Raw genomic sequence first — 57,671 nt, 5'->3', positions numbered from 1 at the left:
TCTCTGATCGTATTACTTCGGATTTTATGCAAAAATTTTATATCTTGTTCCTCTTTGCTTTTGGGTAACACATCTTTTAGCTCTGGATCGCGAGCAGCTTTACATATTGCTAAGGCATCGTTATAATCATTTTTCTGCCTCGATGTTGCATAAATTTTTACATCTTTTGTTTTCATCAACTTAACTTGCAAATCAAGCTTGTTAATTTCTTGCGACCAATAATTACCTCCTCCACATGCTTCCATGACCACCAGTGAACTTTTATTGAGATTGTTTAAACATCCTATTAACTCATCTCTTTTAACTTTTTGATGACCGACTTTTTTGCCATTTTGATCAACTTGCACCAAGTGCATAATATTTTTTGCTAAATCTATTCCAATTATACTATTTTCTATGCTATTATTTATCATGGTATGGACCTATTAATTAAATTGTTATTTAATTTGGAGCAACTGAAAAACATTTTTCACCAGACTCCGTACAAGTAAAGCATATTTCGCTTCACTCGTCCATACCATCATTCCCGCGTAGGCGGGAATCTAAGATACCTGCTTTCGCAAGGTTAATACAAAATAGGATTGCTTCGTTGCTACTATCAGTAGCTCCTCGCAATGACGTTTGTGAACTTGGCATAATATTAGTCTATATCAGATTCATTGTGGGAGCAATATGCTGACAAACTTGGTTTTAGATAAGTCAACTACAGGTTTTACAAGAACGTTTTCTGAATTTGCTTTGTTTACGTAACCAACTGTTATGCCATAAGGATAAATATTCCCATGACCAGAGGTTATAACTTTTTCACCTTTTTGCACTAAGTGGGTTTTGGGTAAATATAGTATTTTACTACCGTTGCCATAGCCGCTCATAATACCTTTCTCTTTTGAAGAGGCTGTAGTGATCGGGATTCTAGAATTTACGTCATTAACTAAAATTATTTTAGAGTAATTGTTACTTACTTGTATTACTCGTCCAACTAATCCTTCACCATTGGTAACTATTTGATCAACTGCCACACCATGTTTTGCACCAGCTGATAGTAAAGCAGTTTTACTAAAGGAATTTAATGAAACACTTAGTAATTTAGCACTAACATAGCTATATTGTTCTTCTTCTATAACTGATAGTAGTTGTTTCAGTTCTTTATTTTCAGATTGGATTAAATATATATCACTCTGCAAGCTTCTTAATCTTGCTACCTCTAATTGTAGTTCGATATTTTCTCTTGCTAAGTCCCGTAAATAAATGAAATTTTGGGTTATTAAGTTAATTTGTTTAAATATATTTTCATGAATTAGCAAGCCACTAAACATAACATGTCCAACGACTTCAAGAGACATAGAAGAAAATCTTTTTGGAGCAGCAATAAATAAGCAAAGCGAAGCTATGATAAAAAACAAAACTAAACCGCGTTTCGCGGTAACAAGTATAAATTTAGCTAATCCTGTTATTCTACTAGGACTCTTTATTCTATTTGCCAGTAATGCCATTTGTTAATCTTGTTTAAATAACACATGTTTTAATTTTTGAAAATCTTCTAGTACTTTTCCCGTACCAAGAGCTACGCATGATAGAGCCTGTTCAGCAACAATTACCGGTAATTTAGTTGCTTCTTTTAGAACATGGTCTAGGTTTCGAAGTAACGCCCCTCCACCAGTCATAACAATTCCCTTATCGACAATATCCGATGAAAGTTCAGGTGGGGTACATTCCAACGCTACCTTTACTGCTTCGACAATTTGGTTGACTGGTTCAATTAGACTATCAGCAATTTGTTTTTCATTTAGTAACATTTCTTTAGGGATACCATGAATTAAATCCCGTCCTTTAATTTCCATGACTCTTGGCTCTAAACTATCATCTACATAAGCAGCACCAATCTGTTTTTTGATTTTCTCTGCTGTAGCTTCACCGATTAGCAAATTATAATGCCTTCTAATATAAGAAATAATGGACTCATCCATTTTATCACCACCAACCCTTACTGATCTAGCATACACAATACCGCCTAATGATAGAACAGCTACTTCTGTTGTTCCGCCCCCTACATCAACAATCATTGAACCAGTTGCCTCTGTTACTGGTAAGCCAGCACCGATTGCTGCTGCCATAGGCTCCTCTATAAGGTAAACATCTCTACCTCCTGCACTCTCCGCTGCTTCTTGGATAGCCCTACGCTCAACTGGTGTAGACCCTGAGGGTACACAAATTATAATCATTGGGCCAACAAATGAACGACGACTATGTACTGTCCTGATAAAATGTTTTATCATTTCCTCAGCCCCCTTAAAGTCGGCTATAACACCATCTTTTAGTGGTCTCTTAGCTTCAATGTCAGTTGGGGTACGCCCCAACATATTTTTTGCTTCATGACCAAATGCGTATGGTTTAAATGCCCCGTCCACTTTAATCAATGCAACTACAGAAGGTTCGTTAAGTACGACTCCTTTGCCTTTGACATACACTAAAGTATTAGCCGTACCAAGATCTATCGCCATATCACTTGCGAATTTACTAAAAAATTTTGTTAGCATTTTTATTTCTCCAAACTCTAAGTTCTAACCGTCTTAGGTCGACGAAGCAATTGTAAATTGTCATTCCCGCGTAGGCGGGAAGCTAGATCCCTGCTTTCGCAGGGATGACACAAGACGTCATTGCGAGGAAGAGCTTAGGTCAGCGAAGCAATTGTAAGTTGTCATTTCCGCATAGGCGGGAATCTAGATCCCGTACTGAAGCAGGGATGACACAAAACAGGATTGCTTCATCGTGCTTCACTACTCCTCACGATGACCTTACTCAAACAACTATAACCAAATTAGCGTTATTATTTAAATCATTTGAATATATCAAGTTTTCTTAGAATGCATAATAACAAAATTACTGAAAAATAATATACATATATTTGGTAATAAAATAGCTAAGAAAGGTGGAGTTGCATTATATGCAAGTATTTTAAACAAAACCTCTAATAAAGAATAAATAATAAACCCTAAAAATAAACCAATTACTAATATTTTCTCCTGAGAATTATCCCGTTGCCTGAGACTAAAAAAACAGGCTGCTAAAATTACGGTAGTAGCCATAATTACAGGTTTAAATAATTGTTTATAGAAATAAATCTGATAGTTAGTTATTGGTAAACCACATTTTACCAATTGCTTAATTGTCTCTGGTAGATCCCAAATAGAAATCATCTCAGGACTTATAAAGCTATTTAGTAAGTTACTTATTGACAAATTTGTTGGAACGATAAAATGCTCATATTGTGTGAAGCTATTAGCATCAGAAAGTTTTACAGAAGTTAGTTCAAAATTATTATCGATTAAAATAGCGTATTGAGCGTCAATTCTTTTTAAGAAGCTATTTTCATTATCCAAAAATAGTATAATAACCTTATTTAACTTATTATTCACTATATCAATAGACCCAGCCTGAATGATTCTTTTTTTACCTTGATAATTCTCAAAAAATAATAGACCAGATTTTGATATTATAAGGTTAGTAGATGCCTTTTTAAACAATTTTGCTTTTAAAGATTCATATTTTTGTAGACCAAAGGTACCAATAGGATTACATATAGTTATTAGTATTATACCAAAAATCATCGCTGCAAAAAATGGAACGGCAATAACCCGCCAAATATGGATACCATTGCATAAAATGGTTATTAATTCGTTATGTTTAGTTAGTCTCTTTAGAAAAAGTAACATCGCAATAAAGCTAAGCAGAGAAGTCGCTTCATTAACCAAGTAAGGTATTTTATATAATACAAGTTTCCAGAAAGAATGGGTTGGGATATATACAGCTTTAGATTGCTGCAAAAGATCAAAAATATTTGAAAGAATAAAAACCCCAATAAGCAGAACTAATATACTGATGAAATATCTACAATATAGCCTGAACAGGTAAATTGAAAGTGTTTTAAAATTAGTCATTTTAAAATAAACTGTTCACCTATTGATTTTTGGTGGGCCCGGCAGGACTTGAACCTGCGACAACACCGTTATGAGCGGTGGGTTCTAACCAACTGAACTACAGGCCCCTTTATAACGATTATTAAGTTTTATATAATTATTAGCTTCCTAAGTCTAGTAAAATATTTATAACTGTCAATAACCTTCTAAAATGCCCTGGTTTTGTAGCAAGATAATTGTCCGTTTTATTGTGAATCTTTTTTTTAATTCTTACAAACTCTTACGGCTTTAGACCTAAAGTGTAAATTGTATAGTGAAACCTATTGAATTAGGTGATACAAACTTTGTGTCACCTAATTCAATAGGTTTCACTATATATTCAATTCTCTAGCAATTTTTTTAATTGCCTTACCATCAACGTGGTACATCCTACGTATTCTTCCTATTGTTTCCACTATAAACACCCCTTTAAAACTCCTTAAAAAAATATTAACAATATTAATTTTTCGGAGATATTGTTACTTATTTAGGGGGGCAATTTTCATTACAATTTTTCCTTTAAAGGGGTCAATAGATGATTACAATTTACACAAAACAAATGTGTTATATGATCTAGTTACTTGACATAGGCGTACAAAGTAATTACAATATATTAAAATATTTTAAGTCCTATTGGTAACAAAAAATGCATGCAGAAATTATCAAAATTGGTAACTCAAAAGGCTTAAGAATTCCTAAAGTCTTTCTTAAACAATGTAAAATAAAAAATGTTGTAAACTTAATAGTAAAAGATCATGCTCTTATTATAACACCTTATGAGAAAGTAAGAGTAGGATGGGAAGAAAGTTTTCAACTTATGGCTAAAAATGAAGATGATTATTTGTTAGATATAAATCTAATAAAACATTCCTGGGATGAAGAAGAATGGAACTGGTAGATATTAATAGATTTGATATATTACTTGTGTCCCTCGATCCTTCCCAAGGGTCAGAGATAAAAAAAACAAGACCCTGTGTAGTCATTTCTCCTAACGAAATGAATAAATATATAAGAACTGTTATTGTTGTACCCATGACAAGTAAGATTAAGAGCTATCCAACCCGTATTCCTATAATTTTTGAGGGTAAGGAAGGAAGTATTGTTTTGGATCAGATTCGTACCATAGACAAGTCAAGAATTATACGGAAACTTGGAATTTTAGATAGTCTCCCCGTCAAAAGTCTAGAAGGATAATATATAATATGGTTAGCGGGTAAAAATATCTAGATAATCCATAAGAAAATGCTATAATATTGGCAGAAACCTTATGGATTGTATGAATTATGCCGATAGAAGATATAATAAAATCCCAAAAACAAGGACAGCTTTTTGGTTATAAATTGACCGAAGAATTAAACCCTAATAACAAGTTATATAAATTAAGATCGTTAATAAATTGGACTGTTTTAGAGGAATGGTTATTGACAAATGTTAATATCAAGAAATTTGGTAGGAATCGCAGATGTCACAGGTTATTACTTGGAGTAACTATGCTGCAAGCGATGTATAACCTGTCAGATGCTGCAGCTGAAGAAGAGCTGAGAGAGAACGTATATTGGCAATATTTTTGTGGTTGGGAATATTTGCAGAAAGATGCTGAGATATCAGAAGCTAGTATACGAAGGTTTCGTGCTATATTAGGGGAAGAAGGATATAATGAGATATTAAAAGAATTAACAAGAATTGGTTGCAAAGTCGGAGTGCTTAAAAAAAAAGACTTAGCATCGATAATCGTTGATACTACAGTACAAATTAAGAATATTAAGTATCCTCATGATGTGTATTTGATGGATAAGGCAAGAATAGAGCTAGTAAAGTTATGTCATACTTTAGGCATTAAGTTACATGAGACATATGCCAAGCAATATAAAAAAGACATAGTAAAATTATGGAAATATAAGGATAATAGTAAAGCCAAAAAACGTAAGAAGGTAATGCAACATTTAAAGATATTGCTGGGTCGTTTAATAAGAATATGTCAGCGAGAAATAGCAAAAACAAAGTTAAGTTTGTCATTAAAGCAGCAAGAAATACTAAATAAGATTAAAAAGATTCAGGCACAATCTATACTGAGTAAAGCAGAGAAAGAGCGATATAAGGAGGATAATAAAGTATTATATAGTTTTCACGCACCGGAGGTAGAGTGCATAGGTAAAGGGAAATTAAACAAACCCTATGAGTTTGGTAACAAGGTTTCGATAGCAGTAAGTGGTCGAGGTAATTTTGTATTAGCGGCCAAATCATTTCATGGCAATCCATATGATGGTCATACATTATCGCAGACTGTAGAGGTTGTAAAGAAATTAACAGGAGTGGGAATAGCCAGGACATTTGTTGATTTAGGCTATAAGGGGAATAATTTTAAAGAAAAAGACAAGGTGTATAGCCCATATTGCAAGAAGAAGCTATCCTCAGATGATAAGGCAATGATCAAGAGAAGAAGTGCTATAGAGCCGATAATAGGACACCTTAAGCATTATGGTAGAGTTGGCAGAAATTACTTAAAAGGAGTAATAGGAGATATAATAAATCCGTTAATTTCCGCTGTAGGATTGAACTTACGGTGTATTGGTAATCACCTTCTCAAAACAAATTTTTCTACATAAAAATGACTCAATAAAAGAAAATTAATCAAACGATTACAAAATCGTTAACAAATCATCGTGCAAAAAATTTCTAGAAATCATCTTTTTATATTAAAAATTTACATCAAAAGAATTAAACTCTAAAATTTTATACAAAAAATTTTTTGCTAAGCTGCTAATTTTTTAATTTTTTGCACTTTTGACGGGGAGACTAGATAGTAAAACTATATGTTTAATTTTAGAAACTTTAGAGAAAATGTTTAGCTAAATCGTAGTGCTCTCTTTGCCACTCTCAGCATAGTACCCTACATTTTTTATTTTGTAGTGAAAGTGTAATTCGACATAATATATCAATTTAAGAAAAAAACCGATCTCTAACTGTCATTGCGAGGAACCACTTTAGGCGGCGAAGCAATCCAAAAGACCAGAAGTGGATTGCTTCGTCGTGCTTACACACTCCTCGCAATGACGCTTGTGTAGCATAATATCCTTATAATTTTTTGCTATTTTTACGATAGAATAAAATATGTAGGTACTATGCACTCTCGGACTCATCTTTAAGATTTTTAATCTTTTCAGGTAAATCTAAATAAACAGCTATAGCTAAAAATAATTCCAAATGTTGTTTAGGATCCACTGAATTTGTTAAATCATCATAAATTTTTAAGGAGTCATTAGCAGAAAATTTCTTATATAATTCTACAATTTTAAAAGAGGGATTTTCTGCAAAGGCGATTTGTAATAGCTCAATATTTTTATTATTCCATTTAGAAGAGTTTAAAGGTAGATACAGATTTAGTGCTTCAATATGGGAAGCTATAAGCTTAATAGCTGATTCTAAATAATAGATTGCCTCTTTTGTATCGTTAATTTCTAGCATATTTTTGGCAGCTATAACATAATAATCAGCTATTTTGTTTTTAAGAGACTCTAGTTTTTGTGTATCAGTTCTGCTAAGTTTAGATATCACAAAAACAAATTTTGTCCACAGAGCAAGCTTGGCATAACAATTAAGTAGAATTTCTAAAGTTTCACTATCAGATTCATTTAAGTTAAATGATCTAACAGCATAATTCTCAGCTATTGCATACATATTATTTTGATAATGTATTTGTGCGAGTCTTTTAGTAACAAAGGGAATATAATGTTTAGATTGTTCTAATTCCTGAAAATATTTTATTTTTACTGACATCTCAGTTTCTGCTTCTGCTAAAAGTAAAGTATGAAACACCTTATTTTCTTGGCTTAAACGATAAGATATTTTTTGGCTGGTTACTAATGATTTTGATTTCTCACCAGAAACATATTCTGCCATAGCTTTCATTAGTAAGTAATTATCGTTACTGGCTCTTTTGGAAAAGAAAATATCTTTTAAATTAGAAGGTAAATTAATAATTAAAAATAATATTTTAAAAAAAATAGCAGTAGAAAGTGTAAGTAATATATATAAAATAACGAAAGTAAAAAATGTTGTTTCTATATAATAGTCATATAAGTTTAAAGTTAACCTTGAGTCAAGTTGACTTAACATGGAAAAACTAAAATACAACAGCAAAAATGTGCTACAAAATATTAATAATCTTATCATCAGTTTACTCTACGAATTCTTGTTATAGCTAACCCAATTAGCATTTAGCCATAGTAATACTTCCGTCATTGTGAGGAAGCGTAAGCTGACGAAGCAATTGTAAGTTGTCATTCCCGCGTAGGCGGGAATCTAGATCCCTGCTTTCGCAGGGATGACATAAAACAGAATTGCTTCGTTCGGACTTCACGACCTTCCCGCTAATAGACATCTGTGAATTTGGCGTAATGTTAGTAGCTTTATAATTTTCTTGTTGTAATTCTTCTGAATAAAAGAAATTAATAAAATAATCTAGATTCCCTATTATTTTTAATTTCATCTGTTCTTTATCTTTGAAACTACTGGATTTTTTTTCAATCTTAATAAATTGCTTAATCCAGCAATCGGTTTTTGGAAAGATATTTACCAAACCTAAATTATTACTGAGTAAATAATTTTTATTATAATTGTCCAGGTCTATCAAAATATTTTTTATTTTTGCAGGTAACTCTATAGTTTTAATTTGATGAATTTGCCGTGTATAATCTTTGTCTTGCAGAAAATTCATTACTAGAAGATTGACGCTAAGTAAATAATTACTGTAAATATTGGGAATGTCTTTAGATTGTTCTGGTTGGTGGTTCAATGAGGTACTCGCAGGGGAATTTTCTTGATTCAAACTATTATCTTCCTGGGGTGCATTTTCTTCTAAATTGGTGGTATCTGAAGACGAGGCTATTGGAGGAGTAGTTGTTTCTTGTATAGTTGTGTTATTAGATGATTCAGAATCTGTCTTTTTGTTATTTAAAAAAGTCATATAAGTTACCGATATGGCAAATAACACAACCAAAGTAATTGTAAAAATAATAGGGTTGTTTCTACGAACTTTTATTATATTAGTTTCTGATTTTTGCATTATTTTGGGCATTATAAATTAATAATTCTAGCATTTGCTGTGGTTGTCCATTATCACAATAAACCACATTTTTGGTAAAAGAGCTAATAATATTTGCCACTTTTTCACTTATAGTAATAACTAAACTGTTGGCTAATAATTTTAGCAAATTATTTTTTCTGAATAATTCAATAAAAGTCTTAGTGCTGTTCTGTGAATATAGTAGAATAAAATTGATGCCCTTTTCAATTTCCGCTATTTGCTGCAGCTTAGTTGCGTATTTTACCTGATAAATAATGTGTCTTTTAATTGCTTGGGGTAAATCTTGGGTGATTTCATTTGATGATAAATATATGGTTTGGTCAGATATTTCTGGTGGAATGTTTGCCAGCAGCTCTTGTATATTGCTAGCAACATATTGTACTATGAAGTTATTTTGCTCTAGAATTAGCTTTGATGAATTGCCGACTATCCACATATTCTTCTTTGCAAGATTTTGATGTCCAGCCAGGATTTTAGCAGCAAATTTACTAGTGATAATTATATTGGGATAATCATGCAAAAGGGTGGTCTCTAATGGTAAAGCTTGATATTCCACTAAAGGACAGCAGACATAGTTAAAGTTGCATCCATGATTACGCTCCAATTCTCTAATAATATCGTAATTATCTTCTAAGCTTCTAGTTAATAGCACCGATTTCATAGAGCCAGATCATCAGATAATTTCTGGTAATCTATGGCAAGTGGGTTAGGACCAATAATAGATAAAGTAGGTTGGGTAATAAATATTTTGTTAGCAATATTTATGATATCTCGGCTTGTTATATTCATAATATATTCAATAGTTTCCTCAACAGGCAAATATTTACCGAAAACAGCAAAATTCTTACCAATCTCTTCTGATTTATAAGAGGAATCCTCTTGGGCTATATAGATACTAGTTTTTAATTGTATTTTAGCCCGATCAATTTCTGAATCTTTGATATCTACAGAAATATTATTAATTTCACTGACTAATTGTTCTGCAAGGAATGGTAGTTTATCATGGCTAGTGGAAACGTATATGCCAAAAATCCCACTATCATAGTGTGAACTATTATAGCTACCAATTGAGTAGGCAAGTCCAAGCTTTTCTCTGATTTGTTGAAATAATCTTGATGACATACCGTTACCAAGTATTAGTGACAGAGCTTGAGTATGATATAATTGTTGTATGTTAAAATAGGACACACTTTCGAAGCCTAGAACTAAGGTAGTTTGCTCAAGATCTTTGGTAATAACACTATGCCCCCCAGTATATCTAGCTTTCTCAAAATGACTATTTGGTTTATCTTTTAATGAACAAAATAATTTCTCGGCAAATTCTACAACTTGTTGATGTTCAATATTTCCTGCCACTGATAAGTAAATATTTCCGGCATTATAATGTTTATCAATATAATTGCTAAAATGTTCTTTATCAAATTTGGCCAAACTGTCATAAGTTCCCAGAATTGACCGACCAAGTGCTTGATTTTCATAGGCACTACTGTAAAATTTTTCGTGAATAAGTTCATCAGGATTATCCTGCACACAAGCCATTTCTTGTAAAATTACCTGATATTCTTTGGCTATTTCTTCTTCTGAAAAAACTGAATTTTGTATGATATCTGCCAGTATTTCTAGAGCAGTATAGCAGTTCTCGCTCAATATTTTTGAATAATAAACAGTCTGTTCATGACCGGTATAGGCATTAAATTGTCCTCCTATCGAGTCAAATTCTTCGGCAATTTGCTTAGCAGTTCTAGTTGTTGTTCCCTTAAATGCCATATGTTCAAGAAAATGGGATATACCTATTTCTGAAGGTTGTTCATAGCGGCTACCTACATTGACAATGAGATTAATAGCTACAGAATTTATATTAGGCATATGGTAAGTAACAACAGTTAGTCCATTGTTAAGTTTGCTTGAGTTAAAAGTCATTTTATTACTTGATTTATTAGTTTTAAAGAGTTCCTGATACTATAGTTCCAACGGAAAATATGTCATTCCCGCGTAGGCGGGAATCTATAATATTTCAGGACTTTTTAAGCATTATTTTAGATATAGTGAAACCTATTGAATTAGGTGATACAAACTTTGTGTCATACCTGCGAAAGCAGGTATCTAGATTCCCGCCGTTGCTAAGAATGACAACTTACAATAGTTATGTTCTTTATCACCTAATCCTATAGGCATAACTATACCTACCTTCGCAGAGATGACAAACATTATCTGGAATAATACTAATCGACTTAGCTATACAGACAAAAAATATAACCATTTATAAGCACTTATGCAAGAAGTCTATTTATTTAATACATATATATGTGTTTATATATATGTATTTTCTATATATTTAGTATAATAGACTTTTGTATAATCTAAAGATGTTCTTGTGTTAAAAAAAATCAATTTTGCTAAAATGCATGGCTTAGGTAATGATTTCGTGATTATCAATCAGCGTGATTTACCTAAAAATTATGATTTACAGCAATTATCGCTAAATATCTCCAATCGTCGTACTGGTATTGGTTGTGATCAGTTTATTATTTATGATCAAAAAACCAATTACTATGAAATGACTGTATATAACCAAAATGGCTCAAGTGCCAAACTATGTGGTAATGCATCAAGATGTCTTACCAAGCTGATATATCTTGATTCTGGTATCAGAGAAATTACTCTAAGGATATACGGCAAAGAATTGTCTTGTAAGATACTAAGTGACGACGAGATCGAGGTGGATACTGGAATAGTTAGTTTCGAGGAAGATTGGATGCCTTCACCCGAAAAGATTTGGCCAATTATGGAACGTTATGTGATTGACATTAAGGAAGTTATTTGTGCTGATATTGGCAATCCACATTTTATTATTTTTAGCGATTTAGCTACTAAGGATAAAGAAATAATTGGAGAAAAATTACAAGGAAAAGAGTTGTTTACTGATGGGGTTAACGTTAATTTTGCTTCAATCAAGGATAATAAAATTTATTTATCGGTTTGGGAGAGAGGAGCCGGCTTAACTCTTGCTTGTGGTAGTGGGGCATGTGCAAGTTTTGCTTCGGCAGTAAAGCTTGGATTTATTAGCTCCCCTTGTGAAGTGGTGTTTCAGTTAGGTAGTCTACAAATGTCAAAACAAGGTGAGAATATAATGATGGTTGGTTCCGCTACTTTAGTGGCACGTGGGGAGTTTCTTTATGGCTAAATCACAAGAAGTCGTAACTTTTGGCTGCCGATTAAATATTTATGAAAGTGAAGTGATTAGAACTAACCTAGCTCTTTCTGGTCTAGAAAATGTTATGGTATTTAATACTTGTGCTGTCACTAAGGAAGCTGAAAAACAATCACGTCAAGCAATTCGTAAAGCTAAGAAAAATAATCCTGATGTAAGAATTATTGTGACTGGTTGTGCTGCTCAGAATAACCCAGCTATTTTTGCTAATATGGTTGAGGTTGATAAAGTAATTGGTAATGAGGAAAAATTGATTGCTAGCAATTATCAATTTACCGATGAAAAAGTGGCAGTAAATGATATAATGTCTGTTACTGAAACTGCTAATCATCTGGTGGCTAGTTTTGATGGCAAGTCTCGTGCCTTTATTCAGGTGCAAAATGGTTGTAATCATCGTTGTACCTTCTGTATTATACCTTATGCCAGAGGAAATAGCCGTTCAGTACCGATGGGGGTGATAGTACAGCAGTTAAGAACATTAGTAGCCAATGGTTACAATGAAGTAGTATTTACCGGAGTTGATGTTACGGCATATGGACCAGATTTGCCAGGAACTCCAACTTTTGCTCAGATGATTAGAAGGATTATAGGGTTGGTTCCGGAGCTAAAAAGGCTTAGACTATCTTCCATTGATGTAGCTGAGATCGATGATGATTTGTTTGAACTAATGGCTTATGCTCCGCAAATTATGCCGCATTTCCATATTAGCCTGCAAGCTGGTGATGACATGATACTTAAGCGTATGAAACGTCGCCATAATCGTCAAAATGTTATTGATTTTTGTCATAAATTGCGTAATTTAAGAGCAAATGTATCATTTGGGGCAGATATTATAGCTGGTTTTCCGACGGAGAATGAGACAATGTTTGAGAATACGAGAAAACTTATCTCTGAGGCGGATTTACAATATTTACATGTTTTCCCTTATTCTGAACGTGATGAAACTCCAGCTGCCAGAATGCCACAAGTAGCAAAATCTGTTAGAAAAGCCAGAGCAGAAATTTTAAGGGTAACAGGGGAACAGCAATTACAACAATTCTTCCAAAGGAATATAGGGCATGAAGTGGAATTACTTGTAGAACAAAATAACATAGCTCATACAGAAAATTTTATTCCGGTAAAGTTGCAAGGTGATTTTGAAGTTGGGCAAATTATTAAAGCTCGGTTAGTTGCTATAGAGGATAATCATATGATTTCAGAAATTTTGCTATGAAAAAATTTAAAAATATTGCTGTATACGGTGGCGGTAGTTGGGGAACTGCACTAGCATGTCAGGTGGCAAGATGCTATGAGGAAGTTCCGATATTGGTGCGAGAGAATAATGTTATTGATGAAATGTTAAATCATAGAACTAATAGCAAATATCTTGGTTCTGATATTACATTACCAACTAATATAGTTCCCTGCAATAATTTGCCATATATCTTAGATCAAGAAGTAATAATTATTGCGGTACCATCTTTTGTTTTCCAGGAAACTTTGAAGATATTAAAAGATGCTGGGATATCTGACAGTGTAGTGTTATTAGTTGCAACTAAGGGATTTGGTAGAGACCCTACGGAGTTATTATCTGATAAAGTAAAAGCCATATTACCAGCTAATCCTTTAGCTTTTATAGCTGGACCTAATCTAGCTAAAGAAGTTGCTCAAGATTTATTAACTTCCGTAACCATTGCTTCTTTAGATGTTAATCTTGCCAGACGACTAGCAATTAGTTTAGCATCGCAACAATTTAAGGTTACCATAACTGACTATGTGGTAGTGATGCAAGTGGCATCGGTTGTTAAGAATATTATAGCGATAAAGAGTGGTTGGTATGATGCAAAAGGTTATGGACAAAACGCAAAAGCCGGGCTTATAACCCAAGGGCTTCAAGAAATAAGAATTTTATCTGAGGCAATTGATGGAGAGATCGGGGATGCTTCTATTTTATATGCTCCAGGTATATTGGGGGATTTGGTGCTAACTTGTTATTCTAAAGAATCACGAAATACTAGATTTGGTTATGAACTTGGTAAGCATTTAGATGTTCAAAATTTTTTAAATCAAAATTTATACTTAGTGGAAGGACGAGAATCTGCTAAACTGGTACTGGATCTCATAAGAAAATATAACCTAGTATTGCCAGTTATTGAGTCAGTAATCAAAGAACTGAAAATAGTATGAAATTTCTTAGGCAATTATCACAAATACTCGGTAAAATAATATTATTAGAATTTTGTTTGTTATTGGTAATTTTTCCGCTAGAAAATTTTAGAATTAACTCAGAAACTGTTATTTTCCCAGCTTTTGAAGTTAGTTTACTTTACTATTTTGCTACATTTTATCATATTGGTTTCTGGCTAATATTTTTAGTAGGAATAATTTTTGATCAATTATATTCTATGCCAATTGGTACAAATTCCCTGGTTCTCATAACTGCTCACATAATTTTACAATTTGCAGGAAAATTTTTTATAGTTAGAAGCTATTTAACAAATTTTCTAATTTTTGGGTTCTATTATTTTTTTATACTACATTTTAGATATTTGCTAATTTTAACTAAAGGCTTATCTTCCCAAGGGTATCTTACGATGTTAATGCACTATCTCACTACGATATTCTCCTATAACTTGCTACGAATTCCACTTGATAAGGGACTAGTGCTACAGTCGTAAACTTTATGCATACAGTACACGGGTTCTTTCTTTATCTTTAAAGTGACAATCTTTTGCTCTGGCTTGGTGGTGTCGTCTTCGCCATAAGGATAGGCTTAAGAATGCTTCCTTTGTTGTCGTAAATAAGCTTGAAAAAATCAACTTTACAAAACGTCTAATTTCTTGAACCATAAGGCTGATAAAATCTTCTGTTTTTTTTATATTCGTGCATTGAATCCAATTGCTCTTGACCTGCAGATATAGTTATGCTCATAGGATTAGGTGATAAAGAGCATAACGATTGTAAGTTGTCATTCCTAGCTGCGGCGGGAATCTAGATACCTGCTTTCGCAGGTATGACACAAAGTTTGTATCACCTAATTCAATAGGTTTCACTATATGCATTTCCCACAAATTAACATCTGCAGATTCAGCACATTTTAATGCTTCAAAACGTTGTTTAAGATCGCCGCATCTAATATAGTTATGCCCATAGGATTAGGTGATAAAGAACATAACGATTGTAAGTTGTCATTCCCGCATAGGCGGGAATCTAGATACCTGCTTTCGCAAGGTTAACACAAAGTTTGTATCACCTAATTCAATAGGTTTCACTATACCTGCTTTCGCAGGGGTGACAAGCTTGGTACTGTGATTAGGTTATAAAAACTTTGTAAATCCATAAGGTTTTTGACAAAATAGGGTGGAAATCTTATGGATTTTGATGTGATTTTTAACCGCAAACATGTATTACCTCTAATACCTACAGCCTTTCTGACTGAACGGCTAACTAGCTTTTTCTTTATCGTTACTAGTACTTAACGTTACGAAGCGTTGAGCTGAAGTATCTAAAGCACGGCAAGCGATCGATTGAACTTGCTGCGTTGCCATATCGGCTTTTGCAGTTAGTTCTTTCATTAAAATCTCTTGTTTGGTAATTTTATCTTCAAGGTAACTAATACTTTGTGCTTGCAACTTTAACTTGCCTTCATATTCTTGCTGTTTAAGTTGCATGTCAAAATCATATTGCTGTGACATCTTACTGTGAAGCGATACTTCTGCGTTATTTACTGCTTCTTTTATTACATTTGGAATTTGTTCTACTTGTATTTTTAAGGATTGATAACTATCCTCTTTTTCTACTAAATCAGCCTCTCGTTTTAATAGATTATCTTTAAAATCCGATAATTCTTTTTCCATAATAGCTTTTTTATTATTATATTCATCAATTTCCTTACGACGTTTTAATTCTAGTGTATAAATATATTCTTCTTCCTCACGTTTCTTGGTCTTTTCAAATTTTTCTTTTTGCTCTTTATAATCTCGCTCCAGTTGCTCACTTTGCTGTTGCCACTGAGATTTCTTAGCTGTCATTTCTTGGGTAAAAGTTTGTTTTGTTTGTTCCATTTCTAATTTAAACTGTTCTTTTTGCTCAGTTTGGGTTTGTAATAAAGCTGACAAGGTATTAGCTGTCTCATTAATTTGATATAATTCTTGTAAATGTTTTTGCTCTAAACTAATCGCTTCTCGTAAATTTACCAATTTTTGTGATTCTCCAAGCAATTGCTCTGATAAATTATCGATTTGTTTAATTATCTTAGATTTTAAGGCACTAAGATCAGTTAATATAGTATCCGATGAATGGCTAACAGCTTTTGTTATAACAACTTGCTCATCTTGTCGTTGCTTTTGTTCTTGGGGGCTAGTTATTTGCTTTTCAGCCAATTGGGCTAGCACCCCATTATAGGCTGATAAAATTTGATCCTTAGTACTTTTAAGTGATAGTTGTTCAGGGGTATTTGTTTTTTTCATTAATTACCTCATCTCTTATGTAAAGTTTAACAGTTCAGGATGTTATACTAGTATATTCTTTATTCAATTCTCTAATCACCCACATCCATATGATACAGATTATACCAAATACTATCATTAAGTATATAGAAATAGATTGATAAGTTGCACAAGGCAAAATAATAAATATTAAAGATTGGAGAAGGGCGCTTGCTGACTTTCCAAGCTTAGTACCAATTACGTCGGCAGCTGCTTTACCTTTTGTCTTAAGTTCGGTATCTAGAGGAACATATGACATTTCTTTTGTAGAATCAAATAAAGTATATTTACTTGATTTACTTAGCACATTGTTGACTAGCCCCATTGTAATAGCAATCAAAGAAGGATCAGTTAGCATAAAGCTAACCACTATTATGGCAGCAAACCCATCAAAGTTGGATGCTGAGAAAAATAACATGCCAGTTATAAATACCATTATTGGTGTTATACTTGCTGCTGTAAGCCAGCCCAATCTTCTTACAATATTAGAACCGAGAATAACAAATAAAATGGTAAATATGCCCGTAATACTTAGATAATTGCCAACAAAAGCAGCAAATTCCGTCGGTGTTTTATAAATCTTTGAAGCTGACGCTTTCCAAGGCCCTTCAACTAAATTTATAGCTATACCATAACAAACAAGTAGTGTAGCAATTAGCCTAATATATCTTGAAGAAATAACCATTTTAAAACTTTCTATAAGAGTTAGCGATTGTTTCTTGACAGAAAATTGTAGTTTTTCTACCTGAGCTTTATCTAATATTTTATGGTTCAACATCCAAAAAGTTGCCAATGCTATTAAGCCAAATACCAGTACACAGCTTAATATAATTTGCACTGAAAGTTCAGTTTCTGTATGTTGTAGGTCAAACTTTTTAATTAAAAATTGATTTAAATAAGCTAAATTTTCTAGAAACTTACCTGATATGTAAAGTCCCGTTTGAGCAAAAAGTCCAAATAAAGGATAGAATCTTTTCGATTGTTCTACTGAGGTTATATTATTAACAAATTGCCAAAAAAGTAACGCAAATACCACGCTTGGCCATAATTCTGCTATAATATAAAATAGGGAAAAACTCCAATTAGATAAAAGTAATATAAACCATTTTAAATTGGGATAAGATTTTATTAAAATGCCGGCATGCTCACTATTCAAATGGAATGCTAGATGATTAGGAAAAATATAAAAGGCAAATAAGGCAAAAAATAGCAAAAAAACTGACAATATAAGGTAGAATATATGTTCACCCTTCATCTTATTTACTAATTTTATATAGATTATCGACAGCAGAAATGCCGAAGGTAGAACCCCCCAAAATTTAAGAAATGATACAGTTTCGGTACCAATCATGGTATTAACCAGACTGTCTTTTAAGGCTCTGATAATATTCTGTATAAATAAAATACAAAACATCAACAATGTTACACTTAGAAATTTAGATAATTCATGCCTTTCGATAGGAAAGACATACTCTGATAATCTATTTGTTAATTTTGAGGTGGGTGATGTATTGTGAGTTATAGAGAAATACGAAAAAATTTTAGAAATGACTGCCATATAAGGCTCTAACCTACTTAATTACTTGGCTAGACCCTTATATTAAAGCTTTTTGTCTTGTAAGTCAAGAATAATATTTATTAATTGTCGATAACAAGGTATATGACCGTAATTGGTAACAAGGTAATTGTCCGGAAATAGAGTATAAGAATCTCTCAAATTAAAAGAGAGAGGTTATGCCAAGTAGGACAAAAATATTACAAGAGGTTATAAAAATGCGATTCGAAGAAATATACGACAGATACGATAGAGGAGAAATTAGTAACGAAGTTGCAGCAGATTTATTAGGATGCAGTGAAAGAACCTTTAGACGAAAGAAAGTGAGGTATGAGGAAGGTGGGTTTTCTGGGCTGTTAGATAGAAGGATAGGCCATATGCCACCTAACAAAGTAGCAGTTGATGAAGTAGAGCAAATGCTAAAATTATACGAAGAAACATACTATGATTTTACATCTAAACATTTTCATGAACAGTTAGTAAAGAAACATAAATTTACTCATAGTTACAATTTTGTTAGGGTATCACTGCAAGGATGTGGCTTAGTAAGTAAGCTTACTATCAAGAAGCCTCACCATCGTCTTAAAAGAGCTAGAAAGGCGATGGTAGGTATGATGCTGCATCAGGATGGTTCTACCCATGAGTGGATTTATGGACTAGGGTATCATCCGGATTTGATATAGTTATGCCCATAGGATTAGGTGATAAAAAACATAACAATTGTAAGTTGTCATTCCTAGCTGCGGCGGGAATCTAGATACCTGCTTACGCAAGGTATGACACAAAGTTTGCATCACCTAATTCAATAGGTTTCACTATAGTGACAATGGACGATGCCAGCAATGAAATATATTCAGCATTTTTAATAGAGGAAGAAGGAGCAGGTAGCTGTTTTATAGCCCTGACAGAAGTAATAGGAGCTAGAGGGTTATTTAGTTCTCTGTATGTGGATAGAGGTAGCCATTATGCTTACACGCCAATAGCTGGTGGTAAGGTAGATAAGAATAACCCGACCCAAGTAGGAAGAGCTTGCAAGCAACTTGGTATTCAGCTTATCCATGCCTATTCTCCGGAGGCAAGAGGTAGGTCAGAGAGGATGTTTGGCTCTCTGCAGAAACGTTTGCCACAAGAATTCAGAGTAGCTGGTATTAGAACGATTAGAGAGGCAAATTGTTATCTCAAGGAAATTTTTGTTCCAGAATATAATGAACAGTTTTGTGTGACTCCAGAGCTTAAGGAGAGTGCGTTTATCCCCTATGCTGGAAGGGATTTACAAGACATATTATCGATTCAAGAGGAAAGAGTAGTAGCAAAAGATAATACTGTTTCCTATAACAAAAAACTCTTGCAAATCCCAAGTAATGACCAGAGGTATCATTATGTAAAATGTAGAGTAATGATACATGAATACACCAATGGAGAACTGGCTATTTTCCATGGTGCTAGGAGATTAGCAAAATATGATGCAAGTGGCAAGGTAATTGTGGAGTTAAGCAAAAAGGCTGATAGTAATAGTATTGCTGCGTAAAGTGAGTTAGTTATTGTGAATCGCTAGCTTTCTTTTCTGGTTATGGAATTATGGATAACTTTTCAAAAAGTTCTCCACAATTCCACAACCACAACCATCTAAATTTTTAAAAATATTTTTTAAGAATTTAAAAAAAAAGATTCACAACAAAACGGACAATTACCTTGTTACAAAACCCGGACATTTTAGAATGTTATTGACAGAATAATATTTATTAATGTTTTTACACAGAACAAAAGTGCAAATCCTGAACGCAAGCGTAAAAATATAGTTATGCTCATAGGATTAGGTGATAAAGAACATAACTATTGTAAGTTGTCATTCCCGCGTAGGCGGGAATCTAGATACCTGCTTTCGCAGGTATGACACAAAGTTTGTATCACCTAATTCAATAGGTTTCACTATAGAGATCGGTTTTTTTTCCTTAAATTGGTACATTATGTCGAATCACACTTTCACTACAAAATAAGAAATGTAGGGTATTTCCATCAAAATAAAATCTTAAAAAAGGTACATGAGTATACTCAAATGATTTGGAAAATTGGAACGTAAAACAATGGGTGAGCGAGCGGAGCATAGTAAACCTACGTGAGTACGTGAATGTCACAACTGTCGAAAGTTAGAAGAGGAAACGGTTTTAGATAGTGTACTTTAAACGTTGCAACTAATAGTAAAAAAACCAGTTTTATTTAGGTGAGTAGTCGTCATTACGAGGAGCCGCAAAGCGGCTACGCGGCAATCCAAAAATTGCAGTGGTAAAAATAAAACAGCAAACTGTTTATTTGGATCGCCACGCCACTTCGTGGCTCGCGATGACAACCACTTGTTTCTGTAACTTAGTATTTCTATCATTAGTTGCGACTTTTAGTGTGCCACGAAGTGTAAATAGTCTAGCTGTTGAGAGAGCAGCCTTAGAAGTGTCGACCTAACACACTAAGTATCGAGTCTTGAGCTGATTATAGTAATATAATTGGTTAAGCGTAGACAGAGATGTTATAGACCGTAAGCCGAAAGGTTAAAGTGATTGAGCCTCGTTAAGCAATTCTTTTGGGATCGCAGACTGTGTTAAAAGGCAGGAATGCAACATAACACATACCATAAATAGGCAGGTATGTGTTAGATCTCCGGGGTCTAAGAGCATGGTATGTAATAAAAGTCTATTTATAAACGTGGGATATCCTATATTTTCTCTTAAGTTAGGAGTATTAGCCGACAAGTATAAAAGCAAGGGAGCTGAAAAGAAATATAGGAAGTCAGAATCAGCATAGTACTGAGGAAGTTAGGTAATGCTAATGGAGGGAAGGCTGGTGGGTAAGTTCGACTAACACAGGGAAACGTTATGAAAGCACAGACTTTCAATAATTAACGGTAACTAAACTGTGTTGGATAGCCAAAGCAATTAGGTGAATGGATTTATCTTGAGCCCATTGCGGGAAAACCGCACGATGAGGTTCTAACGAGGGGCGTAAGTGGTGACGCTTACGTCTACTCTATAACTGCCCTGAACCGTAGGTCGACGAAGCAATCCTGTTTTGTGTTAACCTTGCGAAAGCAGGCATCTAGATTCCCGTCGTTGCTAAGAATGACAACTTACAATTGCTTCGTCGGCTCACGCCTCATCGCAATGACACCAGTTATTTTTCCGCAACTTTTAAATTGCCATGATGACCTCTAAACCCACTCTACCTTCTAACTTTCGACAGTTGTGACGTGAATGCTCTGAAGCTTTACGGCACCGATTCTTCAAAACAGAAGGGCTCTGTCCAGAAAAGTGTGTAAATTTCCAAAATAGGTCATTAAATTTTGTTAAGCCTATCTTCAAATTTGATCATCAAATGAGCCATAGCTTCATTCCAGTTGGGAATAGGCATAGTCCATTTTTTGGTCATATAGTCAATTGTCAAATATAAGCTTTTAAAAACAGCACTATCACTAGGGAAAACACGCTTATTATTTGTTACTTTACGCAATTGACTATTAACAGATTCAACTGAATTAGTGGTATAAATTACCTTTCTAATTGCCTCTGGATATCCTAGAAAAATCATTAAATTATCCCAATGATTATACCATGATTTGGCAATTTGTGGATATTGTTTATTCCATTTTTCTTCAAAATATACTAAAGCTAAATGTGCTTGTTCTTCCGTTGCTGCAGTATATATCGGCTTTAAATCGCTAGCCACCTGCTTCCTATCTTTATATGATACGTATTTTAAACTATTTCTAATCTGATGTACAATACATAATTGATGTTCTGTTTTTGGATAAACTGCTTCTATCGCCTCAGACATACCAGTAAGATTATCACTACAGGCAATCAGTATATCCTTTAATCCTCTATTTTTCATTTCAGTAAAATTACCAAGCCAAAATTTTGCCCCTTCATTTTCACTGATCCATAATCCCAATATATCTTTTCTACCAGATAAATCAATCCCTAATGCAACATATATTGCCTTGTTAATTATCCTTTTGTCTTGCCTAACTTTTACTACTAAACAATCAAAAAATACTATCGGATATATCTCTTCTAACGGTCTACTCTGCCAAGCTTTTACATCATCCATTACATCATCGGTGATCTGACTGATTAAACTCTCACTTATTTCAACACTATACAACTCTTGTAATTGAACCTTAATATCAGATACACTCATACCTTTAGCATATAATGATAAGACTTTATCATCAAAACCATCAAAACGTTTTTGTCTTTTCGGTAGTATTGCTGGTTCAAAGGTACTACGCCTATCTCTTGGTACTTCTATCTCAACCGCTCCATGTTCGGAGATCAGTTTTTTGCTAGTTATACCATTACGAGCATTATCATTATCTACACGACTGTATTTATCATAGCCTAGATGATTATTCAATTCTGACTGCAATGCCTTCTCTATCAAGCGTTTGGTCAATTCTTTTAATAATCCTCCTTCTTTCAGTATTGTGCTTACATCTGTATCATTATCTATTAATAAATCTACTGCTTGCTTTATTGATTCATTTGTTTTTTTATTCATGTAATTTCCTTTTTTGTTATATTTTTATATATAACCTATCTCGAAATTTACACACTTTTCTGGACAGAGCCAACTAAAATATTACCAGTAACTCACCTTAACGATAACTTAATTGCAGATGGTAAACCTGGAATTATTACGATGAACTTTCTTAAGACTTATTGGGAATTTGTATATTCTGGTATTTGGTTTGATTGGTAAACATCTAGTAATATTCCAGGGAAGTAGTTCTATCTACTATTTGTATTAGATTTTTGCCTAGTTATTGGTGATTTCGTTGGTGACCTTGTTGGTAATTTTGCTGCTGGAGTACTAGATAGTGTTTTTCCTGTTCTAACCTTTTGCAGGCTATTCCTTATTTTTTTTACCATTAATTCTTTGTCTCTTACTTCTTGTCTTTTTTTAAGTGCTACTAACGGTTCATTCAGCTTTTTAACATCTGCTTGTATTTTCTCTAATGATATTTGTTGACCCTGCTGCTTAGGGGCATCTTGAATTTGCGAATTACCAAGAAGTCCTTTAATATTATCAACAATAACATCTATAATAGCGTTTACAATTTTTGCAAACCAATTTGTTGTTTTTTCAGGTGATGTTTGCTCGGGCTTTGTCACTGATGGTGGTAAATCACCTCTATCACTCTTATCGGATTCGGGCAATTTTCTAACTACCGGTTCTGATGGTGTTGCAGGAGAGCTAGCCTCTAATTTATTATCCTTTGGGCGAGTAGCTACTTTATTAACTACTTTTTTTGTTGATTTTACTGACTGAGATTGTTTAACATCAGGGGCTTTTGACTTCTCAACTTTCTTTGGTGGCTTTTCAACAGTTGGTGTTGAATCTTTTAACTTTTTCAGTCTAGCCTCTAACTCTTCGACAGTTGGTGTTGGGGCAGGATTTTTTAATGCTTCTTCCGTAGGTCTTGGGTCTCTTATAGCCTTAAGTCTATCTGCTATTTCTTGATCTTTTTGTTTTCCTAATGCCGCACTTTTCTTATCTAAATTAACCTCAGACTGCATTTGCTCTATCAATTTATCTACTTCCTGATCAGAAACAGAACCAGCCACCCTATCTAATGAATCATTGAATATATCCCCAACTTTTTCAAATTTAGATAATTCCTTATCTAAATCGTCAGATACTTTTTCAAATTCTTCATTAATATTTTGTATTTTATTACCCAAAGAATTAGATTTTTTCTTAGACATATTATAACCAAATTAGCTACTTAATACACGTACATACGTATATTATAATCTATAATATTAGTTCATACTAGTATATTTTACCAAATATGTATTTTTTAAGTCTTTATGGTTGTAAGATTGTTACTTTTGTGATATACATACTATGCTATAATTGATGGTGTTCTAGCTAACATGCTCACACAACAAGCTCTTCCTTCTCCTCCACTATCAAACAAGCAATTACTTGCATTTTTTGCAATGATAGTCGGAATGTTTATGGCAATATTGGATATTCAAATTGTTGCCAGTTCTTTATCAGCCATTGCAGCAGGGCTTTCTGCTTCTAGCGATGAATTATCCTGGGTTCAAACGTCATACCTTATAGCAAGTGATTATAATACCAATAACTGGTTTTACCGCTAGACTTCTTTCTACTAGAATTTCTTATTTTATTGCTGCTTTGGGCTTCACTATCATGAGTGTCCTATGTTCATTGGCAAGCAACATAGAAACAATGATTATTTTTAGAGCTTTACAAGGGTTTTTTGGTGGGGCAATGATACCAACCGTCTTTAGTACAATATTTATAATTTTTCCTGTTGAGAAACGTCCAACAGTTACTGTGATAGTAGGGTTAGTAGTGACGATGGCTCCAACACTTGGGGGCTACATTACTGAATATTTATCTTGGCATTTTATGTTTTTACTCAACGTAATACCTGGTATTTTTGTTTGTGTGATAGTATATTTATATGCTGATTTTGATCAACCTAATTACGGTTTGCTTAAGAATTTTGATTTTTTTGGCATTATTTTACTTACTATTACTCTTGCTTCTTTACAATATGTTTTAGAAGAAGGGAATAAAAAAGGTTGGACGAATAGCTTGATATTATTCCTTATCATCTTGACTGTTGTTGGGTTTATTGCGTTGATTATTAGAGAGCTAACATTTATTAATCCAATATTAGATTTAACACTTTTTATTAATAAGAATTTTACTTTTGGTTGCGTTTATTCTTTTGTTATAGGTATAGGGCTATACGGTGCAGTCTATTTATTACCTTTATTTTTATTTATATAGTGAAACCTATTGAATTAGGTGATACAAACTTTGTGTCATACCTGCGAAAGCAGGTATCTAGATTCCCGCCTTCGCGGGAATGACAACTTACAATCGTTATGCTCTTTATCACCTAATCCTATGAGCATAACTATAATAGCTGGTTTTAATACTGTGCAAATTGGCTTTACTATGATGGTTACGGGCGTAGGGCAATTTTTGTCGGCTCCACTTGCCGGAAAGATGCTTGGTTCTAGCGTGGATTTAAGAATTATGCTGGCTATTGGTCTTGCTATGTTTAGTTTAGGTTGCTATAGTTATGCTCATAGGATTAGGTGATAAAGAACATAACGATTGTAAGTTGTCATTCCCGCGAAGGCGGGAATCTAGATACCTGCTTTCGCAGGTATGACACAAAGTTTGTATCACCTAATTCAATAGGTTTCACTATATCTAAATAGTTTTCTAACAGCTGATGCTAAATTTGCGGAGTTTTTCTTACCGCAATTTATTAGAGGATTAGCGATGATGTTTTGCTTTTTACCTACCAATAATCTTGCTTTAGGCAGTATGAGTAAAGACAAGGTAGGGAATGCTAGTGGGTTATATAATCTTACTCGTAACTTTGGGGGAGCCGTTGGTATTGCAGTTATTAGCACTCTTCTTACAGATAAAACTAAGATTTTTTGTCAATATCTAAATGAGAATATTTCATCCACTTCACCTTTCGCTCTAATGAAATTACAGTTTATGGGACAATTATTGGATGGTAGAGTGGTTGTTCCGGAAAAGGTCTCGTACTTTTTGTTAGCCAATAATATAAATAAAGAAGCATTTGTCATTGCGATAAATAACATATTTGGTATTATAAGTGCGTTATTTTTTATAGTAATAATCTTTCTACCATTTACATCAACTGTTAGAGGGGGAAAAGGATATGATGCACACTAAAATCTTTACTTTAATTATGTTGTTATTGATATCGTTTGGTCTAACAGGATTACCTACTGATATTTTTGCGTTGTTGACTTCCTCGATTATTGTCGGTATAGCTTATCTTTTTGCGATAAAGCTCAATTTAATTCCGAATAAGGTCTATTGCCATTATTATTCTATACTATATTTTATTTGGCTAATTAAAGAAATACTGTTATCTAGCTTAGCAGTAATAAAAATTATATGGTGTAAGAATCTTAATTTACAACCAGTCTTTGAGTGGGTTAATTCAGAGCAGAAAGATGATGCCAGCCTTGTAGTATATGGTAATTCTATTACCCTTACACCAGGAACTGTAACGCTTGACATATCAAATAATATGTTATTGGTACATGCTTTGGAGCAATCATCAATTGACAATTTAAAATTTGGTAATTTTACTATGAGTAAAAGGGTACAGTGCATTTCAAAGAGAAATGTTTACATTTAACTGACCTGATTAGCATTTAGCCATAGTAAACACTAATGTAAATTGTCATTCCCGCATAGGTGGGAATCTAGATCCCTGCTTACGCAGGGATGACACAAAACAGGATTGCTTCATCGTTACTAAAGTAGCTTCTCGCTAATAGACGAAAGTTTACTATAGCCTAATCAAGAAAAGGAATTATGGATAAAAATTTTAAACAAACCAGCTTTTTATTTGGTAGTAATGCTGTCTTTATAGAAGAATTATATCAGCTATATTTATCAGATCATACGGCAGTTGATAAAAGTTGGCAAAATTATTTCCAAAATATTGAGAATAATAATAGCTACCAGATTACAAAAAGTACTGCTCATGTTATTACTGCACCTCAGGAAAGACATTCGCCGTTTGATACGGACGTTTCTGCCGCCACTAACAAACTCCGAGCAAAAGTAATGATTGCCAGCTACCGTAAGTGTGGACATTATTTAGTAAAACTAGACCCCTTAAATCTCGAAACTCTTAAAACGAAAAGTGAGTTGAGGCTTAATATAGAAGATTTTGGTTTTACCAAAGATCAGTTGAATAATATTATAGAAATTGATGATGAATTCTTTGGAATAAAAACCTGTACACTTGGCGAATTAGTTAATTTGCTCGATCAAACTTATGCTAAAGATATTGCTATAGAGTTTGATCATCTGACAAATGAAGATGAGAAAATTTGGCTTTCTGAACAAATGGAAAGTAACACTCAAGCTTTTAATATATTGGAACAAGATAAGAAGGATGTACTAAAAGATTTAGTAGAAATTGAAGGATTCGAACAATATCTACATACAAAATTCCCTGGGGCAAAGCGTTTTTCAGTAGAGGGGGGAGAGGCAGCTGTGGTAGCTATAGATAAAGCCATAGATATGTCTATTGTCCATGGAATAGAAGATGTCGTAATAGGTATGGCACATCGAGGAAGACTTAGCACCTTGACCAAGGTAATGACCAAGCCTTATAAAGCCATTCTTTCTGGATTTATGACAGGAAGTATCTTGCCTGATAATTTAGGTATCTCAAGTGATGTGAAATATCATATTGGCTATTCATCAGATCGAATAAGAGTGCAATCTAAGGTTCACCTCTCTATGGCAGATAATCCATCGCATTTGGAAGCAGTAAATTCAGTGGTAGCTGGTAAAGTACGAGCAAAACAGGACAACATCCAAGATGTTAACCGTAAGAAAGTAATGAGTATTTTAGTTCATGGTGATACTGCTTTTTGTGGTCAAGGTGTAGTAGCTGAAAGTTTATTTATGTCGAATTTAAAGGCTTATCATGTTGGTGGCATTATTCATTTTGTCATTAATAATCAGCTTGGCTTTACAACGAATAGTTATGATACCAGACCAAGTAGATACTCCACCGAATTTGTTAAGATAATTAGTAGCCCAATTTTACATGTAAATGGTGATGATATTCAAGCAGTACTCAAAGCTACTAATATGGCGATGAATTACCGACATAAATTTGCTAGAGATGCAATCGTTGAGATCGTATGTTATCGTAAATACGGTCATAATGAAGGTGATGAACCTATGTATACTCAAGGTGCTATGTATAATGTAATAAAAAACAAACAATCCCCAGCAACGGTTTTTGCAAACGAACTAGTAGCAGATGGAATAATTGACCAAAATTATTTTGCTACATTAAAAGAACAATTTAAACTAAAATTAGATCAAGAATACGAACATGCCAAAAGTTATCAACCACAAGCTCAGTACCTAAAGGGGTTATGGTCTGGTTATACTAGGTCAAATACTAAAATATACTCCACTGGTGTTAGTAAAAACACCTTAAAAGAGCTGGGTATAAAGCTTTGTCAAATACCCAAAGACTTCCCTATAAATCCTAAACTTGTAAAATTACTTGGATTAAGAGAAAATACCTTGAAGCAAGATCAACCTATCGACTGGGCAACCGCAGAACAACTAGCCTTTGCCAGTTTATTAAGTTCAGGCACCAAAATACGTTTTACTGGTCAAGATTGTGAACGCGGCACTTTCTCTCACCGTCATTCAGTGTTATATAGTCAAATGGATGATAGAACTTATACTCCATTAAATAATTTGTCGCAAAATCAAGCAAGTTTTGAAATTGCTAACAGCAATTTATCTGAGTATGCAGTTTTAGGTTTTGAGTATGGCTATTCATTAGCTAATCCAAAAAATTTAGTAATTTGGGAAGCACAATTTGGTGATTTCGCTAATGGAGCTCAAATAATTTTTGACCAATTCATTTCTAGTAGTGAAAGCAAATGGCTCAGGATGAGTGGTATAGTAGTGCTACTACCGCATGGATTGGAAGGACAAGGTCCAGAGCATAGTTCTGCAAGATTTGAGAGATTTTTACAGCTTGCTGCTGAAGATAATATTCAAGTTACCTATCCCACGACACCAGCCTCATTCTTTCATTTATTACGCCGTCAAATATACAGTAATATTCGTAAACCACTAATAGTAATGTCACCAAAATCTTTATTAAGGCATAAAATGGTTGTATCAACTCTATCGCAGATTGATGAGAATACAAGCTTTATACCTGTGCTAGATGAGACCAATAGTGCGATAAATGCCAAGGAAGTGACGCGAGTTATATTATGTTGTGGTAAAGTCTACTATGATTTATTAGAAAAAAGAGAAGAAAAAAATATTTTAGATATGGTGATTATTAGACTTGAACAATTATACCCATTTGAAAAAGATATTATCATTAAAATATTAGGTAAATATAATAAGGCTAAGGAGTTTATTTGGTGTCAAGAAGAACCTAAAAATATGGGAGCGTGGAATTTTATTAAAGACCACTTAAATAAAAGCCTAACAGATATATCAATTAATAATCAGTTTAAATATGTTGGTAGGAATGAATCTGCTTCACCAGCAGTTGGGTCGCTTAGCATACATAATGAGCAACAAGAAAAATTACTTGAAGAAGCATTGGGCAAATAGTTGAATGATTGGTCAAGCAATTTTCAAGTGTCAGGGTATATTGACCAGGGCAGTTTAAAAGTCGCAATCAATGATATAAGAATCTGTTTTGAGAAATGCATAAACGTCATTGCGAGGAGCCGCTTCGCTACGACACGGCAATCCAGAAAATTGCAACGGCAAAAATAAAACAGCAAGCTGTTTATTTGGATCGCCACGCCACTTCGTGGCTCGCGATGACGGTTATTCATTTCTATAATCTAGTATTTTATATCATTAGTTGCGACTTTTAAATTGCCCTGGTATATTGACACAAAATCAATAGTTGACAATAGTTGAATGATATAGTTAAATAAGAATATAATTCTTCTGAAACCATTCACCAGCAATAGAAAAAGAAATGAGTAAATATTTGATATTATTAATAATATCACCTAGTTCATTTGCTCAACAACAAGTATCTAATTTCATTGCACCAGTTACTTATTTTGTCAATCATGTCAAACAACTAAATCTACTCAAGAACAACTTAATTAAGTATCGGCAAGCAAGTATTATAGGCACCAGTGGCATGGGGAAAACCCAACTTGCTAGAATGTATTGTTATGAGAATAAAAATGATTATAAACTTATTTGGTTTATTGACTGTAATTTAGATATTAACCAAGAATTGTTAAAGCTAGCAAAAGCTATTAATAATACTGCTAAATCTAGTCTAATATCAGAAGATATAACACTAATACGAGAAGAAGTAATAAGCTATTTGTCAAGTCAAGATAAATGGTTAATAATATTTGATAATCTAAAGGTAAGTGAAAATAAGAAAGTTCAAGAGTTTGTTAATTGGGAGCATAACGGATACGTTATATTTTGCTCCCAAGATAGTGAAATATTACCGAACATAGTTAAAATGACTGTCTTTGAAAAAAGTGACGTCAGTATCCTTGCTAGTAATATTCTAGAAAATAACGATCCAAAATTAGCAAAATTTTTGAGCGAAGAATTTGCTGGTTATCCTATCCTGATAGTACAAGGTGCGCAATTATTAAATAATGTACCAGGCTTGGATAGAAAAAAATATAAAGAGGAAATCCAACAATCAACGGATCGAATTAAATCGAACATTATATTAGCTATCGATCAGTTAAAGCCAAGTGCAAGAAATCTATTAAATAAAATAGCCTTAATAAATAATCAAGGTTTTTCAAAAGAATTATTAAGTTTTATTACTGACGATCAAAGTACCATAAACGATGATCTTTATCAATTATCTAAATTTGCCTTAATATCTAACATTGATTCTAATGACGCTAATCCTGTCTTTGAAATGCATGATGTTATTGCTAAGAAAATAGTCGAGATTAATTGTGGTGAGAATAATAAAGCTTATTTAGAGGATGTTATTACTAAATTAATGAATTATATACCAAGAAATGCAGTAAAAGCTCGTGTTGTTAGAAATGCCAAAACTATGCAAGAGAATCTTGAAATAATCTTAAGAAATTCAGAAAAATATAATGCAAATATATATAAAATTATGGCTCTTAATTTGCAAATAATGTCTCAATATTTTAATTCTCTTGATTATTACAGTGCAGAGAAGAAGGCTAACTGGTTTAATAAAGCTGATCAGGAAGGAAAATTTAAATTATGGTTAATGGATAATAATGAAAAAAATATATATGTAAAGTATATGCAAGTAATAGGTAGTCATTATAAGAGTTGTTCTGATTATAGAATGGCAATGAAATATTTTATAAGAGTGCAAGAAATATTGGAGAATGAGAAAAGTTGTGAATCTGACAAATGGACTTTATTTTATAATTTAGCAAAATGTAATATTATGTTAGGGCAGGTTGAAGAAGCCGAAAAAAACATTCAAATGATAGAGCAAATGCTTAATGAAGGCTTAATAGATCAAGGTTATATACATGATGCTAAAGCACAGTTATTATTTATACAAGGGAAATATACTGAATCATTAGAACAAAATAATAAAATTATAGAAATATTCATTAAAAATGGGCTAAGTCCTGGCGATCTATTTCTTATACCTCCTTATATATTTGAAATAGAAATATTAAATTATCTTGAAGAATACCAAAAAGCATATGAGAGGGCTAAGAAATTATATAATTTGTGCGAACATTGCAAAACTCCTAAAATAGTCGCTTGTATTTATAGTGTAATGGCAAAAAGTGAGTTAGGTCTAGGCATGCTAGACCAAGCCTCAGAGCATGTTAACCAGGCTATCTCCATATTTTTAGCTGATGAACGTAGAAATCCTGAAAATACAGATTATTCGGAAAACCCAGACCTAGCAACGAGCTATGTAGTACAAGGTGATATTCTATTTGCCCAAGATAATATAAAAGAAGCAATCAAATTCTATAATAAAGCTTATAGCATATATTATTATTTATATAGAGATAATCGTAAGAATGTAGCTCAAGTTAGTTATTTATATAGTCAAGGAGCCAAAGCAGCATGTAAAGAAAAAAAGTTATCTAATTATAAATTTTTTGGTAAGTCGCAAGTAAAGGAGTTTGGAATAAAGCACCCTAATACTATATCTATGTTTGAGTATTGTAAACAATATAATATGGATTTATGGGCAAAAGGAAACTAGATTAGGTATATTGGATTACAATTTGAGAGTATACTCAAATGATTTGAAGAATTGGAACGTAGAACAAGGAGTAAAGGTGCTAGGCGTATAAAGCTTTGTTTCGCACGCGAATGCCCCGCAAGTATTTGCAGGAGCCAATTCTTTAAAGCAGAAGAATATACTACTATAAAATCAATAATTGACAATAGTTAAGGAATATAGTTAAATAAATTGAGATAAGAAGGAATATGAATGAACAAACCAAAGATAAGATAATAATGTAATTTTTCTGAAACCATTAACTAGCAAAAAAAAATGAACAAATATTTTATATTATTAATAACATTATTAATAATATCACCTAGTTCATTTGCTCAACAACAAGTATCTAATTTCATTGCACCAGTTACTTATTTTGTCAATCATGTCAAACAACTAAATATACTTAAGAACAACTTAATTAAGTATCGACAAGCAAGTATTATAGGCACCAGTGGCATAGGGAAAACCCAACTTACTAGAACATATTCTTATGAGAATCAAAATAATTATAAACTTATTTGGTTTATTGACTGTAATTTAGATATTAACCAAGAACTGCTAAAGCTAGCAAAAGCTATTAATGCTACTTCTAAATCTAATTTAATATCAGAAGATATAAAATTAATACGAAAAGAAGTAATGAGCTATTTATCAAGTCAAGATAAATGGTTAATAATATTTGATAATCTAAAGATAAGTGGAAATAAAAAAGTTCAAGAATTTGTTGATTGGGAACATAACGGACACATTATATTTTGTTCCCAAGATAGTGAAATATTACCAAACATAGTTAAAATGACTGCATTTGAAAAAAATGACGCCATTACTCTTGCTAACAATATTTTAGAATATAACGATCCAAAATCAGCAGAATTCTTGAGTGAAGAGTTTACCGGTTACCCCATTCTGATAGTACAAGGAGTACAATTATTAAATAATGTACCAGGTTTAGATAGAGAAGAATATAGGAAAAGAATCCAACAATCAGCAGACAGAATTAAATTGAACATTATATTAGCTATCAATCAATTAAAGCCAAGTGCAAGAAATTTATTAAATAAAATAGCCCTAATAAATAATCAAGGTTTTTCAAAAGAATTATTAAGTTTTATTACTGATGATCAAAGTACCATAAACGATGATATTTATCAATTATCTAAATTTGCCTTAATATCTAATATTGACTCTAACGACACTAACCCTATCTTGGAAATGCACGATGTTATTGCTCAGAAAATAGCTGAGATTAATGGTAGCAGGAATAATAAAGCTTATTTAGAGGATATTATTACTAAATTAATGAATTATATACCACATAATCCAGTAAAAGCTCATATTTTTAGAAATGCTAAAACTATACAAGAAAATCTTGAAATAATTTTAAGAAATTCCGAAGAATATAATGCAAATATATATAAAATTATGGCTCTTAATTTTCAAATAATGATTCAATATTGTAATTCTTTTAATTATTCTATTGTAGAAAAGAAGGTTAACTGGTTTAATAAAGCTGAGCAAGAAGGAAAATTTAAATTATGGTTAATGACTAATGATGAAAAAAATATATATGTAAGATATATACAAGCAATAGGTAGTTATTATAGGAGTTATGCTGATTATAGAATGGCAATGAAATATTTTACAAGATCACAAGAAATAGTTGAAAATTCCAAAGGTTATGAATCTAACAAATGGAGTTTATTTTATAATTTAGCAACATGTAATATTGTATTTGGAAATATCCAAGAAGCTGAAAAAAATATTCTAATGATGGAGAGAATGCTCAATGAAGGTTTAATGGATAAAAGTGACATAGTCTATATATATTTTGTTAAAGCGCTGTCATTATTTGTACAAGGGAAATATACTGAATCATTAGAGCAAAATAATAACACTATAGAGATGTACATTAAAAATGGGATAAGTTTTGATGATCTATTACTTATACCTCCTTATATACTTAAAGTAGAAATATTAAATTATCTTGAAGAATACCAAAAAGCATATGAGCAAGCTAAGAAATTATATAATTTATGTGAACATTGCAAAACTCCTGAAATACTTGGTGAAATCTATCGTATAATGGCAAGAAGTGAGTTAGGATTAGGCATGCTAGACCAAGCTTCAGAGCATATTAACCAGACTATCTCCATATTCTTGGCCTGTGAGCGTATGGCTTCCAAAGATGCGGATTTTTTGGAAGTTCCAGAGCTAGCAATAAGCTACGTAGTACAAGGTGATATTCTATTTGCCCAAAATAATATAAAAGAAGCTATAGGATCCTATAATAAAGCTTATAGCATATATTATTATTTATATAGAGATAATCGTAAGAATGTAGCTCAAGTTAGTTACTTATATAGTCAAGGAGCCAAAGCGGCATGTAAAGCAAAAAACTTATTTAGTTATAAATTTTTTGGTAAACCGCAAGTCAAGGAGTTTGGAATAAAACACCCTAATACTGTATCTATGTTTGAGTATTGTAAACAATATAATATGGATTTATGGGCTAAAGAAAAATAACTCAGGTATATTGATTAAAATTTGAGAGTATACTCAAATGATTTGAAGAATTGGAACGTAAAACAAGGAGTAAAGGTGCTAGGCGTATAAAGCTTTGTTTCGCACGCGAATGACCCGCAAGTATTTGCAGGAGCCAATTCTTTAAAGCAGAAGATATATACTACTATAAAATCAATAATTGACAATAGTTAAGGAATATAGTTAAATAAATTAAGATAAGAAGGAATATGAATGAACAAACCAAAGATAAGATAATAATGCAACTTTTCTGAAACCATTAACTAACAAAAAAAATGAATAAATATTTTATATTATTAATAACATTATTAATAATGCCTCTTAATTCATTCGCCCAAGATCAAACATCTAATGTTGTTGCACCAGTTACTTATTTTGTTAATCATATCAAACAACTAAATATACTTAAGAACAACTTAATTAAGTATCGACAAGCAAGTATTATAGGCACCAGTGGCATAGGGAAAACCCAACTTACTAGAACATATTCTTATGAGAATCAAAATAATTATAAACTTATTTGGTTTATTGACTGTAATTTAGATATTAACCAAGAACTGCTAAAGCTAGCAAAAGCTATTAATGCTACTTCTAAATCTAATTTAATATCAGAAGATATAAAATTAATACGAAAAGAAGTAATGAGCTATTTATCAAGTCAAGATAAATGGTTAATAATATTTGATAATCTAAAGATAAGTGGAAATAAAAAAGTTCAAGAATTTGTTGATTGGGAACATAACGGACACATTATATTTTGTTCCCAAGATAGTGAAATATTACCAAACATAGTTAAAATGACTGCATTTGAAAAAAATGACGCCATTACTCTTGCTAACAATATTTTAGAATATAACGATCCAAAATCAGCAGAATTCTTGAGTGAAGAGTTTACCGGTTACCCCATTCTGATAGTACAAGGAGTACAATTATTAAATAATGTACCAGGTTTAGATAGAGAAGAATATAGGAAAAGAATCCAACAATCAGCAGACAGAATTAAATTGAACATTATATTAGCTATCAATCAATTAAAGCCAAGTGCAAGAAATTTATTAAATAAAATAGCCCTAATAAATAATCAAGGTTTTTCAAAAGAATTATTAAGTTTTATTACTGATGATCAAAGTACCATAAACGATGATATTTATCAATTATCTAAATTTGCCTTAATATCTAATATTGACTCTAACGACACTAACCCTATCTTGGAAATGCACGATGTTATTGCTCAGAAAATAGCTGAGATTAATGGTAGCAGGAATAATAAAGCTTATTTAGAGGATATTATTACTAAATTAATGAATTATATACCACATAATCCAGTAAAAGCTCATATTTTTAGAAATACTAAAACTATGCAAGAGAATCTTGAAATAATTTTAAGAAATTCAGAAAAATATAATGCAAATATATATAAAATTATGGCTCTTAATTTGCAAATAATGGCCCAATATTTTAATTCTCTTAATGTTTCTATTGCAGAAAAGAAGATCGACTGGTTTAATAAAGTTGATCAGGAAGGAAAATTTAAGTTATGGTTAATGAATAATAATGAAAAATATATATATGTAAAGTATATGCAAATAATAGGTAGTTATTATAGGAGTTACTCTGATTATAGAATGGCAATGAAATATTTTATAAGATCACAAGAAATATTTGAGAATGTCAAAGGTTATGAATCTGACAAGTGGACTTTGTTTTATAATTTAGCAATATGTAATATTGTGTTAGGACAGGTTCAAGAAGCAGAAAAAAACATTCTAATGATGGAACAAATGCTCAATGAAGGTTTAATAGATCAAAGCGACCTAGTCTATATATATTTTGTTAAAGCACAGTTATTATTGGTACAAGGGAAATATACTGAATCATTAGAGAAAATTAATAAAACTATAGAAGTATCCATTAAAAATGGGCTAAGTCCTGATGACCTGTTTCTTGTTAGTCCTTATATACTTAAAGTAGAAATATTAAATTATCTTGAAGAATACCAAAAAGCATATGAGCAAGCTAAGAAATTATATAATTTATGTGAACATTGCAAAACTCCTGAAATACTTGGTGAAATCTATCGTATAATGGCAAGAAGTGAGTTAGGATTAGGCATGCTAGACCAAGCTTCAGAGCATATTAACCAGACTATCTCCATATTCTTGGCCTGTGAGCGTATGGCTTCCAAAGATGCGGATTTTTTGGAAGTTCCAGAGCTAGCAATAAGCTACGTAGTGCAAGGTGATATTCTATTTGCCCAAGATAATATAAAAACAGCAATAGAATCCTATAATAAAGCTTATAGCATATATTATTATTTATATAGAGATAATCGTAAGAATGTAGCTCAAGTTAGTTACTTATATAATCAAGGAGCCAAAGCTGCATGTAAAGCAAAAAACTTATTTAGTTATAAATTTTTTGGCAAACCGCAAGTCAAGGAGTTTGGGATAAAACACCCTAATACTGTATCTATGTTTGAGTATTGTAAACAATATAATATGGATTTATGGGCTAAAGAAAAATAACTCAGGTATATTGATTAAAATTTGAGAGTATACTCAAATGATTTGAAGAATTGGAACGTAAAACAAGGAGTAAAGGTGCTAGGCGTATAAAGCTTTGTTTCGCACGCGAATGACCCGCAAGTATTTGCAGGAGCCAATTCTTTAAAGCAGAAGAATATACTACTATAAAATCAATAATTGACAATAGTTAAGGAATATAGTTAAATAAATTAAGATAAGAAGGAATATGAATGAACAAACCAAAGATAAGATAATAATGCAACTTTTCTGAAACCATTAACTAGCAAAAAAAATGAATAAATATTTTATATTATTAATAACATTATTAATAATGCCTCTTAATTCATTCGCCCAAGATCAAACATCTAACCAGATATCTAATTTTGTTACACCAGTTACTTATTTTGTCGATCATGTCAAACAACTAAATCTGCTCAAAAATAATTTAATTAAATATCGACAAGCAAGTATTATAGGAACCAGTGGCATGGGGAAAACCCAACTTACTAGAACGTATTCTTATGAGAATCAAAATAATTATAAACTTATTTGGTTTATTGATTGTAATTTAGATATTAATGCAGAATTGTTAAAACTAGCAAAGGCTATTAATGCTACTTCTAAATCTAATTTAATATCAGAAGATATAATGTTAGTACGAAAAGAAATAATGAACCATTTCTCTAGTCAAGATAAATGGTTGCTGGTGTTTGATAATCTAAAGGTAAGTAAAAATAAGAAAGTTCAGGAGTTTGTTGATTGGGAACATAACGGACATGTTATATTTTGCTCCCAAGATAGTGAAATATTACCAAACATAGTTAAAATGACTGTATTTGAAAAAGGTGACATCTTTACTCTTGCGAGCAATATTTTAGAACATAACGATCCAAAATCAGCAGAATTCTTGAGTGAAGAATTTGCTGGTTATCCTATCCTGATAGTACAAGGGGCACAATTATTAAATAATGTACAAGGTTTAGATAGAGCCGAATATAAGAACAAAATTCACCAATCATCAGATAAAATTAAATTGAACATTTTATTAGCTATTAATGAATTAAAGCCAAGTGCTAAAAGATTACTAAATAAGATAGCCTTAATAAATAATCAAGGCTTTTCAAAAGAATTACTAAGTTGTATTACTGATGATCAAAGTACCATAAACGATGATATTTATCAATTATCTAAATTTTCCTTAATATCTAACATTGATCCAAATGAAACTAACCCTATATTTGAGATGCATGATGTTATTGCTCAGAAAACAGCTGAAATTAATGGTAATAAGAATAATAAAGCTTATTTAGAGGATATCGTTACTAAATTAGTCGGGTCTGTGCCAAAAAAGAACTCGGTAAAAGCTCAACTTTTTAGGAAAGCGAAAACTATACTTGAAAATTTTGAAATTCTTGCTAGGAATGCTGCAAAATATAATTCAAATATATATAAACTTCTGCAATTGAATGCACAGCTAATGATACACTATGTGAATTCTGTCGATTACCTTAATGTAGAGAAATTAATTAATTGGTTCAATGAGAATGATCAAAATGGGACTGGTAAATTTAATTTATGGTCGATGAATAATGATGAAAAATATGCATATGCAATGTGCTTACATGTAATAGCATGGAATTATGCAATTAACTGTTCTAATTATAGGGTAGCAATAAATTATTGTACAAGAGCAAAAGAAATATTAGACAAGATAAAAGGTTATGAATCTTTATGGAGTTTATATTATTCTTTAGCAATGTATAATATCCCATTAGGACAGGTTCAAGAAGCAGAAAAAAACATTCAAATTGTAGAACAAATGTTTAATGAAGGTTTAATGGATAAAGCTGACCTATCTTATATACATAGTGCTAAAACAGAGTTATTATTGCTACAAGGAAAGTATAGTGAATCATTAGAAGAAAATAATAAAACTATAGAAATAGATACTAAAAATGGATTAAGTATAGATGATCTATTTCTTATAGATATTTATGTAATCAAAGTAGAGATATTAAATCATCTTAAAGAATATCAACAAGCATATACTCAAGTCAAAGAATTATATGATTTGTGTGAATCCTCCCAAAAAGATGTTCATGAAATATTAGGTCGTATTTATAGTCAAATGGCAAGAAGTGAATTAGGATTGGGTAAGATAGACCAAGCTTTAGAGCATGTTAACAAGGCTATATCCATATTTTTAGCAGATGAGCGTAGGAACCCCAAAGGGGCAGATTATTCGGAAGATCCAATTTTAGCTGCTAGTTATGTAGTACAGGGTGATGTTCTATTTGCCCAAGATAATATAAAAGAAGCAATCAAATTCTATAATAAAGCTTATACCATATATTATTATTTGTATAGAGATAATCGTAAGAATGTAGCTCAAGTTAGTTACTTATATAATCAAGGAGCCAAAGCTGCATGTAAAGCAAAAAACTTATTTAGTTATAAATTTTTTGGCAAACCGCAAGTCAAGGAGTTTGGGATAAAACACCCTAATACTGTATCTATGTTTGAGTATTGTAAACAATATAATATGGATTTATGGGCAAAAGAAAACTAGATTAGATATACTCTTCTGCTTTAAATAATAGGACTCCTTTTAAAAAATGAATGAATTACAACAACAAGCATCAGACCCCGAATATTCTGTTTGGGTCTCTGCCTCAGCGGGTACAGGTAAAACCAAAATCCTAACAGATAGAGTACTCAGGTTACTAATTAATGGGACTCCATTTAACAAAATCTTATGCTTAACTTTCACTAATGCAGCTGCCCTTGAAATGCAGAGTAGAATTAGAAATAAACTTGCTAAGTTTGCTGTAGAGGGAAATACTAAGTTGACTAAAGAGTTAGGTTTATTACTTGCCAGGGAGCCTTTAGAAAGTGAGCTGCAACATACCAAAACTTTATATTACAGACTACTAAACTCTGAAGATGGGATTAACATTTATACTATTCATGCTTTCTGTCAAAGGATGCTTAAATTATTTCCTTTTGAAGCGAGTATTAATCCAGAATTTCAGATTCTCGACGAGATCACAGCACAAGGGGTTGTTAACAAAATAAGAAACCAAATCTATTTAGATCCAACTTATAACGAGTTGATTAGTTTTTTTTTAACAAACTTCCATGAAGTAACCATAAATGATATTTTCTCTGAAATAATTCAGCAAAAGATTAAGTTTAAGAAATTATTTGCTAAGCAAATGGAGTATAAGGAACATCAAACTATTAGTTCTTACATTCCTGAACAATTATCAAATCTTTATGATAAGGCTCGACAATTACTTGCAAAATATTCAATAGCTATTAACCTAGATCAGGAAATTCAACAATTTTTTCTTACGAAAGAATATACTAAACGTAAGAATATGTTGCCTAAATCTATAGCAACAAAATATCCAAAGTTATTGAATGAGCTTGAATATATTCAAGAGAAAATTTTTCAGTTAGAGCAGCAAGCTAAAATGCAAGATATGGAGAATTATTCAAATTTATTGCGTAATTTAGCAAAGCTTTTTCTTGATAAATATGATTCCTACAAAACTGCCCACAGTCTGCTCGATTATGATGATTTAATTTATTTGACACAATTATTATTGACAGATGATACTACAAAAAGTTGGGTGTCATATAAACTTGATGGCGGGGTTGAGCATTTACTTGTTGATGAAGCACAAGATACTAGCCCGGAACAATGGACCATTATCACTGCAATTATAGCAGAATTTTGTTCTGCCACTAAGCATAAAAAAAGCACTATTTTTGTCGTAGGCGATGAAAAACAGTCAATTTTTAGCTTCCAAGGAGCAAATCTTAGCTCTTTTAATTATGTTAATGAAAATTTGTATAAAAAATTCTCTGAGGCAAATAAGAATTTTAAAAATATTACTCTTGAATGGTCTTATAGATCTACCGAAAGAATTATCGATATTGTCTACCTAATTTTACAACAAATTAAAAATACTACCCCTCAATTATTTCCCTCTGAGAATCCTAAAATTTTGCCATTTCGTCAAACTGATAAAGGTAGAGTCGAACTTTGGCCAATAGTTAGAGGGAAGAAAGAGACTAAATTATTTTGGTCTTTACCAGAAGAGCATAATGAATCAAAATTTGCTCAGCAAGTACTTGCAGAACAAATTGCTAATTTTATAAAAAGTCAGATAGCAAGCCAAAGAATTCTACATGCTACTAATTCGCCAGTTAAAGAATCAGATTTTATGATTTTAGTACGCAAGAGGGATGAGCTGATTTTTGCAATTATTAACTGTCTTAAGCAACATGGTTTACAAGTAGAAGATGTCGACCGAATCACTTTAGATAAAAGTTTGTCAGTATTAGACTTAATAGCCATAGCAAAATTTGTACTACTACCTCAAGATGATTTGAATTTGATTGCTTTGTTAAAATCACCAATAATCGGCATGAGTGAACAAGAAATACAGTTGATTGCAATTTCTCGTGGAAAAAATTCTATTTGGACATATCTACAAACTATACCAGAATATACAAATATATATAATAAATTATGTTATTTTTTACAGCTATACAAAGTTAGCAATTGTGGGAATTTTTTCTCATTGATCGTCGATTGTTTGGATATTAGGAAAATTCTAGTTGAGTCTAATGGGTTTGATAGTAATGATGTAATAAATGAATTAATATATTTAAGTGCTAATTATGCCAGTAATATAGATAGCTCACTACAAAGCTTTGTTTATTGGTTTGAAAATAACAAAATTGATATTAAACGGAACTTAGAATCGTCAAGTAAGATAAAGGTCATGACCGTCCATGCTTCTAAAGGGCTACAAGCACCGATTGTTATTCTTTGTGACACTAGCTCAGTGCCAACTAATAGCAATAAATTTATTTGGGATCAAGATGGTAATATGTTCTCTGCCACTCAATCATCTAATAGCCCAGAATTTCTTAAAGCTCTTAAGGAACAGGAACAACAAAGAGACTTACAAGAATATATCAGGCTACTTTATGTGGCAATGACCAGAGCAGAAGATCATTTAGTGATATGTGGTTATCAGGCAAGTGGTAATAAGCTACCACAAAATTGTTGGTATGAGTTAGTTTCTAGAACAATGAATATGCATGGTAAGCTATATGAGAATGGTATTATAGTTTATGAAACGGTTATTGATGAGGGGTGTCATCATTACGAAAGCAGGGATAACATTGAAGAAAGTGGGAATAATACCAACGACGGATGTTACCCTTGCGAAAGCAGGGATATAGATTCCCGCCTACGCGGGAATGACATTAAATGGATACCAAACCTTTTTCTTATTAATAAAATTACCAAAGATACCAAGAAAAATTATTCAGTTAACTCTCCTCTTATAGTTAATGATCATTTGGAATATGGTAGGATATTTCATAAAATTCTAGAAGATGCCGTAAAGATTAATGATTTTTCTAGTATGCACACCCACCCATTTATTGAAAAGTTACCAGCAATTTTACAAGAGAAAATTCATAAGAATATTGATAAGTTACTAAATAATGCAGAATTTATGACACTTATTTCTCAAGAACTAAAAACTGAGATAACGATAGGAATAAATCTAAATGATGATGTTAAAATAGGAAGGATTGATCTACTTGCCATTGATACAAAGAAAATAACCATTATTGATTACAAATCCGATGCCAAACCACCTAAAAGCTGTCAATTAGTTAAGGAGTCTTATATTGATCAGTTGAATTTTTACCGACATATAGTAGCTAAGCTGTATCCTGACAATGAAATCATTTGCAAAATTTTATGGTTAGAAGATGCCAGTTTCATGACTACTAGTTATAGTGAACCTGAATAGCGTTACTCCGTCATTGCCTTACTATTAACCCACATCTTTTTAAAGTCGCATACTTATTAGCCTTTGGAAAATACATTTTGCATGGATAAATACTAATCTCATTAACTATAATTGAGGATAATCATAATTTATTTTAGAGCTGGAGTTCTATAGCACATAACATATAGTTATGCTCATAGGATTAGGTGATAAAGAACATAACAATTGTAAGTTGTCATTCCCGCGAAGGCGGGAATCTAGATACCTGCTTTCGCAAGGTTAACACAAAGTTTGTATCACCTAATTCAATAGGTTTCACTATATAGCACATAACATATATGCTCATACATTATTTTTAACATTCTATAACTTGCCTCAAATACAGAATCTCTTTTATTTAATACGAACATATATGTTATGTGCTATAATAAATAGTATTTACAAATTGTAAGATTTCTAATATAAATATTGTAGTCAGACTTTTGAACAGCCTTGTTTATTACTGCAGGATATTATAAATAATTACTTAGCCCTATATGAGCCCTATATGAAAACAAAATTCTTAATATCTATTGTCTTTTTTGCTCTAATTTCAATAATATTTTTTGCATTATTTGGAAAAAATAAGATTCCAATTCCTAAAAAAATAATGTTTATAGTACATACAGAAACTAATGGTGGGAAAGGAGTGTATGCCCTGTATAAAGCAATGAAAGAAACAGGACATGATGTAAAAATTGTTGCTATTCCATTATATAATGGACACTATAATGTAAACATAGATATGACGTTCACAGCAAAATTTGATAGTAATGATGTACTCTATCCTTGCGGACAGGTAGAACCTTATACAAAATGCGAGACTATTGAATCATATAAACCAGATTATATTTTTACTCAGAATCCCTATCATTCTTATAATGGTTCAATTTTAGATCCTCACTTTATCCCTTCAACTCTTAAAAAAATTGCAAAAAAAATAGTATATATTCCTTATGGTCCTCACATTTTCCATCAAGATCAAATAAATGATAAAGGTTTACCAAATAGTATGGATTTAGTATTTGTTGATTCAGAAAGTACAAAAGATATTTATATTAAAAGATATGGTTTTCCAAAAGATCGTGTTATTGTTTCAGGGTATCAAACTTATAAAGAAGTTAGAGAGGGTATTAGCTCTAATCTCAAAAAAAAGGTTCCAGAAACCATTTTATGGTTACCAAGGTGGATGTTATCCTTTCAATTTAGAGATCTATTTGAAGGTGGTTCAACTTTCTTGAATTATCATTATTTTTTTTATAATTATGCACTACAAAATCCAAATATAAATTTTATTATAAGACCCCATCAACATTTATTCTTTTCTGCTAATAGCATAGGATTTTTAACCCAAGAAGAAATTAATCAAATTTTTACAAAGTTCAGAAGCGTACAAAATATTACTATTTCTGATAGTACCAACACTTCTTTAGTGAATGATATACTTTCTGCAGATATTGTAATAAGTGATGGAACTTCTGCTCTTGCAGAAGTAGTTGTAGCAGATAAGCCTATAATTTACTTAAGTAATGGTTGGAATAATGAGTTTAATAGTAATCAATTATCACGTGAATTAAAAAAATATGTTTATTTAGCATATAATCCATATGATATAATAAGACATATAGATTATATTAGGCAAAATAATTATTCGGCTTTCTATGAAAGCGAAGAAAAGAGTAGTTATTTTAAGAAAATAAAATGTAAATTATTTACATCAACCTGTAACAGAAAAGGATTTAAGAAAATATTAGACCCAATAAAAAACCCATCCAAGTTTATTGCTGAATATTTATTATACGAATAAAGAAGTAATGATCTATTATTGCTGAAGATTAATTGACTATACAGAAAGCTGCCGTCTATTAGCGAAAAGCCACTTTAGCGTTGATGAATTAGTCCCCCCGTCAAAAGTCTAAAGATACAACATCTGCTATGTTTAAAAGGATGTCATTCCTGCGTAGGCAGGAATCTATAATATCTCAGGGCTTTTTGTCCACTATTTTAGATCCCTGCTTTCGCAGGGATGACAAAAAACAGGATTGCTTCGTCACCACTAAAGTGGCTCCTCGCAATGACGGAGAATCTATCTAGAACCTTAACGGATTAACTATATAAGGGACAAACATGCAAATCTTATATTTTTAAAGGCTACACCATTATATGTATATTTATTATTTGGTTACTTAATTTTTATAGGAGTTAAAGCAACTAAGCAAAGAATTATCTCACCACCAAGATTATTTATTGTTCCTGTTGTTTTCTTGTTATTTTCTATAAAGGGATATTCTAATGTGAAAGACTTAATGTTATTTTTTATAGTACTGATTGTCTCAATTATTGTTAATTGGCAATTTTTTGGCAAACCTCCTATACAATTAATAATAATAAAATAATTATTCCAGGCTCATGGCAACCATTTGTATTGATAATCATCATCTTTTCAATCAAATATTTTTTTGGGTATATGCACGCTGTAAATCCAGAGCTAGCTACAAAATATAAAATAATAGAATTAATAATCTCAAGCTGGGCATTGGGAATCATGTTTTTTAAAGCAATACATTATTATAGGCTAACCCGTTAAGGTGCTAGGCTCTGTGAATGTTTCTAATTGATCTATATTTTGAGCTATTTTTTAGTGAGAATAAATAGGATTTTTGAAGGAATAGTGTACCTATTTCAAGAAAATCATGTTTATTCGTAGCAAAAAATAGCCAAAATTAGGTCACTTTAGAAATCTTTACAGAGCTTAAATAGCTTTTCCGTCATTGCGAGGAGTGCATAACATACCCTACATTTTTCATTCTATAGTGAAACCTATTGAATTAGGTGATACAAACTTTGTGTTAACCTTGCGAAAGCAGGTATCTAGATTCCCGCCTTCGCGGGAATGACAACTTACAATCGTTATGTTCTTTATCACCTAATCCTATGAGCATAACTATATCGTAAAAATAGCAAAAAATTATAAGGATATTATGCTACACAAGCGTCATTGCGAGGAGTGTGTAAGCACGACGAAGCAATCCACTTCTGGTCTTTTGGATTGATTCGTCGCCTAAAGTGGCTCCTCGTAATGACAGTTAGAGATCGGTTTTTTTTCTTAAATTGATACATTATGTCGAATTACACTTTCACTACAAAATAAAAAATGTAGGGTATGTGTATTACCTCTCATACCTACAACCTTTTTGACGGAGCGACTATTTATTAATCAGCTAAATAGACGAATATAGATCTTTGAGCAAGCATTACCTATTATTTTATCCCCTCATTTCATGTACTTTGTGAACTAAAGATAATCCGGCAAATATACATATATAAGCTGCTAATGAATATATACATTTAAATAATACTTCTTGATAAAAGATCGATAAAACTCTAGTTGTAGAAAATATATTTATGAAAAATCCTGACATTACAACACCATCTACAATGGCACATACTATTAAACTGATAAAATTCCTGCTATTAAAAGAATATGCTGGCTTAAGCTGTAAAAATACACTTGTACTACAATATATTGACAGCAATACAGATACAAAAGATGCAAACACAACTCCCTTAATAACACGACCATTGATATAACAATCTAAATTCCATAACAAAGCAAATCCTACTATTGTACTCAACACTACAGCAATCATAGCTTTTTTCTTGCCATATAGCTCAGATATAATATTGGTAGTTAAAGCTAAAAACACAAATACTAAGGAACACTGAGATATTTTATTAAAGAAATTTAATAAATAAGTAAATATACAAAGCAACGTCACTAGTGGCATGTAAAATTTATTGTTAATATGATGCATAACCTCCTCCTCTTTTTTTAGTCTAATTTTTTGATATAATCTTATATAATAACATAGTTGAATAATTTAAAGAATTGAAATTGAATGACAAGCGTGCCAGGGCAGTTATAGAGTAGACGTAAGCGTCACCACTTATGCCCCTCGTTAGAACCTCATCGTGCGGTTTTCCCGCAATGGGCTCAAGATAAATTCATTCACCTAATTGCTTTGGCTATCCAACACAGTTTAGTTACCGTTAATTATTGAAAGTCTGTGCTTTCATAACGTTTCCCTGTGTTAGTCGAACTTACCCACCAGCCTTCCCTCCATTAGCATTACCTAACTTCCTCAGTACTATGCTGATTCTGACTTCCTATATTTCTTTTCAGCTCCCTTGCTTTTATACTTGTCGGCTAATACTCCTAACTTAAGAGAAAATATAGGATATCCCACGTTTATAAATAGACTTTTATTACATACCATGCTCTTAGACCCCGGAGATCTAACACATACCTGCCTATTTATGGTATGTGTTATGTTGCATTCCTGCCTTTTAACACAGTCTGCGATCCCAAAAGAATTGCTTAACGAGGCTCAATCACTTTAACCTTTCGGCTTACGGTCTATAACATCTCTGTCTACGCTTAACCAATTATATTACTATAATCAGCTCAAGACTCGATACTTAGTGTGTTAGGTCGACACTTCTAAGGCTGCTCTCTCAACAGCTAGACTATTTACACTTCGTGGCACACTAAAAGTCGCAACTAATAATAGAAATACTAAATTACAGAAACAAGTGGTTGTCATCGCGAGCCACGAAGTGGCGTGGCGATCCAAATAAACAGTTTGCTGTTTTATTTTTACCGCTGCAATTTTTGGATTGCCGCGTAGCCGCTTTGCGGCTCCTCGCAATGACGAATACTTACCTAAATAAAACTGGTTTTTACTATTAGTTGCGACTTTTAAACTGCCCTGCAAGCGTGCTAGGAGTTATATAGTGAAACCTATTGAATTAGGTGATACAAACTTTGTGTCATACCTGCGAAAGCAGGTATCTAGATTCCCGCCTTCGCGGGAATGACAACTTACAATCGTTATGTTCTTTATCACCTAATCCTATGAGCATAACTATAAATCATACCCTACATTTTTTATTTTGTAGTGAAAGTGTAATTCGACATAATGTACCAATTTAAGGAGAAAAACCGATCTCTAACTGTCATTGCGAGGAGCTACTTTAGGCGACGAAGCAATCCAAAAGACCAGAAGTGGATTGCTTCGTCGTGCTTACACACTCCTCGCAATGACGCTTGTGTAGCATAATATCCTTATAATTTTTTGCTATTTTTACGATAGAATAAAAAATGTAGGGTACTATGGTTCTAAATAAACGTATGTGGCTATGCTAATCCATGATATTTTCAAAAAGACAATTGTTAAAAATAAATAGAATATACGGATTATTATTAGTAGATGATTTAGCTTTTAAAAGTTCCTCTTACAAGAAATATAACTATACTCAAATGATTTTAAGAATTGGAATATACTCTTCTGCTTTGAAAAATTATTTTTTGAATATATCAGGGACTCGCATACTCACGTACCTCATATACTCGCTCCTCATTTTCAAATCCAATTCTCCAAATCATTTGCGTATACAAAGGTTTAATCAAGATGCATAGCCTTCATAAAAAAACTTGTATTGCAAGCTTGGCAGTGACTTACTCTCCCATGCCTCAGGGCATAGTACCATCAGCGCTACGAGGTTTCACGTTCGAGTTCGGTATGGGATCGGGTGTTTCACTCGTGCTATAACCACCAAGCTAGCAATACAAATTTTTTATATCATAAGTCAATCTAGTTGGTAATTTTGGCGTCGAAACTCGCCTCCACTTCTCACGTACGTTTATGTACGCTGTGATGCTCGACTTCGTTTCTTCTAAAAATTCCGAGGGCTATCTTTGACTTATGCTAGCAGAAAAAATTTGAGTTGTTGATAAAACTGAAAACTTGGTATGATTATTACAGAATTAATGCTGTACACAAAGTACAACCTCAGCAAAGTAAATCAATCGAGCTATTAGTACCAGTTAGCTACACACGTTACCGTGCTTCCACACCTGGCCTATCAACGTGGTGGTCTTCCACGGCTCTGATAGGGAAGTCTAGTTTTGAGGTAGGTTTCCTGCTTAGATGCATTCAGCGGTTATCCTTTCCGTACTTAGCTACCCAGCTATGCCGCTGGCGCGACAACTGATCCACCAGAGGTACGTCCACCTCGGTCCTCTCGTACTAAAGGCAGATCCTCTCAAACTTCCTACACCCACGGCAGATAGGGACCAAACTGTCTCACGACGTTCTAAACCCAGCTCACGTACCACTTTAATCGGCGAACAGCCGAACCCTTGGGACCTTCTCCAGCCCCAGGATGTGATGAGCCGACATCGAGGTGCCAAACGATTTCGTCGCTATGGACGCTTGGAAATCATCAGCCTGTTATCCCCGGAGTACCTTTTATTCGTTGAGCGATGGCCCTTCCACTCGGGACCACCGGATCACTATGACCGACTTTCGTCTCTGCTCGTCTTGTCAGACTCGCAGTCAGGCTAGCTTATGCCATTGCACTCTAACAGTTGATTTCCGACCAACCTGAGCTAACCATCGCGCGCCTCCGTTACTCTTTGGGAGGCGACCGCCCCAGTCAAACTACCCACCATGCATTGTCTCGGATCCTGATTCAAGGATCGCGGTTAGATATCAAGAATCAAAAGGGTGGTATCTCAAGGGTGACTCCACAGTGGCTTGTGCCACCGCTTCATAGTCTCCCACCTATCCTGCACATCTAATTCCTAATACCAGTGCAAAGCTATAGTAAAGGTTCACGGGGTCTTTCCGTCTAACCGCGGGAACTCCGCATCTTCACGGAGAATTCAATTTCGCTGAGTCGATACTGGAGACAGCGGGGAAATCGTTACGCCATTCGTGCGGGTCGGAACTTACCCGACAAGGAATTTCGCTACCTTAGGACCGTCATAGTTACGGCCGCCGTTCACTGGGACTTCAATTCAGAGCTTGCACCCCTCCTCTTAATCTTCCAGCACTGGGCAGGCGTCAGACCCTATACTTCGTCTATTGACTTTGCAGAGCCCTGTGTTTTTAATAAACAGTCGCTACCCCCTGGCTTGTGTCACCTATAAATGGTTGCCCATCTATAGGTCATCCTTCTCCCGAAGTTACAGATGCAATTTGCCTAGTTCCTTCAGCATCGTTCTCTCAAGCGCCTAGGTATACTCTACCTGTCCACCTGTGTCGGTTTGGGGTACGGTCTTTAACGAGGGTGTTATTTCCTGGAAGATATCCACTGCACACGCAATCCAATAAGCGTATACAATTTACTATCTCCGTCACATCCCTCAGGTTCAGGAATATTAACCTGATTCCCATCGATTACGCCTTTCAGCCTCACCTTAGGAGCCGACTAAGCCTGCGCAGATTAACTTTACGCAGGAACCCTTGGACTTTCGGCGAGAATGTTTCTCACATTCTTTATCGCTACTTATGTCAGCATTCTCACTTCCGATACCTCCAGCAAACTTCACAGTTCACCTTCACAGGCTTACGGAACGCTCCGCTACCATCTGCACTATATAAAGTGCAAATCCGCATCTTCGGTACATGACTTAAGCCCCGTTACATTGTTGGCGCAGGAAAACTTATTTAGACTAGTGAGCTATTACGCTTTCTTTAAATGATGGCTGCTTCTAATCCAACATCCTAGTTGTTTTGGTTTTCCCACATCCTTTAACACTTAGTCATGATTTAGGGACCTTAGATGGCGGTCTGGGCTTTTTCCCTCTCGACTATGGACCTTAGCACCCACAGTCTGTCTGCTATGCTGTACTCGTCGACATTCGGAGTTTGGTTGAGTTTGGTAAGTCTGTAGGACCCCCTAGCTCATCCAGTGCTCTACCTTCGACGGTAATCGCTATAACGCTCTACCTAAATAGATTTCGCGGAGAACCAGCTATATCCGAGTTTGATTAGCCTTTCACCCCTAACCACAGCTCATCCCCTACTTTTTCAACAGTAGTGGGTTCGGTCCTTCAGCGGATATTACTCCACCTTCAACCTGGCCATGGCTAGATCACTCGGTTTCGGGTCTAATTCATCTAACTAAAGTCGCCCTATTCAGACTCGCTTTCGCTACGCCTACACCTAACGGCTTAAGCTTGCTAGATAAACTAAGTCGCTGACCCATTATACAAAAGGTACGCCGTCACAGAACATATAAACGAGCTTTAAAACTCATTGTCTGCTCCGACTGCTTGTAAGCATTCGGTTTCAGGTCTATTTCACTCCCCTTGTCGGGGTTCTTTTCACCTTTCCCTCACGGTACTTGTTCACTATCGGTCACTAGAGAGTACTTAGGCTTAGAGGGTGGTCCCCCTATGTTCAAACAGGATTTCACGTGTCCCGCCTTACTCAAGGACTCCAAAACTTTTTACCTATAAGGGGCTATCACCCTCTATGGCCAACCTTTCCATGTTGTTCTAGTTTTTATTCTGAAGCCACTGGCCTGGTCCGCGTTCGCTCGTCACTACTAACGGAGTCTCGGTTGATGTCCTTTCCTCCAGCTACTAAGATATTTCAATTCGCTGGGTTTGCTTCGCATAGCTATGTATTCACTATACGATACCTGCTAAGCAGGTGGGTTTCCCCATTCGGAAATCTTCGGATCAAAGCTTATTCGCAGCTCCCCGAAGCTTATCGCAGCGTATTACGTCCTTCATCGCCTTCTAGTGCCAAGGCATCCACCAAATGCTCTTATTTTATTTACTTTAATTTTTTCAAACTTGAGATTGTACGATGTGTACAGAACTAATTCTGCACTATACAGTATCCACTCGCGATCATAGAATTTTTATTATCGCAGTGTGTATTTAGTTTTCAGTTTTATCAACTTGTTAAACAGCTACAGGATTTGTTACCCTGTGTGAAGTTTATACCGATTATTTAGAGCAATGTCAATACCATTTTATAAATATTATTCTAAGGTAATTTAAAATCTGTAGAAAAAACAATCTAAAAAACCCAAAACGTCGTTGTAAGGAGCTACATTAGTAGCAACAAAAATTATAAGGCCATTCCCGCACCATTTTGTCATTCCCGTGTAAGGGCGGGAATCCAGCACAACTGTCGAAAGTTAGAAGAGGAAGCGGTTTTAGATAGTATACTTTAAAAGTCGTATGTGGTCAACGTCATTGCGAGGAACACAGGGTGAAATTTGCACCCTCGCAATGGCACTATTTCCGCTATTGTTTTGCACCCTTGAAACCCTAGTACTCATAAGCCTTTCTCCTCTAATTTTAATTAATATTTTGCACATTATTTTAACTTAATATATTGGTCAATTTCTTGTAAAAATTGAGGAATATACCCAAAAATCTACTATAAAACTACTATAAAAATATTATTTTTAAAACCATACTTTTAGTTGAATTATTGTTATAATAGTCAATAAAAATATATTAATTTAAATACCTAATTAACTTTATATATTGTTACATAATTCTATTAATTATATTAATTAATTATGTAACAAATTTAGTTTAGCTAGATATATGACACCAGTTCATTTCATCTTCCAAAAATACAACAACCAGAGCTACCAAATGCTAACCCTCTTGAAAAGCTGCAATAACAATTTTAGTGGCTGTTATTAGATCAACACTATTCTAAAGAACTTTAAAAAAAATCTTAGTTTTATTAAAAAATCCCCTTTACTCTGCGGAAAAATAATAGTATTTGTGAAAGACGATACTACGTGGTGTAGTGTCAAGCACCGAGGTTAGAAGACAATCGAACAAATTTCACTCTAACCTCAGTGTCTATTTTCCGAAAAACAAAAAACAGGATTTAACTCTATGCCCTCCTATATTAAAAATCAATAAAAAACCACTTAATCTAAATAAAAAATATCAATAACATCATCAGTGACAACACTGTTGAAACTAATAACATAATTGAGGTAGGTATATGACAACTTTTAATTCGCATTTTACTCAAGACACTGTAAGTAAAATTATTCTTCCTAAAACTAAACAAGATTTTTATAATGATACCAAAGAAAAGGGCTTGTTTCTTATTGCAAGCAAAAGAAGTAAGACTTTTTACTTACGTAAAACAGTGGAGAAGAAAGGTCGTAGTCGTACAATTAACTTAGGTAGATTCCCTTATATTTCGGTACTAGAAGCAAGGAATAAAGCTGCTGAACTAAAAAACCAGATAGCAAAAGGCATTAACCCTCTTGAAAAATTAGCTATTACAAATAATCCAATAGATGATAAACTAACCAAGTTAACCGTTAAAGAGTTCTTTGATAAATATATTGAAGAACACTGTAAACGTAAGAATAAGGGCTGGAAGTCTGATATTGCTAAAATGACTCTATATGGTAAAGATTATTATGAAATAAAAATATCTACTGTGACAATGGATGATATTCAGAAAACGTTTAATAATATTAGTAATAATAGAGGTATATATAGTGCTAACAACTTTCTTAAGTTATTTAGTGCGATGTTCAATAGAGGTATTAGATGGCAAATGTTAGATAAGAATCCAGCAAAGGATATTGAGAAAAATCTAGAAAACGTCAGAGAAAGATATATTGCAACCCAAGAGGAACTGTCAAGGTTCATTAATGTAGTTATTGAGAAATGTACTAGGATAATTGCGGATGTGATATTAATGCTATTATTCACTGGAGCAAGGAAAAGTAATGTTTTTTCTATGAAATGGCAGGATATTAATTTTGAAAATATGACATGGTCTATACCAGCTAAGTCTGCTAAAAATAATAAAACACAAAGAGTTCATTTAGTGAACTCCGCCCTAAGGATATTGACAGGAAGAGAAAAAGAGAATAATAATAAATCAATATGGGTATTTCCTAGCGATCAGAGTAAAAGTGGTCACATAGCCTCCCCTGATTATATTTGGCAGAAAATTTGTAAATTGGCTGGTATTGAAGATTTAAGGATACATGATTTAAGAAGAACACACGGCAGTTGGATGCGTAAAGTTGGAGCAGATAGAGAGATAATAGCTGAGGCTTTAGGTCATAAGGATCAAAGGTCAACTGGAGTATATGATATTATAGGGAAGGAGCAAGTTAGAGAGTTCCAGGACAAATCTGCGGTTCCATTAGACAAGATTCTAGAAGACCTAGGATTTTTTCCAGAAAATGAAGTAACTATGCCAAAGGAAACAAAAATTGCTGATAATATTGAAGCTAATAATACTATTGAAGCACTGCAAAGTCAGATTAAAGCACAGCAAAAAATGATTGAAGAATTGACGCAACAGATAACTAAATAATATATAAACACAAGAGTAATACTGAGTATATGTTGAGTAATCAGCATATACTTCAGCTTATTTGTCGGCATAATTAGTAATGATAAGCTCTTTGGCGATTTCTTTCTGTACGTTTACTTTTTGTCCAGTTATGGTGTATTTAATGTCAATAGTATTTATGGTAAAATCTTGGTATATTTCTCTAATAAAATCGGTATCACTATTGGAAATCATTAGTTTTACTCCTTTGCTAGTAAGCTCCTTGGCAAAATCTCTTAGCCTGATTTGTTCATGCTCATTAAAGGGCAATCGAGTATAAAACTTCTCTCCAGCCTTATGATAAGGTGGGTCAAAATAAACAAAATCATTTTCCTTAGGTTCGATAAACGAGAAATCAGTGACGTAAATTAAGGTGTCACTTAGAAAGCTGCTACATTGTTTTAGTCTTTTCTTAAAATGAGTAATACCATGGTTATGAGTAGAAAAGTGCAAGCAAAGCTTGCCCTTTTTGTTGACACAATAAATACCATTAAAAGAATATTTATTTAAATAAAGAAACCGAGCAGTAATGTTAGTAGGGTCATTGCTGTTATCATTGTTTACTACACTGTAATAATATTCTTTCGAGTGCTGTTCTTTGTGTTTGGACAGTAAATCATTTACTGCTATTGGATTCTTTTTTACCATATTATAGCTGGTAATTAATTCTAAATTAATATCAGATAGAAAACATTGTTTGAACCTATCCTTGATTTTAAAGAATAACGCCCCACCGCCAAGAAAAGGCTCATAATAATTATTTAACGAGAGAGAAGTAGGAAAGCGGTCTATTAATTGATTGACGATTTTCCTTTTGCCGCCAACCCAATAGATAAATGGTTTGGGCTTAGTTGTGGTATTAAGCATAATTATAATTGGTATTGATTGAATAAGACGTAATCTTAATAATTCAACTAATAGATAGTCTAATAAATAAGTCACTCATTGTACCATAATTATCACAAAAGTACCATAAGAATTGTGAGTATAATTGAATGTAGTAAGTAGGTGAGTGGTCTGGAATTTTGCCAAGTCAATTCTTAGAAAAAGGAAGAGTATATATCAGCGACTAACTAAATTATGGCTTACTTATAAGCTCTCTAGCCAGCAACTATAACAACAATTTTAGCTAATGTTATTAGATTGACACTATTCAAACAAAATTAAAAAAAAGTTGTTAATCAAGTGAAAAACCCCTTTACTCTGCGGAAAAATGCTAGTATTTATTTAAAATGACGTTACAATAATGTAAATGTCAAGCACTAAGGTTAGATAGTAATCGCAAAATTTTCTCTAACCTCAGTGTCTACTTTGAGTCAACAAAATAGGGGTTAATTCTATGCCTACCGATATTAAAAATCAACAAGAAAACAAATCTACAGGGAAAAAAAATATTAATAAAAATGTTGCCGGTGACAAAATCCCCGGAACTAACAAGAAAACAAATAATATCAATAGTGACATTATTGTTAGGCTACAACAAGTCGAGAAAAATCTACAAGTAACTAATTTCATCTACCACAACTTTATAACAAATACATTTCTTACTATAAAAACTTCCGGTATTACCATTTGGGACATTGCTACAGGACTCCTTGAATTGGAGAAAGATGACGTTAAAGAGCATTCTATAATTGATATTATCAATTGTACTAGAGTGCAAATGGAGTACAGCCAAACTATGCTAAACTTTGTTAAGTGTCATTCAAACTTAATTGCTACCACAAAAGTAGCATTAGTACCGATGATTCCTAATAAATCCAACCCTAGGAAGTTAGTAAACAACGTTATTGATAAACTAACAATACCCTCTAACTATAAAGGCATAAAGCTTGTAACTAATTTCTACAAGGACATCCCAGATATCATCATTGCTGATAGTTACCGACTTGAAGCAATATTAACTCAGTTAATTACTAATGCCATTAATTTCACTGCAAAAGAAGGCATCGTTAAGGTAGCCACCTCTTTTTTTCCAGCAAGCCACATACTCTCAGAAATTGATAAAGATTGTGGTGGTGGAGAAGCTACAAGAGGCAAAGATACTTTACAATTCATTGTTCATGATACAGGCATTGGTATGTCTGAAGAGCAGCAACAATATATCTATAAGCAATTAAATGGTCTTGATAGCTCTACTTTTACTAGCTCGACTAGCAAAGCTACTGGTGAAGAATTGGTAACGGATTTAGGTTTAGGTCTAAGTTTAGTCAAACAATTTATTGGCAATCTGAACGGTAAAGTTAATATTACTAGCCAGCAAGGTAAGGGAACAAGCTTTACTTTGCAAGTACCGGTAACATTATATTCAACTGAAGAGCTTAACGATGACAACAATATTACTAATAACTAGGATGCCACGTGGTGTGGTGTCAAGCACCGAGGTTAGAAGACAATCGAACAAATTTCACTCTAACCTCAGTGTCTATCCGAAAAACAAAAAATAGGAGTTAATTTTATGACTACCAATGTTAAAGATCAACAGAATAATTTAACAAATGAAAAAATAAATAATATCACTAATAGTGCTGCACAAATACTTAGAGAAGTTTTGCAGAGCAATAATATAACTTATATAGAACTTATCGACGTTCGTGTAGGTTTAGAAGGAATTGAAATAGTTGGCAAAGTTTTAGAACATAATAAGCTTATAACCGCAATACGTCTTTGCAGCAACGATATTGACCTTGAGGAACTAGGTCTTCTTATCAAGCTGTTAGAGAATAATCATAGTTTGATTAATATAGATATTGGATATAACGATATTGGGGTTCAAGGACTAATCATACTAGATGAATTTTTAGAGAATAATAAAACCATAAAGCAAATAAGTCTTAGAGGCAATGATATTGGCGATGAGGGAGCGGATATACTGACAGAACTTCTAACAAATAATAAAATTATAAAGCAAGTGGATATTGGTAGCAATAATATTACTGATAAAGGAGCAATTATACTAGCAAGATTTCTAAAAAATAATAGCACTGTAAAGAAAATATGTCTCAATAATAATGATATTGGTGATGTTGGGATTGTCCAGCTTGTTAAAGCTTTGGGAACTAATAGAACCATCAGCCAAATAGACCTTAGCTATAACAATATTACTGACAATGGGGCAATAAAACTGGTGGAAATTCTAGAGTCTAATAATAAAGTTACAAGCAAAATAGTATAGCACTTAACATATAGGTTCATACATTATTTTAAACGTTCTACAACTTGCCTCAAATACAGAAATACCTTTATCTAATAATTTTCTAATGTTATTTTTTATCGGAAACCAATGATGTTCAATAGGATTTAAATCAGGGGAATAAGGTGGTAAAAATTTTAGTTTGCAGCCAGCTTTTTCAATTAATTCTTTAGCCCTTTTGGATTTATGAAAGCTTGCATTATCAGCAATGACAACCTGTCCAGGCTTTAGCTCCGGCACAAGGC

General features: G+C 33.0%; 46 protein-coding genes, 1 tRNA gene, 2 rRNA genes and 3 pseudogenes (2 of these 52 cut by a window edge). 30 read left to right on the top strand and 22 right to left on the bottom strand.

Annotation, left to right across the window (positions count from 1 at the left end):
- The 4 genes from ACQH2P_RS06180 to ACQH2P_RS06165 form a co-directional block, all read right to left on the bottom strand.
- Window positions 1-413, bottom strand: partial view of an IS110 family RNA-guided transposase gene (locus ACQH2P_RS06180; protein ID WP_425362708.1) — the 5' portion only. Its footprint begins 634 nt before the window's first position; only the first 413 of its 1,047 coding nucleotides appear in the window; its start codon is at window positions 411-413; its stop codon lies beyond the left edge, outside the window.
- Window positions 414-504: 91 nt separating this feature from the next.
- Window positions 505-636, bottom strand: a complete 132-nt coding sequence (locus ACQH2P_RS06175; protein ID WP_425363466.1) for a hypothetical protein — start codon at window positions 634-636, stop codon at window positions 505-507.
- Window positions 637-656: 20 nt separating this feature from the next.
- Window positions 657-1,493, bottom strand: a complete 837-nt coding sequence (mreC, locus tag ACQH2P_RS06170) for a rod shape-determining protein MreC (RefSeq protein ID WP_425363465.1) — start codon at window positions 1,491-1,493, stop codon at window positions 657-659.
- Between the two features lie 3 nt (window positions 1,494-1,496).
- Window positions 1,497-2,537: a rod shape-determining protein gene (locus ACQH2P_RS06165; RefSeq protein ID WP_425363464.1), complete on the bottom strand. Its 1,041-nt coding sequence runs from the start codon at window positions 2,535-2,537 to the stop codon at window positions 1,497-1,499.
- A gap of 104 nt (window positions 2,538-2,641) precedes the next feature.
- On the opposite strand from ACQH2P_RS06165, the gene ACQH2P_RS06160 reads away from it, so the two are divergent.
- Window positions 2,642-2,863: a hypothetical protein gene (locus tag ACQH2P_RS06160; protein ID WP_425363463.1), complete on the top strand. Its 222-nt coding sequence runs from the start codon at window positions 2,642-2,644 to the stop codon at window positions 2,861-2,863.
- Here ACQH2P_RS06160 and ACQH2P_RS06155 read toward each other — a convergent pair.
- Both ACQH2P_RS06155 and ACQH2P_RS06150 read right to left on the bottom strand, forming a co-directional pair.
- Window positions 2,850-3,938, bottom strand: coding sequence for an LptF/LptG family permease (locus ACQH2P_RS06155; protein ID WP_425363462.1), 1,089 nt, complete (start codon window positions 3,936-3,938; stop codon window positions 2,850-2,852). The two genes, ACQH2P_RS06160 and ACQH2P_RS06155, sit on opposite strands and share 14 nt — an antisense overlap.
- A gap of 30 nt (window positions 3,939-3,968) precedes the next feature.
- Window positions 3,969-4,045, bottom strand: a tRNA-Ile gene (locus ACQH2P_RS06150).
- A gap of 557 nt (window positions 4,046-4,602) precedes the next feature.
- Here ACQH2P_RS06150 and ACQH2P_RS06145 point away from each other — a divergent pair.
- The 3 genes from ACQH2P_RS06145 (at window position 4,603) to ACQH2P_RS06135 (ending at window position 6,562) form a co-directional block, all read left to right on the top strand.
- Window positions 4,603-4,854: an AbrB/MazE/SpoVT family DNA-binding domain-containing protein gene (locus tag ACQH2P_RS06145; protein WP_425363461.1), complete on the top strand. Its 252-nt coding sequence runs from the start codon at window positions 4,603-4,605 to the stop codon at window positions 4,852-4,854.
- Window positions 4,842-5,150 (top strand): type II toxin-antitoxin system PemK/MazF family toxin, encoded by a 309-nt coding sequence (locus tag ACQH2P_RS06140; RefSeq protein WP_425363460.1) that lies wholly within the window; start codon window positions 4,842-4,844, stop codon window positions 5,148-5,150. The genes ACQH2P_RS06145 and ACQH2P_RS06140 overlap by 13 nt, the downstream gene beginning before the upstream one ends.
- Window positions 5,151-5,239: 89 nt before the next feature.
- Window positions 5,240-6,562: an IS5 family transposase gene (locus ACQH2P_RS06135; protein ID WP_425362501.1), complete on the top strand. Its 1,323-nt coding sequence runs from the start codon at window positions 5,240-5,242 to the stop codon at window positions 6,560-6,562.
- A 514-nt stretch (window positions 6,563-7,076) separates the two neighbouring features.
- Here the strand turns inward: ACQH2P_RS06135 and ACQH2P_RS06130 are convergent.
- From ACQH2P_RS06130 to ACQH2P_RS06115, 4 genes are read right to left on the bottom strand one after another with little or no spacing between them, the layout of a single operon-like run.
- Window positions 7,077-8,129: a tetratricopeptide repeat protein gene (locus tag ACQH2P_RS06130; RefSeq protein ID WP_425363459.1), complete on the bottom strand. Its 1,053-nt coding sequence runs from the start codon at window positions 8,127-8,129 to the stop codon at window positions 7,077-7,079.
- A gap of 37 nt (window positions 8,130-8,166) precedes the next feature.
- Window positions 8,167-9,021, bottom strand: coding sequence for a hypothetical protein (locus ACQH2P_RS06125; RefSeq protein WP_425363458.1), 855 nt, complete (start codon window positions 9,019-9,021; stop codon window positions 8,167-8,169).
- A complete protein-coding gene (locus ACQH2P_RS06120) occupies window positions 9,002-9,703 on the bottom strand; it encodes a uroporphyrinogen-III synthase (protein ID WP_425363457.1) in 702 nt (233 codons plus the stop codon). Before ACQH2P_RS06120 ends, ACQH2P_RS06125 begins: the two co-directional genes overlap by 20 nt.
- Entirely contained in the window at window positions 9,700-10,962 is a 1,263-nt protein-coding gene (locus tag ACQH2P_RS06115; RefSeq protein WP_425363456.1) for a M16 family metallopeptidase, read from the bottom strand. Before ACQH2P_RS06115 ends, ACQH2P_RS06120 begins: the two co-directional genes overlap by 4 nt.
- A 59-nt stretch (window positions 10,963-11,021) precedes the next feature.
- Between ACQH2P_RS06115 and ACQH2P_RS06110 the strand changes: the two genes are divergently transcribed.
- From ACQH2P_RS06110 to ACQH2P_RS06095, 4 genes are all read left to right on the top strand, one after another.
- On the top strand, window positions 11,022-11,213 hold the full coding sequence (locus ACQH2P_RS06110; protein WP_425363455.1) for a hypothetical protein: 192 nt from the start codon (window positions 11,022-11,024) through the stop codon (window positions 11,211-11,213).
- Window positions 11,214-11,416: 203 nt separating this feature from the next.
- On the top strand, window positions 11,417-12,226 hold the full coding sequence (gene dapF, locus ACQH2P_RS06105; RefSeq protein WP_425363454.1) for a diaminopimelate epimerase: 810 nt from the start codon (window positions 11,417-11,419) through the stop codon (window positions 12,224-12,226).
- Window positions 12,219-13,466, top strand: coding sequence for a tRNA (N(6)-L-threonylcarbamoyladenosine(37)-C(2))-methylthiotransferase MtaB (gene mtaB / locus ACQH2P_RS06100; protein ID WP_425363453.1), 1,248 nt, complete (start codon window positions 12,219-12,221; stop codon window positions 13,464-13,466). Before dapF ends, mtaB begins: the two co-directional genes overlap by 8 nt.
- Entirely contained in the window at window positions 13,463-14,419 is a 957-nt protein-coding gene (locus ACQH2P_RS06095) for an NAD(P)H-dependent glycerol-3-phosphate dehydrogenase (RefSeq protein WP_425363452.1), read from the top strand. Before mtaB ends, ACQH2P_RS06095 begins: the two co-directional genes overlap by 4 nt.
- A 740-nt stretch (window positions 14,420-15,159) precedes the next feature.
- Here the strand turns inward: ACQH2P_RS06095 and ACQH2P_RS06090 are convergent.
- A complete protein-coding gene (locus tag ACQH2P_RS06090) occupies window positions 15,160-15,294 on the bottom strand; it encodes a hypothetical protein (RefSeq protein ID WP_425363451.1) in 135 nt (44 codons plus the stop codon).
- A gap of 97 nt (window positions 15,295-15,391) precedes the next feature.
- On the opposite strand from ACQH2P_RS06090, the gene ACQH2P_RS06085 reads away from it, so the two are divergent.
- Complete coding sequence (locus ACQH2P_RS06085) at window positions 15,392-15,544, top strand: hypothetical protein (protein WP_425363450.1); 153 nt, start codon at window positions 15,392-15,394, stop codon at window positions 15,542-15,544.
- A 131-nt stretch (window positions 15,545-15,675) separates the two neighbouring features.
- Here the strand turns inward: ACQH2P_RS06085 and ACQH2P_RS06080 are convergent, their stop codons facing one another.
- The gene (locus tag ACQH2P_RS06080; RefSeq protein ID WP_425363449.1) at window positions 15,676-16,701 is read right to left on the bottom strand and encodes a hypothetical protein; all 1,026 of its coding nucleotides are present in this window, start codon (window positions 16,699-16,701) and stop codon (window positions 15,676-15,678) included.
- Window positions 16,702-16,735: 34 nt separating this feature from the next.
- Window positions 16,736-18,241: an Npt1/Npt2 family nucleotide transporter gene (locus tag ACQH2P_RS06075; RefSeq protein WP_425364118.1), complete on the bottom strand. Its 1,506-nt coding sequence runs from the start codon at window positions 18,239-18,241 to the stop codon at window positions 16,736-16,738.
- Between the two features lie 251 nt (window positions 18,242-18,492).
- Here ACQH2P_RS06075 and ACQH2P_RS06070 point away from each other — a divergent pair, with 251 nt between their 5' ends.
- The 4 genes from ACQH2P_RS06070 (at window position 18,493) to ACQH2P_RS06055 (ending at window position 21,477) form a co-directional block, all read left to right on the top strand.
- Window positions 18,493-18,957: a helix-turn-helix domain-containing protein gene (locus tag ACQH2P_RS06070; RefSeq protein ID WP_425362827.1), complete on the top strand. Its 465-nt coding sequence runs from the start codon at window positions 18,493-18,495 to the stop codon at window positions 18,955-18,957.
- 143 nt (window positions 18,958-19,100) lie between these two features.
- A complete protein-coding gene (locus ACQH2P_RS06065) occupies window positions 19,101-19,802 on the top strand; it encodes a hypothetical protein (protein ID WP_425363448.1) in 702 nt (233 codons plus the stop codon).
- Between the two features lie 289 nt (window positions 19,803-20,091).
- The gene (locus tag ACQH2P_RS06060; RefSeq protein WP_425363447.1) at window positions 20,092-20,271 is read left to right on the top strand and encodes a hypothetical protein; all 180 of its coding nucleotides are present in this window, start codon (window positions 20,092-20,094) and stop codon (window positions 20,269-20,271) included.
- 1,065 nt (window positions 20,272-21,336) lie between these two features.
- On the top strand, window positions 21,337-21,477 hold the full coding sequence (locus ACQH2P_RS06055) for a hypothetical protein (RefSeq protein ID WP_425363446.1): 141 nt from the start codon (window positions 21,337-21,339) through the stop codon (window positions 21,475-21,477).
- Between the two features lie 121 nt (window positions 21,478-21,598).
- Here ACQH2P_RS06055 and ACQH2P_RS06050 read toward each other — a convergent pair whose 3' ends face one another.
- Together ACQH2P_RS06050 and ACQH2P_RS06045 are read right to left on the bottom strand one after the other, a co-directional pair.
- A complete protein-coding gene (locus ACQH2P_RS06050) occupies window positions 21,599-22,822 on the bottom strand; it encodes an IS256 family transposase (RefSeq protein WP_425362497.1) in 1,224 nt (407 codons plus the stop codon).
- 230 nt (window positions 22,823-23,052) lie between these two features.
- Entirely contained in the window at window positions 23,053-24,030 is a 978-nt protein-coding gene (locus ACQH2P_RS06045; protein ID WP_425363445.1) for a hypothetical protein, read from the bottom strand.
- A gap of 171 nt (window positions 24,031-24,201) precedes the next feature.
- Here ACQH2P_RS06045 and ACQH2P_RS06040 point away from each other — a divergent pair.
- The 14 genes and pseudogenes from ACQH2P_RS06040 to ACQH2P_RS05975 all read left to right on the top strand — a co-directional run.
- Window positions 24,202-25,387, top strand: a pseudogene (locus ACQH2P_RS06040) (DHA2 family efflux MFS transporter permease subunit); the annotation flags it as partial.
- Between the two features lie 20 nt (window positions 25,388-25,407).
- Entirely contained in the window at window positions 25,408-25,533 is a 126-nt protein-coding gene (locus ACQH2P_RS06035; RefSeq protein ID WP_425363444.1) for a hypothetical protein, read from the top strand.
- Window positions 25,523-26,023, top strand: a pseudogene (locus tag ACQH2P_RS06030) (DHA2 family efflux MFS transporter permease subunit); the annotation flags it as partial. The gene ACQH2P_RS06035 and the pseudogene ACQH2P_RS06030, both read left to right, overlap by 11 nt.
- Entirely contained in the window at window positions 26,010-26,498 is a 489-nt protein-coding gene (locus ACQH2P_RS06025; RefSeq protein WP_425363443.1) for a Na+/H+ antiporter subunit E, read from the top strand. The pseudogene ACQH2P_RS06030 and the gene ACQH2P_RS06025, both read left to right, overlap by 14 nt.
- Before the next feature lie 179 nt (window positions 26,499-26,677).
- The gene (locus ACQH2P_RS06020; RefSeq protein WP_425363442.1) at window positions 26,678-29,482 is read left to right on the top strand and encodes a 2-oxoglutarate dehydrogenase E1 component; all 2,805 of its coding nucleotides are present in this window, start codon (window positions 26,678-26,680) and stop codon (window positions 29,480-29,482) included.
- A gap of 95 nt (window positions 29,483-29,577) precedes the next feature.
- Window positions 29,578-29,754, top strand: a complete 177-nt coding sequence (locus ACQH2P_RS06015) for a hypothetical protein (protein WP_425363441.1) — start codon at window positions 29,578-29,580, stop codon at window positions 29,752-29,754.
- Window positions 29,755-29,861: 107 nt separating this feature from the next.
- A complete protein-coding gene (locus tag ACQH2P_RS06010) occupies window positions 29,862-32,090 on the top strand; it encodes a tetratricopeptide repeat protein (RefSeq protein WP_425363440.1) in 2,229 nt (742 codons plus the stop codon).
- A 294-nt stretch (window positions 32,091-32,384) separates the two neighbouring features.
- Window positions 32,385-34,634: a tetratricopeptide repeat protein gene (locus ACQH2P_RS06005; protein WP_425363439.1), complete on the top strand. Its 2,250-nt coding sequence runs from the start codon at window positions 32,385-32,387 to the stop codon at window positions 34,632-34,634.
- 293 nt (window positions 34,635-34,927) lie between these two features.
- Window positions 34,928-37,177, top strand: a complete 2,250-nt coding sequence (locus ACQH2P_RS06000) for a tetratricopeptide repeat protein (protein ID WP_425363438.1) — start codon at window positions 34,928-34,930, stop codon at window positions 37,175-37,177.
- Between the two features lie 292 nt (window positions 37,178-37,469).
- Window positions 37,470-39,746 (top strand): tetratricopeptide repeat protein, encoded by a 2,277-nt coding sequence (locus tag ACQH2P_RS05995; protein ID WP_425363437.1) that lies wholly within the window; start codon window positions 37,470-37,472, stop codon window positions 39,744-39,746.
- Window positions 39,747-39,792: 46 nt separating this feature from the next.
- Window positions 39,793-42,285 (top strand): annotated as a pseudogene (locus ACQH2P_RS05990) (UvrD-helicase domain-containing protein); the annotation flags it as partial.
- A complete protein-coding gene (locus ACQH2P_RS05985; protein WP_425364117.1) occupies window positions 42,286-43,020 on the top strand; it encodes a PD-(D/E)XK nuclease family protein in 735 nt (244 codons plus the stop codon).
- 628 nt (window positions 43,021-43,648) lie between these two features.
- Window positions 43,649-44,845, top strand: a complete 1,197-nt coding sequence (locus tag ACQH2P_RS05980) for a hypothetical protein (RefSeq protein ID WP_425363436.1) — start codon at window positions 43,649-43,651, stop codon at window positions 44,843-44,845.
- Window positions 44,846-44,985: 140 nt separating this feature from the next.
- Window positions 44,986-45,132, top strand: coding sequence for a hypothetical protein (locus tag ACQH2P_RS05975; protein ID WP_425363435.1), 147 nt, complete (start codon window positions 44,986-44,988; stop codon window positions 45,130-45,132).
- 88 nt (window positions 45,133-45,220) lie between these two features.
- Here ACQH2P_RS05975 and ACQH2P_RS05970 read toward each other — a convergent pair whose 3' ends face one another.
- From ACQH2P_RS05970 to ACQH2P_RS05950, 5 genes are all read right to left on the bottom strand, one after another.
- Window positions 45,221-45,403 (bottom strand): hypothetical protein, encoded by a 183-nt coding sequence (locus ACQH2P_RS05970; protein WP_425363434.1) that lies wholly within the window; start codon window positions 45,401-45,403, stop codon window positions 45,221-45,223.
- A 438-nt stretch (window positions 45,404-45,841) separates the two neighbouring features.
- Window positions 45,842-45,964, bottom strand: coding sequence for a hypothetical protein (locus ACQH2P_RS05965; protein WP_425363433.1), 123 nt, complete (start codon window positions 45,962-45,964; stop codon window positions 45,842-45,844).
- Between the two features lie 340 nt (window positions 45,965-46,304).
- Window positions 46,305-46,745, bottom strand: coding sequence for a VUT family protein (locus ACQH2P_RS05960; protein WP_425363432.1), 441 nt, complete (start codon window positions 46,743-46,745; stop codon window positions 46,305-46,307).
- A gap of 1,798 nt (window positions 46,746-48,543) precedes the next feature.
- Window positions 48,544-48,658: ribosomal RNA gene (gene rrf / locus ACQH2P_RS05955) — 5S ribosomal RNA — on the bottom strand.
- Between the two features lie 236 nt (window positions 48,659-48,894).
- Window positions 48,895-51,674 (bottom strand): 23S ribosomal RNA (locus ACQH2P_RS05950).
- 1,197 nt (window positions 51,675-52,871) lie between these two features.
- Between ACQH2P_RS05950 and ACQH2P_RS05945 the strand changes: the two genes are divergently transcribed.
- Window positions 52,872-54,215 carry a tyrosine-type recombinase/integrase gene (locus tag ACQH2P_RS05945; RefSeq protein ID WP_425363431.1) on the top strand — a complete coding sequence of 448 codons (1,344 nt, stop codon included), beginning with the start codon at window positions 52,872-52,874 and terminating at the stop codon, window positions 54,213-54,215.
- Window positions 54,216-54,272: 57 nt separating this feature from the next.
- Here ACQH2P_RS05945 and ACQH2P_RS05940 read toward each other — a convergent pair whose 3' ends face one another.
- Window positions 54,273-55,103: a DNA adenine methylase gene (locus ACQH2P_RS05940; RefSeq protein WP_425364116.1), complete on the bottom strand. Its 831-nt coding sequence runs from the start codon at window positions 55,101-55,103 to the stop codon at window positions 54,273-54,275.
- 469 nt (window positions 55,104-55,572) lie between these two features.
- On the opposite strand from ACQH2P_RS05940, the gene ACQH2P_RS05935 reads away from it, so the two are divergent.
- Entirely contained in the window at window positions 55,573-56,586 is a 1,014-nt protein-coding gene (locus ACQH2P_RS05935; RefSeq protein WP_425363430.1) for a sensor histidine kinase, read from the top strand.
- Between the two features lie 105 nt (window positions 56,587-56,691).
- Window positions 56,692-57,408, top strand: a complete 717-nt coding sequence (locus tag ACQH2P_RS05930; RefSeq protein WP_425363429.1) for a leucine-rich repeat domain-containing protein — start codon at window positions 56,692-56,694, stop codon at window positions 57,406-57,408.
- Between the two features lie 3 nt (window positions 57,409-57,411).
- Here ACQH2P_RS05930 and ACQH2P_RS05925 read toward each other — a convergent pair.
- Window positions 57,412-57,671, bottom strand: a protein-coding gene (locus ACQH2P_RS05925; protein WP_425363003.1) for an IS630 family transposase (it continues 624 nt past the right edge of the window). Within the gene, window positions 57,412-57,671 belong to an annotated coding region that runs on past the window's edge; the region does not span the whole gene.

This window comes from Candidatus Tisiphia endosymbiont of Hybos culiciformis, assembly GCF_964030975.1.
Lineage (GTDB): Bacteria > Pseudomonadota > Alphaproteobacteria > Rickettsiales > Rickettsiaceae > Tisiphia.
This window is presented reverse-complemented; position numbering and strand designations above follow the sequence as displayed.

Coding starts and splice junctions, on each gene's coding strand:
- ACQH2P_RS06135 (WP_425362501.1), top strand. CDS start 5,240: ATGCCGATAGAAGATATAATAAAATCCCAAAAACAAGGACAGCTTTTT.
- ACQH2P_RS05945 (WP_425363431.1), top strand. CDS start 52,872: ATGACAACTTTTAATTCGCATTTTACTCAAGACACTGTAAGTAAAATT.
- ACQH2P_RS06125 (WP_425363458.1), bottom strand. CDS start 9,021: ATGCAAAAATCAGAAACTAATATAATAAAAGTTCGTAGAAACAACCCT.
- mreC (WP_425363465.1), bottom strand. CDS start 1,493: ATGGCATTACTGGCAAATAGAATAAAGAGTCCTAGTAGAATAACAGGA.
- ACQH2P_RS05980 (WP_425363436.1), top strand. CDS start 43,649: ATGTTTATAGTACATACAGAAACTAATGGTGGGAAAGGAGTGTATGCC.
- ACQH2P_RS06025 (WP_425363443.1), top strand. CDS start 26,010: ATGATGCACACTAAAATCTTTACTTTAATTATGTTGTTATTGATATCG.
- ACQH2P_RS06070 (WP_425362827.1), top strand. CDS start 18,493: ATGCGATTCGAAGAAATATACGACAGATACGATAGAGGAGAAATTAGT.
- ACQH2P_RS06115 (WP_425363456.1), bottom strand. CDS start 10,962: ATGACTTTTAACTCAAGCAAACTTAACAATGGACTAACTGTTGTTACT.
- ACQH2P_RS06015 (WP_425363441.1), top strand. CDS start 29,578: ATGCATAAACGTCATTGCGAGGAGCCGCTTCGCTACGACACGGCAATC.
- ACQH2P_RS06120 (WP_425363457.1), bottom strand. CDS start 9,703: ATGAAATCGGTGCTATTAACTAGAAGCTTAGAAGATAATTACGATATT.
- ACQH2P_RS06045 (WP_425363445.1), bottom strand. CDS start 24,030: ATGTCTAAGAAAAAATCTAATTCTTTGGGTAATAAAATACAAAATATT.
- ACQH2P_RS05975 (WP_425363435.1), top strand. CDS start 44,986: ATGTCATTCCTGCGTAGGCAGGAATCTATAATATCTCAGGGCTTTTTG.
- ACQH2P_RS06140 (WP_425363460.1), top strand. CDS start 4,842: ATGGAACTGGTAGATATTAATAGATTTGATATATTACTTGTGTCCCTC.
- ACQH2P_RS06005 (WP_425363439.1), top strand. CDS start 32,385: ATGAACAAATATTTTATATTATTAATAACATTATTAATAATATCACCT.
- ACQH2P_RS06080 (WP_425363449.1), bottom strand. CDS start 16,701: ATGAAAAAAACAAATACCCCTGAACAACTATCACTTAAAAGTACTAAG.
- mtaB (WP_425363453.1), top strand. CDS start 12,219: ATGGCTAAATCACAAGAAGTCGTAACTTTTGGCTGCCGATTAAATATT.
- ACQH2P_RS05995 (WP_425363437.1), top strand. CDS start 37,470: ATGAATAAATATTTTATATTATTAATAACATTATTAATAATGCCTCTT.
- ACQH2P_RS05935 (WP_425363430.1), top strand. CDS start 55,573: ATGCCTACCGATATTAAAAATCAACAAGAAAACAAATCTACAGGGAAA.
- ACQH2P_RS06110 (WP_425363455.1), top strand. CDS start 11,022: ATGTCATTCCCGCGTAGGCGGGAATCTATAATATTTCAGGACTTTTTA.
- ACQH2P_RS06095 (WP_425363452.1), top strand. CDS start 13,463: ATGAAAAAATTTAAAAATATTGCTGTATACGGTGGCGGTAGTTGGGGA.
- ACQH2P_RS06155 (WP_425363462.1), bottom strand. CDS start 3,938: ATGACTAATTTTAAAACACTTTCAATTTACCTGTTCAGGCTATATTGT.
- ACQH2P_RS05930 (WP_425363429.1), top strand. CDS start 56,692: ATGACTACCAATGTTAAAGATCAACAGAATAATTTAACAAATGAAAAA.
- ACQH2P_RS06175 (WP_425363466.1), bottom strand. CDS start 636: ATGCCAAGTTCACAAACGTCATTGCGAGGAGCTACTGATAGTAGCAAC.
- ACQH2P_RS06020 (WP_425363442.1), top strand. CDS start 26,678: ATGGATAAAAATTTTAAACAAACCAGCTTTTTATTTGGTAGTAATGCT.
- ACQH2P_RS06090 (WP_425363451.1), bottom strand. CDS start 15,294: ATGCATATAGTGAAACCTATTGAATTAGGTGATACAAACTTTGTGTCA.
- ACQH2P_RS06065 (WP_425363448.1), top strand. CDS start 19,101: ATGGACGATGCCAGCAATGAAATATATTCAGCATTTTTAATAGAGGAA.
- ACQH2P_RS06165 (WP_425363464.1), bottom strand. CDS start 2,537: ATGCTAACAAAATTTTTTAGTAAATTCGCAAGTGATATGGCGATAGAT.
- ACQH2P_RS06050 (WP_425362497.1), bottom strand. CDS start 22,822: ATGAATAAAAAAACAAATGAATCAATAAAGCAAGCAGTAGATTTATTA.
- ACQH2P_RS06010 (WP_425363440.1), top strand. CDS start 29,862: ATGAGTAAATATTTGATATTATTAATAATATCACCTAGTTCATTTGCT.
- ACQH2P_RS06145 (WP_425363461.1), top strand. CDS start 4,603: ATGCATGCAGAAATTATCAAAATTGGTAACTCAAAAGGCTTAAGAATT.
- ACQH2P_RS06160 (WP_425363463.1), top strand. CDS start 2,642: ATGACACAAGACGTCATTGCGAGGAAGAGCTTAGGTCAGCGAAGCAAT.
- ACQH2P_RS06000 (WP_425363438.1), top strand. CDS start 34,928: ATGAATAAATATTTTATATTATTAATAACATTATTAATAATGCCTCTT.
- ACQH2P_RS05985 (WP_425364117.1), top strand. CDS start 42,286: ATGAATATGCATGGTAAGCTATATGAGAATGGTATTATAGTTTATGAA.
- ACQH2P_RS06130 (WP_425363459.1), bottom strand. CDS start 8,129: ATGATAAGATTATTAATATTTTGTAGCACATTTTTGCTGTTGTATTTT.